53 protein-coding genes and 2 tRNA genes (1 of these 55 cut by a window edge) are annotated in these 56,161 nt (G+C 69.8%); 15 read left to right on the forward strand and 40 right to left on the reverse strand.

The features are described 5' to 3' along the window. On the reverse strand, nucleotides 1-269 hold a 269-nt coding region (locus E8M80_RS02965; RefSeq protein ID WP_137124183.1), incomplete at its 3' end, for a transposase. Nucleotides 270-590: 321 nt separating this feature from the next. On the opposite strand from E8M80_RS02965, the gene E8M80_RS02970 reads away from it, so the two are divergent. The 4 genes from E8M80_RS02970 to E8M80_RS02985 all read left to right on the forward strand — a co-directional run bounded on the left by E8M80_RS02970 (nucleotide 591) and on the right by E8M80_RS02985 (nucleotide 4,380). Then, nucleotides 591-1,883: a class I SAM-dependent methyltransferase gene (locus E8M80_RS02970; protein WP_137124184.1), complete on the forward strand. Its 1,293-nt coding sequence runs from the start codon at nucleotides 591-593 to the stop codon at nucleotides 1,881-1,883. After that, a complete protein-coding gene (locus E8M80_RS02975; protein ID WP_137124185.1) occupies nucleotides 1,880-2,692 on the forward strand; it encodes a glucose-1-phosphate cytidylyltransferase in 813 nt (270 codons plus the stop codon). Before E8M80_RS02970 ends, E8M80_RS02975 begins: the two co-directional genes overlap by 4 nt. Further along, nucleotides 2,689-3,342, forward strand: a complete 654-nt coding sequence (locus E8M80_RS02980; RefSeq protein ID WP_137124186.1) for a PIG-L deacetylase family protein — start codon at nucleotides 2,689-2,691, stop codon at nucleotides 3,340-3,342. The genes E8M80_RS02975 and E8M80_RS02980 overlap by 4 nt, the downstream gene beginning before the upstream one ends. Nucleotides 3,343-3,441: 99 nt before the next feature. Next, nucleotides 3,442-4,380, forward strand: a complete 939-nt coding sequence (locus tag E8M80_RS02985) for a pirin family protein (RefSeq protein WP_137124187.1) — start codon at nucleotides 3,442-3,444, stop codon at nucleotides 4,378-4,380. Nucleotides 4,381-4,393: 13 nt separating this feature from the next. Here E8M80_RS02985 and E8M80_RS02990 read toward each other — a convergent pair whose 3' ends face one another. The 3 genes from E8M80_RS02990 to dnaE form a co-directional block, all read right to left on the reverse strand. Beyond that, the gene (locus E8M80_RS02990) at nucleotides 4,394-5,209 is read right to left on the reverse strand and encodes a hypothetical protein (protein ID WP_137124188.1); all 816 of its coding nucleotides are present in this window, start codon (nucleotides 5,207-5,209) and stop codon (nucleotides 4,394-4,396) included. A gap of 147 nt (nucleotides 5,210-5,356) precedes the next feature. Then, on the reverse strand, nucleotides 5,357-6,169 hold the full coding sequence (mazG, locus tag E8M80_RS02995) for a nucleoside triphosphate pyrophosphohydrolase (protein ID WP_137124189.1): 813 nt from the start codon (nucleotides 6,167-6,169) through the stop codon (nucleotides 5,357-5,359). A gap of 127 nt (nucleotides 6,170-6,296) precedes the next feature. Beyond that, complete coding sequence (dnaE, locus tag E8M80_RS03000; RefSeq protein WP_137124190.1) at nucleotides 6,297-9,758, reverse strand: DNA polymerase III subunit alpha; 3,462 nt, start codon at nucleotides 9,756-9,758, stop codon at nucleotides 6,297-6,299. A 308-nt stretch (nucleotides 9,759-10,066) separates the two neighbouring features. Here dnaE and E8M80_RS03005 point away from each other — a divergent pair, with 308 nt between their 5' ends. Genes E8M80_RS03005 through E8M80_RS03020 form a run of 4 tightly spaced genes read left to right on the forward strand, consistent with a single transcriptional unit; the run spans nucleotide 10,067 to nucleotide 15,425 of the window. After that, complete coding sequence (locus E8M80_RS03005) at nucleotides 10,067-11,101, forward strand: ABC transporter substrate-binding protein (protein ID WP_137124191.1); 1,035 nt, start codon at nucleotides 10,067-10,069, stop codon at nucleotides 11,099-11,101. A gap of 31 nt (nucleotides 11,102-11,132) precedes the next feature. Beyond that, nucleotides 11,133-12,155, forward strand: coding sequence for an ABC transporter substrate-binding protein (locus E8M80_RS03010; protein ID WP_137124192.1), 1,023 nt, complete (start codon nucleotides 11,133-11,135; stop codon nucleotides 12,153-12,155). A gap of 7 nt (nucleotides 12,156-12,162) precedes the next feature. Then, the gene (locus E8M80_RS03015) at nucleotides 12,163-14,364 is read left to right on the forward strand and encodes an iron ABC transporter permease (RefSeq protein ID WP_137124193.1); all 2,202 of its coding nucleotides are present in this window, start codon (nucleotides 12,163-12,165) and stop codon (nucleotides 14,362-14,364) included. Next, a complete protein-coding gene (locus tag E8M80_RS03020) occupies nucleotides 14,361-15,425 on the forward strand; it encodes an ABC transporter ATP-binding protein (RefSeq protein WP_137124194.1) in 1,065 nt (354 codons plus the stop codon). Before E8M80_RS03015 ends, E8M80_RS03020 begins: the two co-directional genes overlap by 4 nt. Nucleotides 15,426-15,563: 138 nt before the next feature. Here E8M80_RS03020 and E8M80_RS03025 read toward each other — a convergent pair whose 3' ends face one another. The 5 genes from E8M80_RS03025 to E8M80_RS03045 form a co-directional block, all read right to left on the reverse strand. Beyond that, on the reverse strand, nucleotides 15,564-16,244 hold the full coding sequence (locus tag E8M80_RS03025) for an ABC transporter ATP-binding protein (RefSeq protein ID WP_137124195.1): 681 nt from the start codon (nucleotides 16,242-16,244) through the stop codon (nucleotides 15,564-15,566). Beyond that, nucleotides 16,237-17,502: a lipoprotein-releasing ABC transporter permease subunit gene (locus tag E8M80_RS03030; protein ID WP_137124196.1), complete on the reverse strand. Its 1,266-nt coding sequence runs from the start codon at nucleotides 17,500-17,502 to the stop codon at nucleotides 16,237-16,239. Before E8M80_RS03030 ends, E8M80_RS03025 begins: the two co-directional genes overlap by 8 nt. Next, nucleotides 17,495-18,748 (reverse strand): lipoprotein-releasing ABC transporter permease subunit, encoded by a 1,254-nt coding sequence (locus tag E8M80_RS03035; protein ID WP_137124197.1) that lies wholly within the window; start codon nucleotides 18,746-18,748, stop codon nucleotides 17,495-17,497. Before E8M80_RS03035 ends, E8M80_RS03030 begins: the two co-directional genes overlap by 8 nt. 8 nt (nucleotides 18,749-18,756) lie before the next feature. After that, complete coding sequence (gene proS / locus E8M80_RS03040) at nucleotides 18,757-20,073, reverse strand: proline--tRNA ligase (protein WP_137124198.1); 1,317 nt, start codon at nucleotides 20,071-20,073, stop codon at nucleotides 18,757-18,759. Between the two features lie 470 nt (nucleotides 20,074-20,543). Further along, nucleotides 20,544-20,807, reverse strand: a complete 264-nt coding sequence (locus E8M80_RS03045; protein ID WP_137124199.1) for a DUF1467 family protein — start codon at nucleotides 20,805-20,807, stop codon at nucleotides 20,544-20,546. A 182-nt stretch (nucleotides 20,808-20,989) separates the two neighbouring features. On the opposite strand from E8M80_RS03045, the gene E8M80_RS26235 reads away from it, so the two are divergent. Next, entirely contained in the window at nucleotides 20,990-21,421 is a 432-nt protein-coding gene (locus E8M80_RS26235; protein ID WP_206035560.1) for a hypothetical protein, read from the forward strand. After that, the gene (locus E8M80_RS03055; protein ID WP_137124200.1) at nucleotides 21,418-21,609 is read left to right on the forward strand and encodes a hypothetical protein; all 192 of its coding nucleotides are present in this window, start codon (nucleotides 21,418-21,420) and stop codon (nucleotides 21,607-21,609) included. Before E8M80_RS26235 ends, E8M80_RS03055 begins: the two co-directional genes overlap by 4 nt. A 246-nt stretch (nucleotides 21,610-21,855) precedes the next feature. On the opposite strand, the gene E8M80_RS03060 is transcribed toward E8M80_RS03055, so the two are convergent. The 29 genes from E8M80_RS03060 to tmk all read right to left on the reverse strand — a co-directional run bounded on the left by E8M80_RS03060 (nucleotide 21,856) and on the right by tmk (nucleotide 50,846). After that, a complete protein-coding gene (locus tag E8M80_RS03060) occupies nucleotides 21,856-22,698 on the reverse strand; it encodes a tetratricopeptide repeat protein (RefSeq protein ID WP_137124201.1) in 843 nt (280 codons plus the stop codon). Nucleotides 22,699-22,843: 145 nt separating this feature from the next. Then, nucleotides 22,844-24,490, reverse strand: coding sequence for a ribonuclease J (locus tag E8M80_RS03065; RefSeq protein WP_137124202.1), 1,647 nt, complete (start codon nucleotides 24,488-24,490; stop codon nucleotides 22,844-22,846). Between the two features lie 5 nt (nucleotides 24,491-24,495). Beyond that, entirely contained in the window at nucleotides 24,496-25,314 is an 819-nt protein-coding gene (locus E8M80_RS03070; RefSeq protein WP_137124203.1) for a type III pantothenate kinase, read from the reverse strand. Between the two features lie 3 nt (nucleotides 25,315-25,317). Continuing rightward, on the reverse strand, nucleotides 25,318-26,052 hold the full coding sequence (locus E8M80_RS03075; RefSeq protein WP_137124204.1) for a biotin--[acetyl-CoA-carboxylase] ligase: 735 nt from the start codon (nucleotides 26,050-26,052) through the stop codon (nucleotides 25,318-25,320). Next, nucleotides 26,049-27,470, reverse strand: coding sequence for an NADH-quinone oxidoreductase subunit NuoN (gene nuoN, locus E8M80_RS03080; protein ID WP_137124205.1), 1,422 nt, complete (start codon nucleotides 27,468-27,470; stop codon nucleotides 26,049-26,051). Before nuoN ends, E8M80_RS03075 begins: the two co-directional genes overlap by 4 nt. Before the next feature lie 4 nt (nucleotides 27,471-27,474). Further along, entirely contained in the window at nucleotides 27,475-28,986 is a 1,512-nt protein-coding gene (locus tag E8M80_RS03085; protein WP_137124206.1) for an NADH-quinone oxidoreductase subunit M, read from the reverse strand. Further along, nucleotides 28,983-30,899: an NADH-quinone oxidoreductase subunit L gene (gene nuoL / locus E8M80_RS03090; RefSeq protein ID WP_137124207.1), complete on the reverse strand. Its 1,917-nt coding sequence runs from the start codon at nucleotides 30,897-30,899 to the stop codon at nucleotides 28,983-28,985. Before nuoL ends, E8M80_RS03085 begins: the two co-directional genes overlap by 4 nt. Before the next feature lie 4 nt (nucleotides 30,900-30,903). Further along, nucleotides 30,904-31,212 carry an NADH-quinone oxidoreductase subunit NuoK gene (gene nuoK, locus E8M80_RS03095; RefSeq protein ID WP_137124646.1) on the reverse strand — a complete coding sequence of 103 codons (309 nt, stop codon included), beginning with the start codon at nucleotides 31,210-31,212 and terminating at the stop codon, nucleotides 30,904-30,906. A gap of 1 nt (nucleotide 31,213) precedes the next feature. After that, nucleotides 31,214-31,888: an NADH-quinone oxidoreductase subunit J gene (locus E8M80_RS03100; protein WP_137124208.1), complete on the reverse strand. Its 675-nt coding sequence runs from the start codon at nucleotides 31,886-31,888 to the stop codon at nucleotides 31,214-31,216. A 9-nt stretch (nucleotides 31,889-31,897) separates the two neighbouring features. Then, the gene (gene nuoI / locus E8M80_RS03105) at nucleotides 31,898-32,386 is read right to left on the reverse strand and encodes an NADH-quinone oxidoreductase subunit NuoI (protein WP_137124209.1); all 489 of its coding nucleotides are present in this window, start codon (nucleotides 32,384-32,386) and stop codon (nucleotides 31,898-31,900) included. Nucleotides 32,387-32,396: 10 nt separating this feature from the next. Next, entirely contained in the window at nucleotides 32,397-33,407 is a 1,011-nt protein-coding gene (gene nuoH / locus E8M80_RS03110) for an NADH-quinone oxidoreductase subunit NuoH (protein WP_137124210.1), read from the reverse strand. A gap of 4 nt (nucleotides 33,408-33,411) precedes the next feature. After that, nucleotides 33,412-35,448 (reverse strand): NADH-quinone oxidoreductase subunit NuoG, encoded by a 2,037-nt coding sequence (gene nuoG, locus E8M80_RS03115; RefSeq protein ID WP_137124211.1) that lies wholly within the window; start codon nucleotides 35,446-35,448, stop codon nucleotides 33,412-33,414. Nucleotides 35,449-35,452: 4 nt separating this feature from the next. Then, the gene (gene nuoF / locus E8M80_RS03120; protein WP_137124212.1) at nucleotides 35,453-36,748 is read right to left on the reverse strand and encodes an NADH-quinone oxidoreductase subunit NuoF; all 1,296 of its coding nucleotides are present in this window, start codon (nucleotides 36,746-36,748) and stop codon (nucleotides 35,453-35,455) included. A gap of 2 nt (nucleotides 36,749-36,750) precedes the next feature. Continuing rightward, a complete protein-coding gene (locus tag E8M80_RS03125; RefSeq protein ID WP_137124213.1) occupies nucleotides 36,751-37,371 on the reverse strand; it encodes an NAD(P)H-dependent oxidoreductase subunit E in 621 nt (206 codons plus the stop codon). Further along, nucleotides 37,368-38,591 (reverse strand): NADH-quinone oxidoreductase subunit D, encoded by a 1,224-nt coding sequence (locus E8M80_RS03130; RefSeq protein WP_137124214.1) that lies wholly within the window; start codon nucleotides 38,589-38,591, stop codon nucleotides 37,368-37,370. The genes E8M80_RS03125 and E8M80_RS03130 overlap by 4 nt, the downstream gene beginning before the upstream one ends. Beyond that, nucleotides 38,588-39,253, reverse strand: coding sequence for an NADH-quinone oxidoreductase subunit C (locus tag E8M80_RS03135; RefSeq protein ID WP_255467501.1), 666 nt, complete (start codon nucleotides 39,251-39,253; stop codon nucleotides 38,588-38,590). The genes E8M80_RS03130 and E8M80_RS03135 overlap by 4 nt, the downstream gene beginning before the upstream one ends. Next, nucleotides 39,246-39,800, reverse strand: coding sequence for an NADH-quinone oxidoreductase subunit B family protein (locus E8M80_RS03140; protein ID WP_137124215.1), 555 nt, complete (start codon nucleotides 39,798-39,800; stop codon nucleotides 39,246-39,248). The genes E8M80_RS03135 and E8M80_RS03140 overlap by 8 nt, the downstream gene beginning before the upstream one ends. A gap of 4 nt (nucleotides 39,801-39,804) precedes the next feature. Further along, a complete protein-coding gene (locus E8M80_RS03145; RefSeq protein ID WP_137124216.1) occupies nucleotides 39,805-40,173 on the reverse strand; it encodes an NADH-quinone oxidoreductase subunit A in 369 nt (122 codons plus the stop codon). Between the two features lie 217 nt (nucleotides 40,174-40,390). After that, nucleotides 40,391-40,467 (reverse strand) — tRNA-Asp (locus tag E8M80_RS03150). A 171-nt stretch (nucleotides 40,468-40,638) separates the two neighbouring features. After that, nucleotides 40,639-40,710, reverse strand: a tRNA-Val gene (locus E8M80_RS03155). A gap of 73 nt (nucleotides 40,711-40,783) precedes the next feature. Beyond that, a complete protein-coding gene (locus E8M80_RS03160) occupies nucleotides 40,784-41,056 on the reverse strand; it encodes an HU family DNA-binding protein (RefSeq protein WP_170979202.1) in 273 nt (90 codons plus the stop codon). A 245-nt stretch (nucleotides 41,057-41,301) separates the two neighbouring features. Next, nucleotides 41,302-43,707, reverse strand: a complete 2,406-nt coding sequence (lon, locus tag E8M80_RS03165) for an endopeptidase La (protein ID WP_137124217.1) — start codon at nucleotides 43,705-43,707, stop codon at nucleotides 41,302-41,304. Between the two features lie 137 nt (nucleotides 43,708-43,844). Continuing rightward, nucleotides 43,845-45,101 (reverse strand): ATP-dependent Clp protease ATP-binding subunit ClpX, encoded by a 1,257-nt coding sequence (clpX, locus tag E8M80_RS03170; RefSeq protein ID WP_137124218.1) that lies wholly within the window; start codon nucleotides 45,099-45,101, stop codon nucleotides 43,845-43,847. Nucleotides 45,102-45,201: 100 nt separating this feature from the next. Beyond that, nucleotides 45,202-45,849 carry an ATP-dependent Clp endopeptidase proteolytic subunit ClpP gene (clpP, locus tag E8M80_RS03175; RefSeq protein WP_137124219.1) on the reverse strand — a complete coding sequence of 216 codons (648 nt, stop codon included), beginning with the start codon at nucleotides 45,847-45,849 and terminating at the stop codon, nucleotides 45,202-45,204. 100 nt (nucleotides 45,850-45,949) lie between these two features. After that, the gene (locus tag E8M80_RS03180; RefSeq protein ID WP_137124649.1) at nucleotides 45,950-46,741 is read right to left on the reverse strand and encodes an MBL fold metallo-hydrolase; all 792 of its coding nucleotides are present in this window, start codon (nucleotides 46,739-46,741) and stop codon (nucleotides 45,950-45,952) included. Between the two features lie 7 nt (nucleotides 46,742-46,748). Next, on the reverse strand, nucleotides 46,749-47,522 hold the full coding sequence (locus tag E8M80_RS03185) for a TatD family hydrolase (RefSeq protein WP_137124220.1): 774 nt from the start codon (nucleotides 47,520-47,522) through the stop codon (nucleotides 46,749-46,751). Further along, a complete protein-coding gene (gene metG / locus E8M80_RS03190; RefSeq protein ID WP_137124221.1) occupies nucleotides 47,522-49,096 on the reverse strand; it encodes a methionine--tRNA ligase in 1,575 nt (524 codons plus the stop codon). Before metG ends, E8M80_RS03185 begins: the two co-directional genes overlap by 1 nt. Nucleotides 49,097-49,185: 89 nt before the next feature. After that, a complete protein-coding gene (locus tag E8M80_RS03195) occupies nucleotides 49,186-50,187 on the reverse strand; it encodes a DNA polymerase III subunit delta' (RefSeq protein WP_240789869.1) in 1,002 nt (333 codons plus the stop codon). Next, complete coding sequence (tmk, locus tag E8M80_RS03200) at nucleotides 50,184-50,846, reverse strand: dTMP kinase (protein WP_137124222.1); 663 nt, start codon at nucleotides 50,844-50,846, stop codon at nucleotides 50,184-50,186. The genes E8M80_RS03195 and tmk overlap by 4 nt, the downstream gene beginning before the upstream one ends. Before the next feature lie 152 nt (nucleotides 50,847-50,998). On the opposite strand from tmk, the gene E8M80_RS03205 reads away from it, so the two are divergent. Genes E8M80_RS03205 through E8M80_RS03215 form a run of 3 tightly spaced genes read left to right on the forward strand, consistent with a single transcriptional unit; the run spans nucleotide 50,999 to nucleotide 53,368 of the window. Next, the gene (locus E8M80_RS03205) at nucleotides 50,999-52,477 is read left to right on the forward strand and encodes a TadG family pilus assembly protein (protein WP_255467502.1); all 1,479 of its coding nucleotides are present in this window, start codon (nucleotides 50,999-51,001) and stop codon (nucleotides 52,475-52,477) included. Next, a complete protein-coding gene (locus tag E8M80_RS03210) occupies nucleotides 52,474-52,929 on the forward strand; it encodes a TadE/TadG family type IV pilus assembly protein (RefSeq protein ID WP_137124224.1) in 456 nt (151 codons plus the stop codon). Before E8M80_RS03205 ends, E8M80_RS03210 begins: the two co-directional genes overlap by 4 nt. Then, on the forward strand, nucleotides 52,907-53,368 hold the full coding sequence (locus tag E8M80_RS03215; RefSeq protein ID WP_137124225.1) for a TadE family protein: 462 nt from the start codon (nucleotides 52,907-52,909) through the stop codon (nucleotides 53,366-53,368). The genes E8M80_RS03210 and E8M80_RS03215 overlap by 23 nt, the downstream gene beginning before the upstream one ends. A gap of 32 nt (nucleotides 53,369-53,400) precedes the next feature. Here E8M80_RS03215 and E8M80_RS03220 read toward each other — a convergent pair whose 3' ends face one another. Then, a complete protein-coding gene (locus E8M80_RS03220) occupies nucleotides 53,401-54,555 on the reverse strand; it encodes an alpha-D-ribose 1-methylphosphonate 5-triphosphate diphosphatase (RefSeq protein ID WP_170979171.1) in 1,155 nt (384 codons plus the stop codon). A gap of 4 nt (nucleotides 54,556-54,559) precedes the next feature. Then, nucleotides 54,560-55,291, reverse strand: a complete 732-nt coding sequence (gene phnF / locus E8M80_RS03225) for a phosphonate metabolism transcriptional regulator PhnF (protein ID WP_137124227.1) — start codon at nucleotides 55,289-55,291, stop codon at nucleotides 54,560-54,562. An 87-nt stretch (nucleotides 55,292-55,378) separates the two neighbouring features. On the opposite strand from phnF, the gene phnG reads away from it, so the two are divergent. Then, entirely contained in the window at nucleotides 55,379-55,834 is a 456-nt protein-coding gene (phnG, locus tag E8M80_RS03230) for a phosphonate C-P lyase system protein PhnG (protein WP_370287159.1), read from the forward strand. Next, nucleotides 55,831-56,161, forward strand: the 5' portion of a protein-coding gene (phnH, locus tag E8M80_RS03235) for a phosphonate C-P lyase system protein PhnH (RefSeq protein WP_137124228.1). Its footprint extends 245 nt past the window's final position; only the first 331 of its 576 coding nucleotides appear in the window; the start codon lies at nucleotides 55,831-55,833; its stop codon lies off the right edge, out of view. Before phnG ends, phnH begins: the two co-directional genes overlap by 4 nt.

The raw sequence follows: 56,161 nt of genomic DNA on the forward strand, positions 1-56,161 counted from the left end.
CAGGCCGCCGCCTTTGCCAGGATGTCGCGCTCCTGGCGCAGGCGATGGTTCTCACGGCGGAGCTTGCTCAGTTCCTCTCGCTCGGCGCTGATCGCGCCGCCATCCCGGCGCTCGCCGGCCTCGCGCTCCGCTTGGCGGACCCAGTGCGCGATAGATTGCGCATTCGGCTCGAACTCACGGGCAAGGTCCTGCGGGGTTCGTCCCGATCGGACCAACTCCACCATCTGCCGCCGGAACTCCGGCGGGTAGGGCACTCTGAATCTCGGCATCTCGAACACCTCCGTCTCAAGCCTCGGGGTGTCCACGAAACCGGGTCAACTTCAACTTCAACTTCATAGAAGATATGTTTTCCAGAGCAGGAAATCCGACCAGATGGACTCCATCTGATCGAATGTTGCTCTAGGCCCTCCGGGCTATGCCGCCTGTCCGGCCGAATTGGGGGCCGCTCCACGCGATCATAGGCGTCGCTTCACGAAGGCATTTCGATGAAGCCACGAAAAGTTTTCAGCGCTCGGGCGCGCATATCTCGCGTGTCTCCGCTCTGATCCTGATGACGCCGGGCGCTCCGGCCCATCCACTGAGGCGCACGCATGAACATCGAAGCCCGCCGCTTCACCATCGACGACGCCAGCGCCGCCAGGGGCTCCTGCCGACTCTGCAGCATGCCGCTGCGCCGCAGCATGGTCGACCTCGGCATGTCGCCGCTCTGCGAGAGCTTCCGCCGGCCGGAAGAACGCGACACGATGGAGGCGCACTTCCCGCTCCATGCGCTGGTCTGCGAGCACTGCCTCCTCGTGCAGCTCAAGGCATACGTGACGCCGGAGCACATCTTCCGCGAATACGCCTACTTCTCGTCCTACTCCACGAGCTGGGTCGCGCACGCGCGGGCCTATTGCCATGCCATCGCGCGGCGCCTCGGCCTCGGCGCCGACAGCTTGGTGGTCGAACTCGCGAGCAACGACGGCTACCTGCTGCAGCACTTCCTGCCGATGGGTATCCCGGTGCTCGGGGTCGAGCCCGCGGCCAACGTCGCCGCCGTCGCCGAGGCCAAGGGCATCCCGACGCTGGTCGAGTTCTTCGGCGTCGACATGGCGCGGCGCATGGCGGGGGAGGGGCGGCAGGCCGACCTCATCGCAGGCAACAACGTGCTCGCGCAGGTTCCCGACCTCAACGACTTCGTCGGCGGCATCCGGATCCTGCTCAAGCCCGAGGGGGTCTGCACGCTCGAGTTCCCGCATCTCGAGCGGCTGATCGCGGAGAATCAATTCGACACGATCTACCACGAGCACTTCTCATACTTCTCCTTCCACACGATCCTGCGCATGGCCGAAATGCATCGGCTCAAGGTCATCGATGTGGAGGAACTGCCGACGCATGGCGGCTCGCTGCGGGTCCACCTGGCCCGCCTCGAATCCGCCCGCGCCGTCTCGCCCGCCGTGGCCGCGCTCCGCGACCGCGAGGACGCGGCCGGGGTGCGCGAGATGGCGACCTACGAGGCCTTCGCGGGCAAGGTGCGACGCACCAAGCGGCGGCTCCTGTCGTTCCTGATCGACGCAAAGGACCGGGGGCGGCGGATCTGCGCCTATGGCGCGCCGGGCAAGGGCAACACGCTGCTGAACTACTGCGGTATCGGCACCGACTTCGTGGACTTCGCGGTGGACCGCAATCCCTACAAGCACGGCCTGTTCACGCCCGGCATGCACATTCCGATCCGCCCGGTGGAGGCGATCGACGAGGCGCGGCCCGACTACGTTCTGATCCTGCCCTGGAACCTGAAGGACGAGATCGTGGCGCAGATGCGCCACATCGGCGACTGGGGCGGGAAGTTCGTCGTCCCCATCCCGGAAGCAATGGTCATCGACCCGAAGGAGATGCCGGCATGAAGGTCGTACTCTTCTGCGGTGGCCTCGGCACCCGCATCCGCGAGTATTCCGAGAGCGTGCCCAAGCCGATGATCCCGATCGGCCAGCAGCCGATCCTGTGGCACGTGATGCAGTACTACAGCCATCACGGGCACAAGGACTTCGTGCTCTGCCTCGGCTACAAGGCGAACGTGGTGAAGGAATTCTTCCTGTCCCACCGCCACGAGGCCTTCGCCGACTGCGTGGTCACCGGCGGTGGCGCGCATGTCGAGCGGCTGGGCGACCAGCCGGACGACTGGCGCGTGACCATGATCGACACCGGCATCTGGCGGAACATCGGCGAACGGCTCTGGGCGGTGCGCGACCAGGTGAAGGACGAGGAGATGTTCCTCGCCAACTACAGCGACGGCCTGACCGACCTCGACCTCGGGGAGGTGCAGGAGCGCTTCCGTGCCAGCGGCAAGCTCGCCTGCTTCGTCGCCGTGCGGCCGCCCCTGACCTATCACCTGGCGGACATCGCCCCCGACGGGCAGGTACAGGCCTTCCGCAGCTCCGACCGGTCGGACATCTGGATCAATGGCGGCTACTTCATCTTCCGACGCGAGATCTTCGACTATATGCGCGACGGGGAGGAGCTGGTGCTCGAGCCCTTCGCGCGACTGATCCGCGACGGCCAGCTCATGGCCTGGAAGCACGAGGGCTTCTGGCGCTCGATGGACACGCTGCGCGACCGGCAGGTGCTCGAGGACATGGTCGAGCGCGGCGAGATGCCCTGGCTGCCCGGCGACTACGCGGGCAAGAAGCAGCCGCGGCTCGTCGCCGCCGAATGAAGGGGCTCGGCCTCGCGCAGCCGGGGAAGGGGCTGAGCGTCCTATGCCTCGGCGCACATTCTGACGATATCGAGATCGGCGCCGGGGGCACGCTGCTCGAATGGCTTGGGCGCGGCGTTCGCCTTGATGTCCATTGGTGCGTCCTCAGCGCGCGCGGCGCGCGGGAGGAGGAGGCCGACACCTCGGCCCGCGCCTTCCTCCAGGGCGCCGCGAAAGCGACCATCGAGTTGCAGACCTTCCGCGACGGCTACTTCCCGGTCGAGCGCGAGGCCATCAAGGAGTGGATGCAGGACCTCGCGCGGCGCGTCGCGCCCGACGTGGTGCTGACGCACCGGGAGGACGACGCGCACCAGGATCACCGCCTGGTGCGCGAACTCACGTGGAATGCCTTCCGGGACCATCTGGTGCTGGAATACGAGATCCCGAAATGGGACGGTGACCTCGGTCGCCCGAATGTCTACGTCCCGCTTTCGGAGACGGCGCTGGAGCAGAAGGTCGCGCTGCTCGAGACGCATTTCGCGACCCAGCGCGGCAAGGACTGGTTCGACCGCGAGACCTTCCTCGGCCTCGCGCGGCTGCGTGGGATGGAATGCCGTGCGCCGGCGCGCCATGCCGAGGGCTTCGTCGCACGGAAGGTGCTCCTGACCTGAGGACGGCCGCATCGGCCCGCGTGATGACGGCCATCACCCGGCGGGACTGGCGCGGGCGAGGCGCCGGCGCGACATACCCTCCTGACCAGGAGGACCGCGATGAGCACCCTCGACGAAACCGACCCGTCCTGCCCGCCGCCCCCGCCCGGGCTCGAGACCGTCATCATCCCGCGCGCCCACGACGTCGGCGGCTTCGAGGTCCGTCGCGCCCTGCCGGCGAAGGAACGGCAGATGGTCGGGCCGTTCATCTTTTTCGACCAGATGGGGCCGGGCGAGTTCCTGACCGGCAAGGGGCTGGATGTGCGACCGCACCCGCATATCGGCCTCTCGACCGTCACCTACCTGTTCGAGGGCGAGATCCTGCATCGCGACAGCCTGGGCAGCGCGCAGCCGATCCGCCCCGGGGAACTCAACTGGATGACCGCCGGCCGGGGCATCGTGCAATACGAGCGGACCGATACGGCGCTGCGGGCCCGGCCGCGGCGCATGTTCGGCATCCAGTCCTGGGTCGCGCTGCCGAAAGCGGCCGAGGACGCCGCACCCGCCTTCGTCCATCACGCCGCCGAGGCGTTGCCCTTTGTCGAAGACCAGGGGGTCGGCCTGCGCCTGGTCGCGGGGGAGGGGTGGGGGCTGAAGGCGTCGGTCGCGGTCTCGTCCCCGCTGTTCTACGCGGACGCCGTGCTGGCGCCGGGCGCGCGACTGCCCCTGCCGGACGGGCACGAGGAACGCGGCGCCTATGTCGTGGCGGGCTCTGTCGAGGTGGCCGGCACGTCCTTCGAGGCCGGACGGATGCTCGTATTCCGCGCGGGCGACGCGCTGGCGCTGACCGCGGGCGGGCAGGGGGCGCGGCTGCTCCTGCTGGGCGGGGCGACGATGGACGGGCCACGCTACCTCTACTGGAACTTCGTCGCGTCCTCCCGCGAGCGGCTGGAACAGGCCAAGGCCGACTGGAAGGATGGGCGCTTCGCGAAGGTTCCCGGCGACGAGGCGGAATTCATTCCGCTGCCGGAGGGCCGCGTGACGGTGAGGGCCGGCTGACGCGCCCGGGCGGTCAGCGCCAGCCGAGGGCGAAGACGGCGGTCTGCGCCGGCCCCTCGCGGTCGCAGCGCATCCCGAGATAGGGCGCGCCCCGCGCATTGATGGCGCGGACAGCGGCGGCGAACGCGCTGCAGGCGAGGCGGGCGGCCAATTGGCGCTCGGTCTCCGGCAGTCCGGGCTGGCCGACGGGCCAGACGTCGTGCAGCAGGCGCCGCGCCTCCGCCGCGTGACCCGCGTAGATCAGGCAGGCGGCCAGCCGCGCGGCCTCCACGCCGGGATGTTGCGTGCCGCGGGCCGGCGTCGCGGTCCAGTCGCGCGCGCGCAGCGCGGCCACCGCGCCGGCGACATCCGGATAGGTCGGGAGGCGCTGTTCCGGCGGCGGCATGTCGTCGGGCGCGGTCATATCGGCGCAGGCGGTGCCGAGCGCCGCGGCCACCGGGCGGCGCATCGCGTCGCGATCCGGCTCCAGGGCGCGGCCGGTCCAGCGGAAGGGGATGGTCGGGTGCAGGTCGGCGGCGAGGCTGGCCGGGGCCTCCCAGAAGTCGAAGGCGGCGTCCGCCAGGCGGATGGCCGTGGCGCCGGGCGGCACGAGGCGCACGACCTCCGGTTCGCGCTTTCCGAGGGGGAGGGAGGCGATATGCGCCAACCCGCCGTCGCCCCGCCGGAACAGGTGCAGCGTCCAGCAGCAATAGGCGCCGCCGGTCCACCCGGTGATGCCGATGGCCGTCTCCCCCGGCGCGATCGGGACCGGGGCGCCATCCCGGAAGGGCTCGAAGCGCTGTGCGCGGGCCGACCAGAGGCGCCGGCCGTCACGCGAGAGGCGCAGCATCTCGTCGCCCGCACTGCGTTGCGGAATAACAACGATCTGCCCGGCGGCACCTGCGTCTTGCAGAACGCGTCGCGGTTGAGCAGCCGTCTCGTTGAAGGAGAAAAGCCAGAAACCGAGGATGACCAGGATTGATATATGCATCAAGCATCAGGCTCCGGCACGTTCACACCGCTTGGCATCGATCCACAATTGCTCCATGCGATCGAGACTGGAATCGGCCGGTGTTTTTCCTTCAATAATAAGTTCTTGTTCAATATGTCGAAAGCGACGCTCGAATTTTCTGTTGGCCCCGCGCAGGCAGGCCTCGGGGTCAAGGTCGAGCTTCCGTGCGAGATTCGCGAGGACGAAGAGAAGGTCGCCGACCTCATCCTCGAGGGCTTTTGGATCAACCTGTTGCGGGGCGCGGTCGAGTTCCGCGCGCAGCTCTGCAGCCTCCTCCTCGAGCTTGTCCAGCACCGAGGCGGCGTCCGGCCAGTCGAAGCCAACCCGGCCGGCGCGGCGCGTAAGCTTGGCCGCGCGGGTCAGGGCAGGCAGGCCGAGCGGGATGCCGGCCAGCGTCCCGGCCTCGGCCCGCGCGGCGCGCTCGGCGGCCTTCTGGACCTCCCACGCGGCGGTCTGCTGCTCGGTGGTGCGGGAATCCTCGGCGCCGAAGACATGCGGGTGCCGCCGGACCATCTTGTCGGCGATGGCGGCGGCGACGTCGGCGAAGGCGAACCAGCCGCGCTCCTCGGCCATGCGGGCGTGGTAGACCACCTGGAACAGCAGGTCGCCCAGCTCGTCGAGCAGGGCGGCGGGATTGCCGCGGGCGATCGCGTCCTCGACCTCGTAGGCTTCCTCGATCGTGTAGGGCGCGATGGTCGCGAAATCCTGCTCCTGGTCCCAGGGGCAGCCGGTCTCGGGATGGCGCAGCCGCGCCATGACGTCGATCAGGTGGGCGATAGCGGTGTTCGGGTCGGTCATGGGGGGGATCCGGCGGCGCGTTTCGGGTCGCAGGGGAGACCGTGGCGGGGGCGCCGGCAAGGCCCGAGCTCATGGCCATGATTACCGCATAAGATATATTATGGAAAATATATGTGCCCGGACAGGGTCAGATTTCCTCGACCTCGGATACGCCCGGCAGCACCTTCATCGCCTGCAGGACCCGCGGCCCGATGTTGAACCCGCCCGGAAGCGCGAGCTCGACCTCCTGTCCCGGCCCCGTCCGCGGGACCAGGACAACTCGCCCCCGGCCACGGCCCTCCCGCGTCAGGATGGCGCGGATCGGGTCCACCGCCGCGATGCCGTCGAGCCAGAGCCGGATCCCGCCGCCGGCGTCGGCCGCGGCCTTCTCGAGGCTCTCGACGTCGTTCGCGGTCAGGCGCAGGGCCTCGCCCTCCATCCGGGCCTCAGCCGTGACCAGCACGGCGCGGCCCTCGGCCAGCAGCTCGCGCGACCGGCTCAGCACCTCCGAAAAGCAGGTCACCTCGAAGGAGCCCTGCGCGTCCGACAGCCGCACCCAGGCCATGCGACTGCCGGTCTTGGTCGTGCGTTCCTTGGCGTTCACCACCGTCCCGGCCAGCTTCAGGCGGGCCGACCCCGCCCGGGCCCGGTCCGCGATCTGCGCGGATGGCGTGACGCCCAGGCGCTGCAGCGCCTTGCGGTAGGTATCCAGCGGATGGGCCGACAGGTGGAAGCCCACCGCCTCGGCCTCATGCGTCAGCCGCTCCAGCAGCGGCCAGTCCGGGATGTCGGGCATCCGCAGCGGCTCATTCTGCCGGGCATCGGCGCCGAACAGGCCGATCTGGCCCGATCCCCGTTCCTCGGCATTGGCCTGGGCGCGGCGCAGGATCGTCTCCGCCCCGGCCATGACGCGCGCGCGGTTGCGGTCCAGGCTCTCGAAGGCCCCGGCGCGGGCCAGGTTCTCGATCTGCATCTTGTTCAGCAGCTTCGGATCGACCCGTGCCGCGAGGTCCGCCAGGGACGCGAAGGGCCCGGCGGTGTCGCGCGCGCGGACCAGGTCCTTCATCGCCGCCTCCCCCACGCGCTTGACGGCGGCGAGCGCGAAGCGGATCGCGGGTTTGCCCTCGGTCGTCGTCTCGACGCGGAACTCGGCGCCCGACCGGTTGATGTCGGGCGGCAGCAAGGGGATGCCGAGCCGCGCGGCCTCCTGCATGTGCCCCGCCAGCTTGTCGGTGTTGGACAGGTCGAGCGTCATCGACGCCGCCAGGAAGGCGACCGGGTGGTTCGCCTTCAGCCAGGCCGTCTGGTAGCTGACAAGCGCATAGGCCGCGGCGTGGGACTTGTTGAACCCGTAGTCGGCGAAGCGCTCCATCAGGTCGAAGATCTCGGCCGCCTTGGCGGGCTCGATGCCGCGCGCCTCGGCGCCTTCGCAGAAGATGGCGCGCTGCTTCTCCATCTCCGCGCGGATCTTCTTGCCCATGGCGCGGCGCAGCAGGTCGGCGCCGCCCAGCGAATAGCCGGCCAGGTCCTGCGCGATCTGCATGACCTGTTCCTGGTAGACCATGATCCCGTAGGTTTCCTGCAGGATATGCATGATCGCCGGGTGCGGCGGCGCCCAGGGCTCGCCCGCCTTGCGCGCGCAATAGGCCGGGATGTTCGCCATCGGGCCGGGCCGATACAGCGCGACCGCCGCGACCAAGTCCTCGAAGCGGCTGGCGCGCATCTGGCGGAGGCAGTCCCGCATCCCCTGCCCTTCGAACTGGAACACGCCGGCCGCGTCCCCCTTGGCCAGCATGGCGTAGGTCCTGGGGTCGTCGATCGGGATGGCCGCGATGTCGACCTCCACCCCCTGCCCTTTCAGGATGGCCAGCGCACGCTCGATCACCGTCAGCGTCTTGAGGCCGAGGAAGTCGAACTTCACGAGGCTCGCGGCCTCCGCGTACTTCATGGAGTACTGCGTCACCAGCATCTCGGAGCGCGGGTCGCGGTAGAGCGGCACGATCTCGATCAGCGGGCGCCTGCCGATCACGACGCCCGCCGCATGGGTCGAGGCGTTGCGGTAAAGCCCTTCGACCTGCAGCGCGATGTCGAGCAGCCGCGCGACCTGCTCGTCCCCGTCGCGCATTTCCTGCAGGCGCGGCTCGCCCTCGATCGCCTGCGCCAGCGTCACGGGCTTGGCCGGGTTGAACGGGATCAGCGAGGCGATCTTGTCCACCTGGCCATAGGGCATGCCGAGCACGCGCCCGACGTCGCGGACCGCCGCCTTCGCCTGCAGCTTGCCGAAGGTGATGATCTGCGCGACGCGGTCCGCGCCGTATTCGCGCACCACGTAGCGGATCACCTCGTCGCGCCGGTCCTGGCAGAAGTCGATGTCGAAGTCGGGCATCGACACGCGCTCGGGGTTCAGGAAGCGCTCGAACAGCAGGCCGAAGCGGATCGGGTCGAGGTCCGTGATCAGCAACGCCCAGGCGGCGACGGAACCGGCGCCCGAACCGCGGCCGGGCCCGACCGGGATCGGCGGGGTCTGCGCCTTCGCCCACTGGATGAAGTCGGCGACGATCAGGAAGTACCCCGGGAAGCCCATCTTCTCGATGACGCCGAGCTCGTAGTCGAGGCGGTCCAGGTACGCCTGCCGCGTCGCCGCGTCCGGCGCGGGGCGCATGGCGTCGAGGCGCTTCTCCAGGCCCTCGACGGCCATGGCGCGCACGGTCTCGGCCTCGGTCTTGCCGGGCTGGACCTTGGGGCAGACCGGCAGCTCGGGCTTCTTCTCCTCCGACATCACGGCGCACAGGCGCGCGATCGCCAGCGTGTTGTCGCAGGCATCCGGCAGGTCGGCGAACAGGTCGCGCATCAGGGCCGCCGGCTTGAACCAGTGCTCGGGCGTCACGCGGCGGCGCTCGCGCTCGGCCATGGTGCGGCCCTCGGCGATGCAGAGCAGCGCGTCGTGGGCCTCGTGCATCTCGGGCTTCGCGAAATAGACGTCGTTGGCGGCGACGATCGGCAGGCGGGCCGCCTTGGCGAGCGCGAGCAGCCCGGCCTCGATCCCGCGTTCCTGCGCCAGCCCGTGGCGGTGCAGTTCCACCGCGAGCCGGTCCGGGAAGGCTTCCCGCAGCGCGTCGAGCAGATGCGCCGCCGCGTCGCGCCGCCCGTCGCCGACCAGCCGCGCAACCGGCCCGAGCGTGCCGCCCGTCAGCAGGAACAGCCCTTCCGCATGGGCGCGCAGCAGGTCGAGCGTGATGGCAGGCCGCCCCGACGGATCGTCGCGCAGGAAGCCCATCGATGAGAGCCGCTGCAGGTTGTCGAGCCCCGCGGCATCCATCGCCAGCGCCACGAGCGGGTCCGGATGCTGGCGCGCGACCTCGGGCCGGTCGGGATCCGCCTCGGCCCGCGTCAGGAACAGCCGGCAGCCCATGATCGGCTGCACGCCCTGCTTGCTGCACGCCTGCGCGAATTCCAGCGCGCCGAACATGTTGGCGCTGTCGGTCAGCGCGACCGCCGGCATGCCCGCGGCAGCCGCCAGCGCGGCCAGCTTCTCGGCCTTGATGGCGCCCTCGCTCAGCGAATAGGCGGAATGGACGTGCAGGTGCACGAAGGCGGCAGGATCGGTCATGCGGGACTCGCCAGGGCGCCGCAGGGTAGCGCAGGCGGCGCGCCGGATGGAACGCGGGACCCCCCGCGCCTTCCATCCGGCCCGAACGACCGCGGCAGCGCGCGGGCCGGCAGCGGTCCCGATCGACGGCGAGCCGGCGCTGCGCGCCTGGTTCGGGAGGCTTCGGTCGGCCGCACGAGACCGGCACGTCACCGTGACCTTCCCCCCTGGCATGCCCCCGCGAAATATGACAGTTGTGTGACGGTGCCGGGAAGACTCCGCCGCGCAAGCTTCGGCGGACGGCACATCGCGAACGGGGAAGAACGACCATGATCGGCAAGCGTTTCCTGGTGCTGGCGCTCGCATCCGGGGCTGTCGCCGCCACCGCGCAGGGCGCGCGCGCGCAGGGCAGCCTCAATCTCTATTGCTCGGTGCAGATCGAGTGGTGCCAGGCCATCGCCACCAACTTCCAGCGCGACACCGGCATCCGCGCCAACATGACGCAGCGCGGGTCGGGCGAGACGCTGGCCGCGATCCGCGCCGAGGCGCAGAACCCGCGCGGCGACGTCTGGTTCGGCGGCACCGGCGACCCGCACCTCGCGGCCGGCGAGGAGAACCTGACCCAGGCCTATGAAAGCCCCAACCGCGACCAGCTCCATCCATGGGCGCTGCGGCAGTGGGAACAGTCGGGCCAGCGCGCCATCGGCGTCTATGCCGGCGCGATCGGCTTCGGCTTCAACACGGAATTGCTCGCCCGAAAGGGGCTTGAGGCGCCGCGCTGCTGGGCCGACCTGGTGCATGAGCGCTTCCGCGGCGAGATCCAGGTGGCCAACCCGAATTCCTCGGGCACCGCCTATGTCGTCATCGCGACGCTGGTGCAGCTGATGGGGGAGGACCCGGCCTTCGACTACATGCGCCGGCTCCATCCCAACGTGAATTCCTACACGCGGTCGGGCACCGCGCCCATCAAGGCGGTGGCGCGCGGAGAGACGGGCGTCTCGCTGTCGTTCGTGCATGACGCGGTGACCGAGCGCAACGCGGGCTTCCCCGTCGCCTACGCCACGCCCTGCGAGGGCACGGGCTACGAGATCGGCTCGATGTCGATCATCCGCGGATCGCGCAACATCCGCCAGGCGCGCGCCTTCTACGACTGGGCGTTGACCGAGCCCGCCGGGCGGCTCGGCTTCGAGGCCGGGCGCCAGCTCCAGACCCCGGCCAACCGCGCGGCGCCGCTGCCGCCCGGCGCGCCCAACCTCTCGGAGATCCGCCTCATCGATTACGACTTCGCCCGCTACGGCCGTGCGGCCGAGCGGCGGCGGCTGATCGAGCGCTGGGACCGCGAGGTCGGCGCGCTGCCGCGCTGAACCGACCGCAACCTCCATCAGGGCGACGCAAATGTCCCTTCGCAGCCTGGCCGCCGCGGCGGCGCTCTCCCTCGCCTTCGCCGGCGGCGCCCAGGCGCAGGGCAGCCTCAACATGCTCTGCGCGCCGGCGGCCGACTGGTGCGAGGCGATCGCCGCCGCCTTCCAGCGCGACACCGGCGTGCGCGTCTCCATGTCGCGCAAGTCGGCCGGCGAGATCCTGGCCCAGATCCGCGCCGAGGCGCAGAACCCGCGCACCGACATCTGGTTCGGCGCCTCGGCCGAGACGCACATCTCGGCCGCCGAGCAGAACCTGCTGCAGGCCTATACCTCGCCCAACATGACGGGGCTGCACGACTGGGCGCAGAACGTCCACCGCATCACGGAAGGCCGCTGCGTCGGCGTTTCCTCGGGCGCCATCGGCATCGCCTGGAACCGCGAATTGATGGCGCGGAAGAACCTGCCCGTCCCGCGGTCGTGGGAGGACCTGCTGAACCCCGCCTATCGCGGCGAGATCCAGCTGCCCAACCCGAATTCATCGGGCACCGCCTACACGATCATCGCGGGGCTTGTGCAGTTGTGGGATGAGGACCGCGCCTTCGCCTATCTCCGGCGCCTGCATGCCAACGTGAACGCCTACACCCGTTCGGGTGCGGCGCCGATGCAGGCCGTCTCCCGCGGGGAGACCGCGCTCGCCGTCTCCTTCAACATGGAGGTCACCTCCATGGCGCAAGCCGGCTTCCCGATCGAGATCGGCTACCCGACCGAGGGCACCTCCTACGAGGTCGCCTGCATGTCGATCATCCGCGGCGCGCGCAACCTGCCGCAGGCGCGGCGCTTCTACGACTGGTACCTGACGCCGGCGGCGATGGACATCGGCCCGCGCGTGAACCAATGGCACGTGCCGGCGCATCGCGGCGCGACGCCCGACCCGCGCATCCCCGACCTCGCGACAATCCGGCTTGTGAACTACGACTTCGCCACCTTCGGCCAGGCGGCGACGCGCCGACGCATCCTGGAACGCTGGGACCGGGAGGTCGGCTCCCTGCCGCGCTGAGCCCGGCATGGGCCGCGCGCCTTCCTCGCTGGTTCCCTGGCTGCTCGCCGCGGCGGGCACGCTGCTGCTGCCGTGGCACATGCAGCAGGACGGGATCACGCTGCGCGGGGTGCTGGCCCTGGGGCAGGAGGATCCTGAAGCGGCCTCGGCCGCCTGGCAGGCCCTGGCGCACGGGCGCTTCTGGTTCTGGCCGGTGGTGGCGGCGGTCGCGATCGGTCTGCCGGCGGTGCAGCCGGGGCGCGGGCGGGCGGTGCTGCGCATGGCTGCGGGCGCGCTCGGGCTGGCCGCGATCGTGGCGCAGGGGCTGGCGATCGGCGTGCAGGGCTGGTCCTTCCCGTGGCTCGAGGCGACCTTCGGGGACCTCGGCGACCGGCAGTTCGGCATCGGGCTCGGCGGCGCGGTCGCGACCGCGGGCTTCCTGTTCCTGCTGACCGACGGGTTGGCGCTGCGTGGGCTGTTCAAGGGCGACCGCTTCGTCGCCGGCGCGGTCGGGCTGCTGGTCGGCTCCATCGTGATCTTCACCGCCTGGCCGGTGCTGACCATGCTCTCGCAGATGTTCACGCCGCGGGAGGGCCTGCCCTGGACCGAGGCACTCGGCGTCAGGGTGCTCGACCGCAAGATCTGGGGCCTCGCCTGCGTCACGGCCAATGTGAATTGCGGCGTGTTCTGGAACACGCTGATGCTGGCGAGCGCGTCCGCCACGGCGGCCACCGCGCTCGGCCTGGCCTTCGCGCTGATCGCGACCCGCACGGGCTTCCGCGCCAAGAAGGCGCTCAGGCTGCTGACCGTGCTGCCGATCATCACGCCGCCCTTCGTGATCGGCCTCGGGCTGATCCTGATCTTCGGGCGGTCGGGCGTCGTGAACCAGGCGGCGGATGCAATGTTCGGCGTCGAGCTCGGGCGCTGGATCTACGGCTTCGGCGGCGTCTGGCTGGCGCAGGTGTTCTCCTTCACGCCCACCGCCTTCCTCGTGCTGATCGGAGTGGTGGAGGGCATCTCGCCCTCCATGGAGGAAGCCTCCCAGACGCTGCGGGCCAGCCGCATGCGGACCTTCCGCAGCGTGACGCTGCCGCTGATGCTGCCAGGCCTGGCCAATGCCTGGCTGGTCGTGTTCGTCGAGAGCCTGGCGGATTTCGGGAACCCGATCGTGCTCGGCGGGTCCTTCGGCGTTCTGTCCACCGAGATCTTCTTCGCCGTGGTCGGCGCGCAGCAGGATTTCGGGCGCGCCGCGGCGCTGGCCGGCGTGATGCTGGTGGTGGCGCTGGCCGCCTTCGTCGCGCAGCGGCGCGTGGTCGGCCGGCGGTCCTACGTGTCGATGACCGGCAAGGGCGATGTCGGGCTGCCGGTGCCGCTGCCGGACGGCGTGCGCCGCGCCGCCTTCGCCATCGCCCTGCCCTGGGCGCTGCTGACCGCGGTGGTCTATGTGATGGCGCTGGCCGGGGCCTTCGTGAAGGTCTGGGGGCGCGACTGGACGCCGACGCTCGAGCATTTCCGCCGTGCCTTCGCGGTCGACTGGGCGCCGGACGGCACGCTGCTGTTTGCGGGCGGCGCCTGGCATTCGCTCTGGACCACCATCAGCCTCGCGGCCATCGCCGCCCCGATCACCGCGGGGCTCGGGCTGCTCGCGGCCTGGGTGCTGTCGCGCCAGGTGTTCCGCGGGCGAACCGCGCTGGAATTCGCGCTGATGCTGACCTTCGCCGTGCCGGGTACGGTGATCGGCGTGGCCTACATCCTGACCTTCAACATCCCGCCGCTCGAGATCACCGGCACGGCCGTCATCCTGGTCGCGTGCTTCGTGTTCCGGAACCTGCCGGTCGGCGTGCGGTCGGGCGTCGCGGCCATGAGCCAGCTCGACAAGTCGCTGGACGAGGCGGCGGTAACGCTGCGCGCCTCCACCTTCCGGGCGCTGCGCACCGTCGTGCTGCCACTGCTCAAGCCCGCCATCGTCACCGCGCTGGTCTATTCCTTCGTGCGTGCGATGACGACCGTCTCGGCGGTGATCTTCCTGGTTTCGGCGGAGTACGAGATGGCCACCGTCTTCATCATCAACCGCGTCATCAACGGCGACTACGGCCTGGCCATCGCCTATTGCGCCGTGCTGATCGTGCTGATGATGGCCGCGATCGGGCTGATCCAGTTGCTGGTCGGGCGGCGCCGGCTGGGACGCCGCAGCGCGCCTGCCGCGATCCCTGTCGGAGGCCGGGCATGAAGGCGGGCAAGACCGGCGCGGAGGTCCGCCTGCAGGGCGTCGCCAAGCGCTATGGGCAGGTCACCGCGGTCAAGCCGCTCGACCTCGTGATCGAGGGCGGCACGCTGGTCACGCTGCTCGGGCCGTCGGGCTGCGGCAAGACGACGCTGCTGCGCATGATCGCCGGGCTCGAGCAGGCGAGCGAGGGACAGGTCTTCATCGGCGGGGAGGACGTCACGCTGCGCTCGGCCGGTGAGCGCAACGTGTCCATGGTGTTCCAGTCCTATGCGCTGTTCCCGCACATGTCGGTGCTGGACAACGTCGCCTATGGCCTTGTCTCCTCCGGCCAGCGGAAGCGGGACGCGCATCAGCGCGCCGAGACGGCGCTCGAGACGGTGGGGCTGAAGGGCTTCGGCGGACGGCTGCCGTCGGAACTGTCGGGCGGCCAGCAGCAACGCGTGGCCGTCGCCCGCGCACTCGTGCTGGAACCCGACGTGCTGCTGTTCGACGAGCCGCTGTCCAACCTCGATGCCCGGCTCAGGCGCAGCATGCGGGAGGAGATCCGCGCCCTGCAGCAACGCCTCGGCCTCACGGTCGTCTATGTCACGCACGACCAGGCGGAGGCGCTGGCGGTCTCCGACCGCATCGTGGTGATGCGCAACGCCGGCATCGCGCAGGCGGGCACGCCGGAGGAGCTGTATGCCCGGCCCGGATCGGTGTTCGTTGCGACCTTCATGGGGGAGGCGAACCACCTGCGTGGCCGCATCGAGCGCGTGGCGGACGGCGTCGCGACGGTAGCGCTGGATGCGCTGCGGATCGAACTGCCCGACCGCGGGCTGCCGCCGGGGGAGGCCGACCTGGTGGCGCGGCCGGAGGCGCTGATCGTGGGCGATGCGGGAGGGCCGGGCCTGCCCGGGCGCATCCTGCGGGCGATCTACATGGGCTCCCACGCCGAAGCGCATGTCGAGACACCGGTCGGGGAGGTCTTCGTGATCGGGCCGCGGGCGCTGGCGCGCCGGGCCCCGGGCAGCGCGGTGAGCCTCACCTTCGGCACCGAGGGCGTGGTGCTGGTGCAGCCCTGACGCGGCGCCGGGCACGCCGTCGCATACTCAGCGCACGAAGTTCCGACCTGCGGCCCGAAGGGCCAAGGCCGCGACCGTGGTCCGCCGGTTGTCCGGCGAAGCCAAGGGCCGCGGAGGCGGCCCGCCCGGCGCTTGGTATCACCCCGCGACGACGCGCCCGTCGCTCAGCGTCACGATCCGGTCCATCCGCCGCGCAAGCTCCGGGTTGTGCGTCGCGATCAACGCCGCGACGCCGTGGTGCCGCACCTGGTCGAGCAGTTCCGCGAAGACGCGCTCGGAGGTTCCCACATCGAGGTTCCCCGTCGGCTCGTCCGCCAGCAGGATGCGTGGGCGGTTGGCCAGCGCGCGCGCGATCGCGACCCGCTGCTGTTCGCCGCCCGAAAGCTTGCCGGGGCGATGCGCCTCCCGCCCCTTCAGGCCGAAGGCCGCGAGCAGCTCCCGCGCACGGGCGCGCGCCGCGCCGCGCGCGACGCCGGCGGCCATCTGCGGCAGGGCAATGTTCTCCTCGGCCGAGAATTCCGGCAGCAGGTGGTGGAACTGGTAGACGAAGCCGATCGTGCCGCGGCGGATCGCCGTGCGCGCATCGTCGGACAGCGTGCCGGCGGGCCGGCCCTCGATGAAGACCTCGCCGCCATCGGGCTTCTCCAGCAGCCCCGCCAGGTGCAGCAGCGTGGACTTGCCGGTGCCCGACGGCGCGACCAGGGCGACGATCTCGCCCGCCGCCAGCGCCAGATCGGCGCCGCGCAGCACGGGCAGTTCGCCGGCCTCGGTGCGGTAGCGGCGTTCGACGGCGGCCAGGCGCAGCGGGGGCTCATTCATGGCGCAGCGCCTCCACGGGGTCGAGCCGCGCGGCGCGCCAGCTCGGGAACAGCGTCGCCAGCAGCGACAGCAGGAAGCCGAGGCCCGTGACCTGCGCGACCTCCCACCCGTCCACCACGGCCGGGATCTGCGTCAGGAAGTAGATCTCGGGATCGAAGATGGTCGTGCCGGTCGCGGCCATCAGCGCCTGCCGGATGGTCTCGATGTTCGCGCAGAACAGGAGGCCGAGGCCGAGCCCCGTGAGCGTGCCGAGCCCGCCCACCGCCGCGCCGCAGAGCAGGAAGATGCGCAGCACCGCCCCCCTGCCCGCGCCCATGGTGCGCAGGATCGCGATGTCGCGCCCCTTGTCCTTCACCAGCATGATCAGGCTCGAGATGATGTTGAAGGCGGCGACGAGGATGATCAGGGTCAGGATGAGGAACATCACGTTCCGCTGCACCTGAACGATCTGGAAGAAGCCGCTGTTGGCGCGCTGCCAGTCGAGAACGCTGACCGGATGGTCCGGGAGCGCGCGGCGGATGGCGTCGACCGCGGCGGGCGCGGCGGCGGGGTCGCGCAGATGGACCTCGATCTGGCTGGCCAGGCCACGGCGCTGGAAGAACACCTGGGCGGCGGGCAGCGGCAGGTAGACGAAGGTGCCGTCGTAGTCCTGCATGCCGACCTCGAAGATCGCGGCGACGGTGTAGGGGCGGAGCCGCGGCACGGTGCCGAAGACCGTGGTGCGGCCCTCGGGCGAGACGAGCGTGATCCGGTCCCCCACGCCGACATCGAGACGGCGGGCAAGGACAGTGCCGATGACGATCGCGTCCTCCCCCTCGAAACCAGCGAGACTGCCGGCGCGGATGTTGCCGGCGATGATGGGGCGCGCGCGGAGTTCGGCGGGGGCGATGCCGCGTACCAGGCCGCCGGCGGAGGCGCCGGCATCGGTCGTGATCAGCACCTGGCCTTCGAGCGTCGGCGCCGCCTGCGCCACCTGCGGCAGGGCGCGGATGCGGGCGGCGATCGCCTCGTACTCGCGCAGCGCCCCGTCGGCCGCGATCACGCCGAGATGCCCGTTCAGCCCGAGGATGCGGCTGAGCAACTCCTGGCGGAAGCCGCCCATGACGGACAGCACCACGATCAGCGTGCCGACGCCGAGCGCGATGCCAGCGAGCGAGAAGCCCGCGATCAGCGAGACCGCGCGTTCCCCCTTCCGCGCGCGGAGGTAGCGCCCGGCGACGGCGCGCTCGAACGCGCCGAAGATGCGCGCCTCAGCCATGTCGCAAGGCTTCCGCCGGGTCGATCCGCGCCGCGCGCCAGGACGGCCAGAGTGTCGCCAGCAGTGACAGCGCGAAGCCCATGGCGACGATCACCGCGACCTCGCGCGGTTCCACGACCGATGGCAGGTTCATCAGGAAGCGCAGTTCCGCGCCCGACAGGCCGGCATCCTCCAGCGCCCGCAGCCAGCCGCGCAGCGTGTCGAAATTGGCCGCGATGCCGAGCCCGAGGGCGAAGCCCATCAGCGTGCCGCCGCAGCCGATCGTGGCGCCGCAGAGGATGAAGATGCGCAGAACCGCGCCGCGCCGCGCGCCCATGGTGCGCAGGATGGCGATGTCGCGCCCCTTGTCCTTCACCAGCATGGTGAGCGAGGAGATGATGTTGAACGCGGCCACCACGACGATCAGCGTCAGGATCAGGAACATCACCTGGCGCTCGACCACCACCGCCGCATAGATGCTGCTGTTGGTGCCCTGCCAGTCCGCGATACGGAGCGGGCGGCCGGCAAGCGCGGCCTGCACCGCGGCCCGTGCGGGCCCGACGCGCGCGGGGTCCGCGACCAGGATCTCGACCTCGTTGACCGCCTCCCCCAGGCGGAACAGCGCCTGCGCGGTGGCGAGCGGCACGAACATCGCGCGGCTGTCCACTTCCGGCATGCCGACATCGAAGGTCGCGACGACGCGCAGCGTCCGCTGGATCGGCGCGGCCGTGAAGTCGCCGCCGCGCGCCTGCGGCAGCACCAGCGTGACCGTGCCGCCGACCGGCACGCGCAGCCTCTGCGCCAGCCTTGCGCCGAGCACGGCCGTATCCTCCGCGCCGAAGGCCTCGAGATCGCCGACGCGAAGCGCGTCCCGCAGCACGGGTCGCGCGAGCAGCGCCTCGGCCGGCAGGCCCCGCAGCTGCGCCGCGGCCGCGCCGCCGCCGGGCGCGGTCAGCAGCACCTGGCCCTCGACCGCCGGCGCCGCCTGCGCGATGCCCGCCACCGCGGCGATCCGCGCGAGGATCGCGCCGGGGTCGTCGATCGTCCGGCCGCGCTCGGCTTGCACGCTCAGGTGGCCGTTCAGCCCGATGATCCGGTTCATCAGGTCGGTGCGGAAGCCGTTCATCACGCTGGTCACGATGATGAGCGTGGCCACGCCGAGCGTGATGCCGACGAGCGAGAAGATCGCCGTGACCGAGACGAAGCGCTCCCCCTTCCTGGCGCGCAGGTACCGGAAAGCGACGGCGCGCTCGAAGGCGTCGAACACCGGCGGGCTCAGCCGCCGCGGATCTTCGCGATCGCGTCCTCGAGCGAGACCTCGGCGCGTTCGCCGGTCATGCGGCGCTTCAGCTCCACGCGGCCGGCGGCAGCGCCGCGCGGGCCGATGATGGCCTGCCAGGGCAGGCCCATCAGGTCGGCATCGGCGAATTTCTCGCCCGCACGGGCGGCGCGGTCGTCATAGACCGCGTCCCCGCCGAGCCGGGCGTAGAGGTCCTCGCACATCGCGTCCGTCGCGGCGTCGCCGGGGCGGAGGTTGAGGATGGCGGCGGGCCAGGGCGCCACGGCATCGGGCCACCGGATGCCCGCCTGGTCGTGGTTCGCCTCGATCAGAGCGCCCACCAGGCGGGAGACGCCGATGCCGTAGGACCCCATCTCGGGCACCACCGGCACGCCGTCCTGCCCGGCGACGGAAAGGCCCATCGCGGCCGAGTACTTGGTGCCGAAGTAGAAGATGTGGCCGACCTCGATGCCCCTGCCCTCGCGGCGGCGGTCCTCGGGCACCTGAGCCCAGGCGCCCGCGTCGTGCATCTCGTCCGTCGCGGCATAGGTCGAGGTGATACGATCGAAGAAGGCTTTCAGGCCGTCGACGTCGTCGAAGGCGACGTTGCTGCCGGCCCAGTCGGTCGTCTCGTAGGCGGCGTCGTAGAAGACCGCGCTCTCGCCCGTCTCGGCCAGGATGATGAATTCGTGGCTGAGGTTGCCGCCGATGGGCCCGGTGTCGGCGCGCATCGGCACCGCTGTCAGGCCCATGCGCTGGAAGGTCCGGAGGTAGGCCAGGAACATCTGGCGGTAGGAGTGCTGCGCGCCCTCCGGCGTCGTGTCGAAGGAATAGGCGTCCTTCATCAGGAATTCCCGGCCGCGCATGACGCCGAAGCGCGGGCGCACCTCGTCCCTGAACTTCCACTGGATGTGGTAGAGGTTGCGCGGCAGGTCGCGATACGACTTCGCGTAGGACTTGAAGATGTCGGTGACCATTTCCTCGTTGGTCGGGCCGAACAGCATGTCGCGCTCGTGCCGATCCCGGATGCGCAGCATCTCCTTGCCGTAGTCGTCGTAGCGGCCGCTTTCGCGCCAAAGATCCGCCGGCTGGATGGTCGGCATCAGGATTTCCTGCGCGCCGGCGCGGTCCTGTTCCTCGCGCACGATCTGTTCGACGCGGCGGAGCACGCGTAGCCCGGCGGGCAGCCAGGCGTAGATGCCCGCGGATGTCTGGCGGACGAGGCCGGCGCGCAGCATCAGGCGGTGGGAGGCGATCTGCGCCTCGGCAGGGGTTTCCTTGAGCGTCGGCAGGAAGGCGCGGGAGAGGCGCAAGTGAAAGTCCTTTGCGGCATCGGGCGTGACGGGCGGACCCTAGAGCAAAGCGCCGCCGGGTGAAATCACCCGATCCAAAGTCCCTTGCCGGAAAACCGAGGCTCTTGAGCGGCTTATGCCCGGGCTGGCATGGCGTCGAGATCCCGTTGCGGGAAAGATGCCGTCGCAACCGCAGCCGGACGCGACATTTTGATGCGCCAAACGGCCACGTAGCCTCATTTCCTACTTGTCACCGCCAGAGGCCCCATCTAAACAAAGAAAGGGCCGCGCCCCGAAGGTCGCGGCCCTAGTTTAGGGAGGAAACGCCAGTCACACGGCAGGAAGAGAACCAAACTCTTCCTGAAGCCAGGATGGCCATCCGGGGCTCGGCGGACAACGGAAAACACCAAACTGCAGGATGAAAAAAGCGGCGCTCAACCGCTTCCTGCCCTATTTCTCCTCAGCCGGCGCCTCGGCTGCCGATTTACCGATCAGCCGGGCGGCAGGGCGAACGGGCCGCTGCGGAACGAGAGCCAGTCGGACTCGACCAGCAGCCATATCCCGCCCCAGATGACGGCGGTGAGCGCCGTGGTGCCGAGAAGCTTCCAGCCAAGGTGAACCGCAACGGGTGCCCCGCGCCAACCGCCTGCGGCGGGGTCGCCATCGACGTCTGGGCGCGTGCCGATCGGCAGGACGCAGAACAGCGCGACCCACCAGACCAGCAGAAAAACAACGATTCCCGTGAACCAGGTCATATTTTATGGTCTTTCCTCGGATTAACGTCCGCGATCATGTGCGCCGCTACAGCTGAGGTATCGGCGCGGCCGCCCTGGGGAATTGACAATGATCGGCGCCAAGTCGCTCGGCCTGACCACTCGCGCCCTTCTGATCACCGCGGCCGCGACCCTCGTGTTGCCCGTGGTGCTGCCTAGTCTCGTTGCCGCCGCACACGCAAGTGGCGGCGGTGGAGGCGGCGGCGGCGGCGGTGGAGGCGGCGGTGGCGGTGGTGGCGGCGGTGGTGGCGGCGGTGGTGGCGGCGGTGGTGGCGGCGGTGGTGGCGGCGGTGGCGATGGCGGTGGTGGGGCCGGCAGCGGTGGTGGTGGAGGCGGCGGTGGAGCCGGCGGCGGCGGCGGTGGAGCCGGCGGTGGCGGCGGTGCAGCTGGCAACGGCCAGGGCGCCGGCGGCGCCAACGCGTCCGGCCGGGGCAATGGCCCTGGCCAGGCCGGCGCGGCCGCGGGCACGACAGATCGCTCCGCCCTTTCGGGCGCCTTCGGCAGCGGCGCCGCGGCAGGGCGCGCGGCATCCGGGCGCGGTGCGCCCTCGGCGGCCGGGGCGCCCGGCCGCTCGCAGCCTCAAACCCAGGCGATGATCAATGCCCTGGCCATGCCGACGGAAACGCCGCAGCAGGTCGCCCTGCGCGAACGCGCCATCGCGGACGCGCGCACGGCGGCTCTCACCGCGGCGAGAAGCCGCCCGGTGAGCGAGGACATCGCCACCCGCGTCGATCGGTTGCTCGGGCTGCCCGCCGTGGATCCGACGCTCGGCCTGCCGCGTTGACCGCCGGGCCGGCGTCGCCGCGCCGCCACTTCTTCGCTCCCGCCCTCCGGGCGATCGCGTGGCTTCGGACGCCTATCCCGAGCCGCCCAGGCGCCGGCACCACTCGCAGCATAGAACGGCGCGGGGAAGTTGACGGAGGGACACCGCCTCCAACCGGAACCCCAAGCCCGCTGCCGCGCAAACGCGTTGTGATGCCAAGCCCTCCGTTCCCGATCCACCCAGGCTCGCCCTCTCGGGCGGCCGGGATCAGGCGCCCGCGGGCCAACGGTCGCGCAGCCGATCCAGCACGGCGGGTGCGAAGGGGTCGTCGGCAGCGCCGAGCCGCTCCCGCCGTGCGAACGTCATGAGGGCCGCGCGCACCGCCTCGCCATCCTCCCCGTCCACCCGGCCTGGCCAGTCGCCCTGCCGTGCCAGGCCAGACTGGACGAAGCGGAGCAACGGACGATCGGGCTCGTGGACCGGTCCGCGCGACGTCTCGCGCCGCAGCCGCGCCTCCGCCGCGTTCGCAGCGGCCCTTGGCACGCGCCGCTCGAGCGCTTCGCGGTAGCGACGGGCCGGCGCCACGCCACGGCGTTCGGCAAAGCGCAGGCGCGCCAGCGCATCCGCCGGGTCGGCTGCGATCCCTTCACCCAGGATGCGCAGCAGCGCCAGCGCGAACTGCGCCTGCGGGTGGCCGCGCTCGGCAGCCCGGCCGAACCAGACCGCGGCCCAGGGGATGTCGCGGCGAACGCCGTCCCCGCCTTCCAGCAGCTGCGCCAGGCGATATTGAGCCTCCGGTTGCCCCTGCTGCGCGGCGCGATGGAGCCAGGGCAGCGCCGCCGCGACATCCCGCCGGTCGCCGGCGTCGCTGAGGCGGCCGAGCGCGACCAGCAATTGGGCGTCGGGATCGCCGCGCTGGGCGGCGGCCTCGATGAGGGCCGCGGCGGCATCGGGGTCGGCCTCGCCACGCCGCGCCGCGGCGAGCGCGGCGACCCCCGCTCGCTTCAGGCGCTCGGCCTCGCGGCGGTCCGCGGCGGCCGGCAGTGGGGGTGGCGCGCTGGGCAGGGCGCCGACCAGCGGTGCCGCCATGCAGCCTGCCACGACCAGCATCAGGGCAAGGACCGCGCCACGCCGCCACCGAAATCGGGGCTTCGGGGAAACGCAGCCACGCAGTGTCATTCCGACCGTGTAGGCTGCTGGCGCCATGGCCGCGAATGCAATCTTCGTGATCGCCCGCCGTCGGGGCGGCCGGTCGTCACACGCGCAGGAGATGGACCTCGACCGTCGGGCGCTTGCGGAGCCGCCGGCCGACCGACTTGCGGAGCGCGCTGCGCGCGGCTTCGCGCAGCTGGTCGTCCTCCCGCCGCAGCGCCGCCGGCAGGTCGGCCACGACCCGGCGCAGGTCGGCCGCGATGATGCCCGGTTCCGGATCGCCCGGCTCGAACAGGCCGGGTGCCGAGATCTGCGGCTCGCCCAGCACCCTGCCCTGCCCGTCCACCGCGAAGGAGGCCATGACGACGCCGTTGAACATCATGCGCCGGCGCGCGGCGAGCAGGCCGCCCTCCATCGGAATGAGGCGGTCGCCATCGATCGCCAGGCGGCCGGCGGGAACGCTCTCCACCACCTCCGGGCGGTTGCCGGAAAGGCGGAGCACGTCGCCGTCCTCGATCAGGAAGGGCATGGACCCGCATTCGGTCGCGAGACCGGCGTGGTCCTGCATGTGGCGCCATTCGCCATGCACCGGCACGGCGAAGCGCGGCTTCACCAGCGCATAGAGACGCCGGAGTTCGTCGCGCGCCGGATGGCCGGAGACATGGACCATGTGGTCCTCGTCCGTCATGACCTTGCAGCCACGGCGCACGAGGCCGTCCTGGATGCGCTGGATCGCGCGTTCGTTGCCCGGGATGCGGCGGGAGGAGAAGATCACGGTGTCCCCTTCCCCCAGCGCGATGTTCGAGTGGGTGTCCTCGGCGATCTTGGCCATGGCGGAGCGCGGCTCGCCCTGGCTGCCGGTGCAGATCAGCAGGATCTCGTCGTCCGGCAGGTAGCCGGCTTCCTCCTCCGGCACGAAGGGAGGGATGGACTTCAGGTAGCCGCAGTCACGCGCGGCGGTCTCGATGTTGCGGAGCGACCGGCCGAACAGCGAGACCTGCCGCCCCGCGGCACGGCCCGCGAGCGCAATGGATTCGAGCCGAGCGACGTTGGACGCGAAGCCCGTGACCGCGACCCGCCCCTTCAGGCTGCGGATCAGCGCAGCCAGGTTGCGCCGCACCTCGGCCTCGCTGCCGGAATGGCCCTCCACCATGGCGTTGGTGGAATCGCAGACCATGGCGAGGACGCCTTCCTCCCCCAACGCCGCGAAGGCGGCCTCATCCGTGCGGGGGCCGATCAGCGGGTCGGGGTCGAGCTTCCAGTCGCCCGTGTGAAGCACGGTGCCGTGGCGCGTGCGGATCGCGAGCGCCTGCGATTCCGGCACCGAGTGGGCCACGGGGATGTATTCGCAGTCGAAGGGGCCGAGGCGGAAGCGCGCGCGCGGCTGCGTCACGACCAGCGGCACCTCGTGCAGCAGCCCGGCCTCGCCGAGCTTGCGCGTCAGCACCGCGGCGGCGAAGGGCGTCGCGAAGACCTTGCAGCGGAACTGCCGCCAGAGATGCGCGACGGCGCCGATGTGGTCCTCGTGCGCATGGGTGATGACGAGGCCCACCAGCCGGTCGCGGCGCTCCGCGAGCCAGGCCGGGTCGGGGACCATGACGTCGACTTCGGGGTTGTCGCGCCCCGCGAAGCCGATGCCGCAATCGACGGCGAGCAGCGCATCGTCGCAGCGGTACACGTTCAGGTTCATGCCGATCTCGCCGGTGCCCCCGAGGGGGATGAAGGCGAGGTCGCCGGAGACGGCGTTCATGGGGGTCAGTCGGAGTCCGATCTCAGGGGGTCGCGCAGCGCGCTGTGGTGAAAGACGGGAACCGGGTTGCGGTCGGTCAGAAGCCGCAGCCCCTCTAGCGTGATGTCGGGGTCGGTCTTCTCTATGACAAGTGTGCCCTCGGCGAACAAGGGTGCCAGGCCCCCGGTCGCGATCACCTTCAGCGGACCGCCGTATTCCGCCTTGATGCGGGAGACGATGCCCTCGATCAATCCGACATAGCCCCAGTAGATGCCGGACTGCATGGCGGGCACGGTCGAGCGGCCGATCACCGCCTGCGGCCGGCCGATGCCGATGCGCGGCAGACGGGCGGCGGCGCGGTGCAGCGCCTCGATCGAGAGGTTGATGCCGGGCGCGATGGCGCCGCCGAGATAGGCGCCGTCCTTGTCCACGACATCGAAGGTCGTGGCGGTGCCGAAGTCGATCACCACCAACGGGCCGCGATAGTGCGTGTGCGCGGCCAGCGAGTTGAGCAGGCGGTCGGCGCCGACCTCGTTCGGCTGGTCGACGCGGATGTCGAAGCCCCAGTTCAGCGAGGCGCGGGCGATCAGCGGCTCGGTGTCGAACCAGTCCCGGCAGATCCGGCGGAGGTTGTACAGCGCCGCCGGCACCACGGTGCCGATGACGCAGCGCGTGACGTCGTTCGGATTGACCCCGGCGTGCTGGAACAGCGCGAGCAGCCAGACCGCGTATTCGTCCGAGGTGCGGTCGGCGCGCGTGGCGATACGCCAGCGGCCGCGCCATTCCGTCCCGTCATGAACGGCGAAGACGACATTCGTGTTGCCGGCATCGATGGCGAGCAGCATGGGTCAGGCGACCTCACCCGAGGCGATCGCGTGGACGCGCCCGCCGGTGGACAGGAGCAGGCTGCCGTCCTCGGCCAGGCCCGCGAAGGAACCCGCGGTGTCGGCGCCTTCGCGCCGGATGGCAAGATGGGTGCCGAGCGCGGGCCCGCGCGCCAGCCAGGCGGCGCGGGTGGGCGCGAAGCCGTCGGTCGCGCGCTCCAGCCGGCGGCGCTCGAGGGCGGCGAGCAGGCGTTCGGCGAAGGCTTCGGGCGCTGGCGGCGCGATGCCGGCATCCGCCAGGCAGGCGGTCGCGCGGCCGGGAATGGCGGGCGCATGGGCCAGGTTCACGCCGAAGCCGAGGCAGAGCCAGGCGATCCCGCCCCCGGACGTGGCGCTGGCCTCGACCAGGATGCCGGCGGCCTTGGCGTCGCCGAGCATCAGGTCGTTCGGCCATTTCAGCGCGAACCCGGTGCCGCCGGGCAGGATCTCCGCCGCCGCATCGGCCAGGGCGACCGCGGCGAGCAGCCCCCATTGCGGCGCGTGGCGGATGGGATCGGCGGGGCGGAGCAGGACGGACAGGTGGAGGTTGCCCGCCCGCCCCTCCCACGCGCGGCCCTGCGTGCCGCGGCCGGCGGTCTGCCGGCACGCGAGGATGGCGAGCCCCTCGGGCTCCCCCGCCGCCGCCAGTTGCGCGACCAGGTCCGAGGTGCTGGGCAGCGCCTCGTGCACGCGGAGCCGGAAGCGGTGCGGCGCCGTCACCCGAGCAGGGCGGCGACGGCAGCCTGCGCCGCGGCCACCAGCGGCGCCGGGTAGAGGAAGAACAGCGCCGTGAAGAGGCCCGACGCCGCCATCACGAAGGACACGCCCGCGGGCCGCGGGTCGAGCGCGCCGACGGCTTCGTCGAAGAACATCACCTTGACGATGCGGAGGTAGTAGAAGGCCGAGACGACCGAGGCGAGCACGCCGACGATGGCGAGCGTCCAGAGGCCCGCATCGACCGCCGCCTTGAAGACGAACATCTTGCCGAAGAAGCCCGCGAGCGGCGGGATGCCCGCCATCGAGAACATGAAGATCGCCATCCAGACCGCCATGCCGAGGTCGGTGCGCGCCAGGCCGGCGAGGTCCGTGACCTGCTCGACCGCCCTGCCCTGCCGGCGCATCGCGACCAGCACGGCGAAGGCGCCGAGGTTCATCAGCAGGTAGATGGCCATGTAGACCAGGAGGCCGCGCATGCCGGCCTCCGACGCGCTGGCCAGGCCCACCAGCGCGAAGCCGACATGGCCGATCGAGGAATAGGCCATCAGCCGCTTGATGTTGGACTGGCCGATCGCCGCGAAGGCGCCGAGCAGCATGGACAGCAGCGAGACCAGCACGATCACCTGCTGCCACTGCCCCGCCAGCCCGCCGAAAGGCCCGCCGAGAACGCGGGCGAACAGGCAGATGGCGGCGACCTTGGGCGCGGCCGCGAAGAAGGCCGTGACCGGCGTCGGCGCGCCTTCGTAGACATCGGGCGTCCACATATGGAAGGGCACGGCCGAGACCTTGAAGGCCAGGCCCGCGATGACGAAGACGAGGCCGATGACGAGGCCCGGCGTTGCCTTGGACGGGTCCGACAGCGCCTCGGCGATGCGGTCGAAGTTCGTGGTGCCGGTGAAGCCATAGACCAGCGAGGCGCCATAGAGCAGCAGGCCCGAGGCAAGCGCGCCGAGCACGAAGTACTTGAGCCCGGCCTCGGCCGAGCGTTCGTTGTCGCGGTTGAAGGCGGCGACCACATACAGGCTGAGCGAGAGCAGCTCGAGCCCCATGTAGAGCGACATCAGGTCGTTGGCCGAGACCATGACCATCATGCCGAGCGTCGCGAACAGCAGCAGCACCGGGTATTCGAAGCGGTCGAGGCCTTCCCGCGCATTGAAGTCGATGGCGAGCGCGACGCCAGCCGCGGCGCCGACCAGGATCAGCACCTTGGCGAAGCGGGAGAAGGCGTCGGAGACGACCTGGCCGCCGAAGCCCGTTCCCTCCGGCGTGCCGAGCGCCAGCGCCGCGGCCAGGACAAAGGCGCCGATCACAGCAATGGCGCAGGGGAAATGGGTGTTGCGCTTCGGCAGCACGCCGATGCCGAGGATAGCGAGGCCGGAGACGGCGAGGACGATCTCCGGCAGGGCGAGGGTCCAGTTCATCGGATCACATCCCGGCCAGGCGCGTCGCCGCCAGCGCGGCCTCGTGCCGCACGACCAGCACGGTGACCGAGGCCTCGAAGAACGACAGGAAGGATTGCGGCGAGACACCCATCCAGACCGCCAGCGCGATCAGGGGGGCGAAGACCGCGTGTTCGCGCGGCGACATGTCGATCAGCCCGCGCAGGTCGTCGCGCGTCACGCGCCCGAAGGCGACGCGGCGATAGAGCAACAACATGTAGGCCGCGCCCAGGATCATGCCGAGCGCCGCGCCGAAGGCGACCCAGGGGTTCACCTTCCAGGCGCCGACGATGACCAGGAGTTCGCCGGGGAAGCCCGCCAGGCCCGGCAGTGCCACCGAGGCCATGGTGAAGACCATGAAGACCAGCGCATAGGCCGGCATGATCTTGGCGACGCCGCCGTAGCGCGCGATCTCGCGCGAGTGGACGCGGTCGTAGAGCACGCCCACGCAGAGGAACAGCGCGCCCGAGACGACGCCGTGGCTCAGCATGGTGAAGAGCGCGCCCGAGATCCCCTGCCCGTTGAAGGTGAAGATGCCGAGCGTGACGATGCCCATGTGCGCGACGGAGGAATAGGCGATGAGCTTCTTCATGTCCTCCTGCGCCAGCGCCACCAGCGAGGTGTAGACGACCGCGATGACGGACAGCGCGTAGATGAAGGGCGCGAAGTCCGCGCTGGCGTGCGGCAGCATGGGCAGGCTGAAGCGCAGGAATCCATACGCGCCCATCTTCAGCAAGACGCCGGCCAGGATGACCGAGCCCGCCGTCGGCGCTTCCACATGCGCGTCCGGCAGCCAGGTGTGGAAGGGCCACATCGGTACCTTGACCGCGAAGGACGCAAAGAAGGCGAGGAAGATCCAAGTCTGCAGCGCCGGCGGCACGGCGTGGCGCATGAGTTCGGGGATATCGGTCGTGCCCGCGCGGTACCAGAGCAGCAGGATCGCGAGCAGCATCAGCACCGAGCCGAGCAGCGTGTAGAGGAAGAATTTGAACGACGCGTAGACCCGCCGCTTGCCGCCCCAGATGCCGATGATGAGGAACATCGGGATCAGCACGCCTTCGAAGAAGACGTAGAAGACGATGAAGTCCAGCGCGGCGAACATGCCGACCATCATCGTCTCGAGCACGAGGAAGGCGACCATGTATTCCCGCACGCGGGTCTGGACCGAGTCCCACGATGCGAGGATGCAGATGACCGTCAGCAGCGTCGACAACAGCACGAACAGCACCGAGATGCCGTCCACGCCCATGTGATACGTGATGCCGAATTCCGACAGCCAGTCGAGGCGCTCCACGAACTGGAAGCCGGCATCGGCCTTGTCAAAGCGGAACCACAGGATGAGCGACAGCGCGAAGACGATGAGGCTGGTCCAGAGCGCGGCCCAGCGGGCGTTGTCGGCCAGCGCCTTCTCCTCTCCGCGCAGCGTCAGGATGAAGACCGCGCCCGCCAGAGGCAGGAAGGTGAGCAGGCTGAGCAGCGGGAAGCCGGCGGCGTTCATCGGGCGGTTCCGAAGGCGAGCATGGTGACGATGACCGTGAGGCCCGCGATCATCACGAAGGCATAGGAGGCGACGCGCCCGGTCTGCAGCCGCACGGCCCCCGCCGCGATATCGCTGGCCAGCGAGGCCGCACCGTTCGGCACGCCGTCGATGATGCGGGCATCGGCCGTCTGCCAGAGCATGCGGGCCAGCGCCTTTGTCGGGCGGACGAAGATCGCGTCGTACAATTCGTCGAAGTACCACTTGTTCAGCAGGAAGCGGTAGACGCCGCCGAAGGTCGCGGCGAGCTTCGCGGGCACGCCCGGCGCCAGCATGTAGAGGATGTAGGCAAGCCCGATGCCCCCCAGCCCGACGACGGTCGGCGCCAGCGGCACCCAGGACGGCACCTCATGGACCGCGTGCATGATGTGGTTGTGCGGCGCGTTGACGATGGCGCCGTTCCAGAACTGTTCCCAGTGATGTCCGACGAAGTTCTCGGCGAACAGCGCGCCGATGCCGATGGCGCCGGCCGCCAGCACCAGCAGCGGCACCAGCATCACCCAGGGGCTCTCATGGACGTGGTCCATGGTGTGCTGGTCGGCGCGCGGCGTGCCGTGGAACGTCAGGATGATCAGGCGCCAGGAATAGAAGGCGGTCAGGAAGGCGGCGAGGATGCCGCAGGCGAAGGCGTACATCCCGACCGTCGAGTGCGCCGCGAAGGCCGCTTCGAGCACGAAGTCCTTCGAGTAGTAGCCGGCGAAGAAGGGCACACCCGCCAGTGCGAGGGACCCGATCCACATCACGGCATAGGTGATCGGGATCTTGCGCCAGATGCCGCCCATCTTCCGGATGTCCTGCTCGTCCGACATCGCATGGATGACCGAGCCGGCGCCCAGGAAGAGCAGCGCCTTGAAGAAGGCATGCGTGAAAAGGTGGAAGATCGCGCCCTGGTAGGCGCCGACGCCGGCCGCGAAGAACATGTAGCCGAGCTGCGAGCAGGTCGAGTAGGCGATGATGCGCTTGATGTCGTTCTGCACGCAGCCGATGGTCGCGGCGAACAGCGCGGTCGAGGCGCCGACGACCGTGACCAGCGCGAGCGCGGTCGGCGCCCATTCGAAGATGGGCGACATGCGCGCCACCAGGAAGACGCCAGCGGTCACCATCGTCGCGGCATGGATCAGCGCGGAGACCGGCGTCGGACCCTCCATCGCGTCCGGCAGCCAGGTGTGGAGGCCGAGCTGGGCGGACTTGCCGCAGGCGCCGAGGAACAGCAGGACGCAGATCACCTCATAGGCCGGCAGGCCGGCGAAGGTCGCGTCCTTGTGCTGCTCGACGCTGCCGAAGATGGTCGCGAACTCGACGCTGCCGAAGACCCAGAAGGTCAGCGCGAGGCCGAGCATGAAGAACAGGTCGCCCACGCGGTTCACGATGAACGCCTTCATCGCGGCGGCGCAGGCGCTCTCCTTCTCGTACCAGAAGCCGATCAGCAGGTAGCTCGCGAGGCCCACGCCCTCCCAGCCGAAGAACAGCTGCACCAGATTGTCGGCGGTCACCAGCATGAGCATCATGAAGGTGAACAACGACAGGTAGGCGAAGAAGCGCGGCCGGTCCGGGTCGTGCGACATGTAGCCGAGGCTGTAGACGTGGATCAGCGTCGAGATCAGCGTGACCATGCCGACCATGACGGCGGACAGCGTGTCGTAGCGCAGCGCCCAGGACACCTCGAAGCCGCCGACGTCGAGGAAGGTCATGATCTCGACCGTCGCGGGCGCATGGCCGAGGGCGACCTGGAAGAACGCCGCGACGCCGCAGATCGCGGCCAGCACCATGCAGACGACCGAGGCCATCTGCGCGGCCTTGTCGCCGATCCAGCGGCCGAGGAAGCCCGCGATGCTCGCGCCCAGCAGCGGGAAGAAGACGGCGCCGACGAACATGCGCTCAGCCCTTCAGGGTCGAGATATCCTCGACCTCGATCGTTCCGCGGTTGCGGAAATAGATGACGACGATGGCAAGCCCGATCGCGGCCTCGGCCGCGGCCACCGTCAGGATGAACATGGTGAAGACCTGGCCCGTGAGGTCGCCGAGCGAGGCGGAGAAGGCCACCAGGTTGAGGTTCACCGCGAGCAGGATCAGTTCAACCGACATCAGGATGACGATGACGTTCTTCCGGTTGAGGAAGATGCCGAAGATACCCAGCACGAGCAGGATGGCCGAGACGGTCAGGTAATGGGCGAGCGAGACGGCCATGTCAGTGGTGCCCCCCATGGTGCTCGACCTGCTTCGGCGCCTCCTCCTCCGGCGACGGTGGCCGGAGGATGCCGATCTCCTTCAGCCCGGCGCCGGTCGGGACGCTGCGCAGGTTCACGCTGCCCGAGCGGGCGACCTGTTCGGCGATGTTCTGCCGGCGCGTACCGGGGCGTTCGCGCAGCGTCAGCACGATGGCGCCGATCATGGCCACCAGCAGGATCAGGCCGGACGCCTGGAACAGGTAGATGTAGTCCGTGTAGAGGATCCGTCCGATCGCCTCGGCGTTCGTGACGCCGGTTGGCGTCGGGCTCAGCAGCGGGGGCGCGTCGGGCGCCAGGCGGCTGACCGAGAGCACCATCAGCAGTTCCAGCAGCAGGATGCCGCCGATGATGGCGCCGACCGGCGCGTAGCGCTGGAAGCCCTCGCGCAGCTGGACGAAGTCGATGTCGAGCATCATCACGACGAACAGGAACAGCACCGCGACCGCGCCGACATAGACGATGACCAGGATCATCGCGAGGAACTCGGCCCCCGCGAGCAGGAAGAGCGCCGCCGCGTTGAAGAAGGCGAGGATCAGGAACAGCACGCTGTGCACGGGATTGCGGCTGGCCACGACCATGACGGCCGAGGCGATCAGCACCGCCGCGAAGGCGTAGAAGGAAAGCGCTGCGATCATGGGGCGGCCTTACCGGTAGGGCGCGTCGAGGCGCAGTCGCTCGGCCAGCATCGGCTCCCAGCGGTCGCCGTTATCGAGCAGCTTCTCCTTGGTGTAGATCAGCTCCTCGCGCGTCTCGGCAGCGAATTCCATGTTCGGGCCTTCGACGATGGCGTCCACAGGGCAGGCTTCCTCGCACAGCCCGCAATAGATGCACTTCGTCATGTCGATGTCGTAGCGCGTGGTCCGGCGGGACCCGTCCTCGCGCGGCTCGGCCTCGATGGTGATGGCCTGCGCGGGGCAGACGGCCTCGCAGAGCTTGCACGCGATGCAGCGTTCCTCGCCGTTCGGGTAGCGGCGGAGCGCGTGCTCCCCCTTGAAGCGCGGGCCGAGCGGGCCGCGTTCATAGGGGTAGTTCAGCGTCACCTTCTTCTTGAAGAAATACTTCAGCGTCAGCGCCATCCCCGAGACGAGCTCGGAGAGCAGGAGGCTGCGGGCGACGCGATCGAGGCTTGCCATGGTCAGCTCCTCACGCCGGCAGCCAGCCGGTGAGCTTCAGCACCAGCGCTGTCAGCACCAGCCACACCAGCGAAAACGGCAGGAACACCTTCCAGCCGAGGCGCATGAGCTGGTCGTAGCGATAGCGCGGGAAGGTCGCGCGGACCCAAATGAATACAAAGAGGCAGAGGCAGATCTTGAGTACGAACCAGATCGGCCCGGGCACCCAGTTGAAGGGCGCGATGTCGAGCGGCGGCAGCCAGCCACCGAGGAACAGGATGGTCGTCAGCGCCGACATCAGGATCATGTTCGCGTATTCGCCGAGGAAGAACAGCGCGAAGGACATCGAGCTGTATTCGACGAAGAACCCGGCCACGAGCTCGCTCTCGCCCTCCGGCAGGTCGAAAGGCGCGCGGTTCGTCTCGGCCAAGGTCGAGATGAAGAAGATCACGAACATCGGGAAAAGCGGGATCGCAAACCAGATGGTGGACTGCGCCCGCACGATCTCGGTCAGGTTCAGCGAGCCGACGCAAAGCAGCACCGTCACGATCACGAAGCCCATGGAAACTTCGTAGGAGACCATCTGCGCCGCCGAGCGCAGCGCGCCCAGGAAGGCGTATTTCGAATTCGACGCCCAGCCCGCGATGATCACGCCATAGACGCCGAGCGAGCTGATCGCGAACAGGTACAGGATGCCCACGTTGATGTCGGCGATCGCCCAGCCGTCGTTCACCGGGATGACGGCCCACGCCAGCATCGCCAGCATGAAGGTCAGCATCGGTGCCAGCAGGAACAGGACACGGCTCGCGCCGGTCGGCACGATCGTCTCCTTCATCAGCATCTTGATCGCGTCGGCGAAGGGCTGGAACAGGCCGAAGGGGCCGACGACGTTCGGGCCCTTGCGGAGTTGCATCGCCGCCAGGACCTTGCGTTCCGCGTAGGTCAGGTAGGCGACGCCCACCAGCAGCGGCACCAGCAGCGCCAGCGCCTTCACGACCGTCAGGATCAGGATGCCGAGCGGGTTCTCGAAGAAGAAGCCCATGGGTCTACTCCGCCGCCAGGGCCGGCTGCGGCCCGTAGACCGCGGCGCATTGCGCCATGGTGTCCGAGGCGCGGCTGATCACGTCGGCCTGGTGATAGACCTCGATGGGTAGCGCGAAGGGCGCGTCGGACGGCTTGCCCTTCGCCGCCGGACCGGAGGTGTCGGCGCAGCCGCTGCGCGCGACCTCGCCCACCCGGGCGAAGACCGGGCTCGCCTGCGCAAGCCGCGCACGGATCGCCCCGGTGTCGTCATAGGGCAGCGCCTTGCCCACGCCCTCGCTGAAGGCGCGGATGATGCGCCAATCCTCGCGCGCCTCGCCGGGCGGGAAGATCGCGAGGCGCCCGCGCTGCGCGCGCCCCTCGGTATTGACCCAGGTCGCGTCCTTCTCGGTATACGCGGCACCGGGCAGGATCACGTCGGCCCGCGACGCCATCGCGTCGCCATGGTGGCCCTGGTAGATCACGAAGGTGCCGGCCGCGATGCGCGCCGGGTCGAAGCCGTCAGCGTTCAGCAGCCACAGCGCATCGACGCCGCCGGCCAGCATCGCCGCGAGGTCCTTCCCTCCGGCGCCCGGCACGAAGCCGAGTTCCAGCGCACCGGCCTGGCCGCCGAACAGGTGCAGCAGGTTGAAGCCGTGCCAGTCGGGCGCCAGCGCGCCGGCCTGGTCCGCCAGCGCCCAGGCCGCCGCGAGCACCGCGGCGCCGTCCGGGCGCGTCAGCGCACCGCGGCCCAGGATGATCATGGGCTTCTTCGCCGCCTTCAGCGTCTCGGCGAAGGCGCCCATCGCGCCGGGCCCCTCGCCCAGGTGCTGCGCGGGATAGGTCAGGTCCACCCCGCGCGGGCCGACGAAGCCCACGGGGAACTTCCCCGCGGCCCAGCGCTTGCGGATCCGCGCATTGAGCACCGGCGCCTCGCGCCGCACATCGCTGCCGATGATCAGCAGCGCGTCGGCCTCGTCGATGCCGGCGATGGTCGTGTTGAAGCGGTGGAAGTCGGGCCGCGACGCGTCGATCGCGGCGAAATCATCGCGGCAGTCGAGGTTCGCCGAGCCATACGCCGCCATGAGGTCCTTCAGCGCCAGCGTGCTCTCGGCATCGGCCAGCGCGCCGGCGACGGCGCCGATCCGATCGCCCGGCAGCGCGGAGAGCTTCGCCGCAATGGCCGCGAAGGCTTCCGGCCAGGTCGCCGCGACCAGCTTCCCGTCGCGCTTCACCCAGGGGCGATCCAGCCGGCGTCGCTTCAGCCCGTCGAAGGAAAAGCGGCCGCGGTCGGCCATCCATTCCTCGTTCACCACTTCGTTGATGCGCGGGATGATGCGCAGCACCTCGGGCCCGCGCGCATCGACGCGGATATTGGCGCCGACCGCATCCAGCACATCCACGCTTTCTGTCTTGGACAGTTCCCAGGGGCGCGAGACGAAGGCGTAGGGCCGCGAGGTCAGCGCGCCCACCGGGCAGATGTCGATCAGGTTGCCGGAGAGTTCGGAGGTCAGCGCCTTCTCGACATAGGTGCCGATTTCCATGTTCTCGCCGCGGTTGGTGCCGCCGAGCTCCGGCGTGCCAGCGACCTCGGCCGCGAAGCGGACGCAGCGCGTGCACTGGATGCAGCGCGTCATCACGGTCTTGATGAGCGGGCCGATGTCCTTGTCCTTCACGGCGCGCTTCGGCTCGCCATAGCGGGACTTGTCGTGGCCGTAGGCGTAGGCCTGGTCCTGCAGGTCGCATTCGCCGCCCTGGTCACAGATTGGGCAGTCGAGCGGATGGTTGATCAGCAGGAATTCCATCACGCCGCGGCGCGCGTTGCGCACGACGGGCGTGTCGGTGAAGACCTTCATGCCGTCCGCGACGGGGAACGCGCAGGAGGCAACGGGCTTCGGCGCGCGCTCGACCTCCACCAGGCACATGCGGCAATTGCCGGCGACCGACAGGCGTTCGTGGTAGCAGAAGCGCGGGATCTCCTTGCCGGCCGCTTCGCAGGCCTGCAGCACGGAGGCGCCGTTCGGGACCTCGACCTCGATGCCGTCAACGGTGACCTTGGCCATCGCGCTACTCCGCCGCCAGGCGCGTGCTGCGCGCCTTGAACGCCGCGATCCGTTCTTCCATCAGCGGCCGGAAATGCCGGATCAGCCCCTGCACCGGCCAGACGCCGCCATCGGCCAACGCGCAGATGGTGTGGCCCTCGATCCGCCGCGTGACGTTCTCGAGGACGTCGATCTCCTCGACCTCCGCATCGCCCGTCACCATGCGGTCCATCATGCGCTTCACCCAGCCCATGCCCTCGCGGCAGGGCGTACACTGGCCGCAGGATTCGTGCTTGTAGAAGGCCGACAGGCGCGCGATCGCCTTGATCACGTCGGTCGACTTGTCCATCACGATCACGCCCGCTGTGCCGAGGCCCGAGCGGTGCTCGCGCAGCGCGTCGAAATCCATCAGCACGTCGTCGCAGATGTGCTTGGGCAGCAGAGGCGTCGATGACCCGCCGGGGATCACACACAGCAGGTTGTCCCAGCCGCCGCGCACGCCGCCCGCATAGCGCTCGATGAGTTCCCGCATCGGGATGCTCATCTCCGCTTCCACGTTGCACGGCTTGTTCACGTGCCCCTGGATGCAGAAGATCTTGGTGCCGGAATTCTTCGGCCGGCCGAAGGCGGCGAACCACTCGCCGCCACGGCGCAGGATCTCGGGCACCACGGCGATCGTCTCGACGTTGTTCACTGTGGTGGGGCAGCCATAGAGCCCGACGGCAGCGGGGAATGGCGGCTTCAGCCGCGGCATGCCCTTCTTGCCCTCGAGGCTTTCGATCAGCGCGGTTTCCTCGCCGCAGATGTAGGCCCCTGCCCCGCGATGGACATAGAGGTCGAAATCGTAGCCCGACCCGGCCGCGTTCTTCCCGAGCAGGCCGGCCTCATAGGCCTCGGCGATCGCGGCCTCGAGGATGACGCTCTCGTTGTAGTACTCGCCGCGGATGTAGATGTAGCCGGCGATGGCACCCATCGCGAAGCCCGCGATCAGGCAGCCCTCGATCAGCGTGTGCGGATCGTGGCGGATGATGTCGCGGTCCTTGCACGTGCCGGGCTCGGATTCGTCGGCATTCACCACGAGATACGAAGGCCGGCCATCCGACTGCTTCGGCATGAAGGACCATTTCATGCCGGTCGGGAAGCCGGCGCCACCGCGCCCGCGCAGGCCGGAATTCTTCACTTCCTCGATGATCGCATCCCGCCCACGCGCGAGGATCGCCGCCGTGCCGTCCCAGTTCCCGCGCATGCGCGCCGCCGGAAGGTTCCAGGGCTGCGTGCCGTAAAGGTTCTGGAAGATCCGGTCCTTGTCGGAAAGCGCCATGGTCAGTCCTGCTCCGCGCCCGTGAGAACCGTGGGGCCGCCCTCGGGCGCGCTGGTCTGCCGGCCGATCACGCTGCCAGGCGCCGGCCGCTCGCCACGCTTCAGCGCCTCGATCAGCTTCACGGTGCTCTCGTAGTCGAGGTCCTCGTAATAGTCGTCATCCACCGCGATCATCGGCGCGTTCACGCAGGCGCCCATGCACTCCATCTCGGTCAGCGTGAACAGCCCGTCCGCGCTGGTGTCGCCATAGCCCTTGAGGTGACCGGCATCCTTGCACGCGCGCAGCACCTCGTCCGACCCGCGCAGCCAGCAGGGTGTCGTGCCGCAGACCTGCAGGTGGAAGCGCCCGATCGGCTTCGTGTTGAACATGAAGTAGAAGGTCGCGACCTCGTAGACGCGGATCGGCGGCATCGACAGGCGCTCCGCCACCACGTCCATCGCGACGCGCGGCACCCAGGCGCTGCCGGTCTGCCGGCCCATCTGCTTCTGCACCACGTACAGCAGCGGGATGACCGCGGAAGCCTGCTTGCCGGCGGGATAGCGCGGCAGGATGGTCGCGATCTTCGCCTCGCTCTCGGCGTCGAAGGCGAAGCCGGCGGGTTCGTCGTGCTGCTGGGCGCTCACCGGTCGATCTCCCCGAACACCACGTCGAGCGAGCCGATCACCGCCACGGCATCGGCCAGCATGTGGCCCTTGGACAGCGCCTCCATCGCCTGGAGATGCGCATAGCCCGGCGCGCGGATCTTGCAGCGGTACGGCTTGTTGGTGCCGTCGGCCACGAGATAGACGCCGAACTCGCCCTTGGGCGCCTCGGTCACCGTGTAGGTGCTGCCGGCGGGCACGTGGTAGCCCTCGGTATAGAGCTTGAAGTGGTGGATCAGCGCTTCCATCGAGCGCTTCATCTCGCTGCGCTTCGGCGGCGCGATCTTGCTGTCGAGCACCTTCACCGGCCCGGGCTTCATCTGGTTCAGGCACTGCTCGATGATCTTGAGGCTTTCCCGCATCTCGAGCATGCGCACGAGGTAGCGGTCGTAGCAGTCACCGCGCGTGCCGACCGGCACGTCAAATTCCATGCGGTCATAGACGTCGTAGGGCTGCGACTTGCGGAGGTCCCACCCGCAGCCCGACGCGCGCAGGCAGGGCCCGGAGAAGCCCCATTCCATCGCCTGCTCGGCGGTCATGACGCCGATGTCGACCGTGCGCTGCTTGAAGATGCGGTTCTCGGTCAGCAGCCCCGCCAGGTCGTCGAGGAAGGCCGGGAACGTCCGGGCCCAGGCGCCGATCTTCTCCTCCATCCCGGCCGGCAGGTCCTTCGCCACCCCGCCCGGGCGGAAGTAGTTTGCGTGGTAGTGGCTGCCGCTCACCTGCTCGTAGAATTCCAGCAGCGTCTCGCGCTGCTCGAAGCCCCAGAGCGCCGGCGTGATCGCGCCGCAGTCGAGCGCGTAGGTCGTCACGTTCAGCAGGTGGTTCAGCACGCGCGTGATCTCGGCGAACAGCACGCGGATGTACTGCGCGCGCTCCGGCGCCTCGATGCCGAGCAGCCGCTCCGTCGCCAGTGCGAAGGGGTGCTCCATGCACATCGGGCTCACGTAGTCGAGCCGGTCGAAATACGGCAGCGCCTGGATGTAGGTCTTGTGCTCGATCAGCTTCTCGGTGCCGCGGTGCAGGAGGCCGATATGCGGGTCGGCGCGCTCGACCACCTCCCCCTTCATCTCGAGGATGAGGCGGAGCACGCCATGCGCGGCGGGGTGCTGCGGGCCGAAGTTGATCGTGTGGCTGTCCACCTCGATCTGGCGCTTCACCGTCTCGGCAGGCGTCTCGCCCAGGGCGGGAAGGCTGCTCATTTCGGGCCCTCCAGGCGGTTGAGGTGGACCTTCTCGTCGCCGGGCAGCGTCGTCATCGCCTCCCACGGGCTCATGAAGTCGAAGTCCCGGAATTCCTGCGCGAGCTGTACGGGGCTGTACGCCACGCGCTTCAACTCCTCATCGTAGCGCAGCTCGACGAAGCCGGTCAGCGGGAAGTCCTTGCGCAGCGGATGGCCCTCGAAGCCGTAGTCGGTCAGCAGGCGCCGGTGATCGGCCAGGCCCGCGAAGACCACGCCGTACATGTCCCAGGTCTCGCGTTCGTACCAGGTCGCGCTCGCCCAGATGGCCGCGACGGAGGGCACCGGCGTCGCGGCATCGGTGGATACGATGACGCGCGCGCGATGGTTATGCGCGAGGCTCAGCAGGTTGTAGACGACCTCGAAACGCTCGGCGCGCTCGGGCCAGTCGACGCCGCAGATGTCGACGCATTGCTCGAAGGCGAAGCGCGGGTCGTCGCGCAGCAGCGCCATCAGCGCCGGCAGTGCGTCGCGGCGCGCATGCAGCACCAGTTCAGCCCCGCCGCGCGCGAGTTGGACCTCGTGCACCGCACCGCCGGCGGCCGCCGCGATCGCGACGCCCAGCGCGCGGAGCGGGTTCTCGGGCGCGGCCGGCTCGGCCGTCGCGATCTCGTTCTCAGCCACGCAGGATGGTCCCCGTCCGCCGGATCTTCTTCTGGAGCTGCAGGATGCCGTAGACGAGCGCCTCGGCCGTCGGCGGGCAGCCCGGCACGTAGACGTCCACGGGCACGATCCGGTCGCAGCCCCGCACCACGCTGTAGGAGTAGTGGTAGTAGCCGCCGCCATTGGCGCAGGAGCCCATCGAGATGACCCAGCGCGGCTCCGACATCTGGTCGTAGACCTTGCGCAGCGCGGGGGCCATCTTGTTGGTCAGCGTGCCGGCCACGATCATCACGTCGGACTGGCGCGGCGAGCCTCGCGGGATGATGCCGAAGCGGTCGAGGTCGTAGCGCGCCATGTAGGCATGGATCATGGGCACGGCGCAGCAGGCGAGCCCGAAGGTCATCGGCCAGAGGCTGCCGGTGCGCGCCCAGTTCACGACCTTGTCGATGTTCGCGACGACGAAGCCCTTGTCCTGGATCTCGTCGGTCACGGCGCCGATGACGCCGTCCTGCGCCATGCCGGGCGGCAGGGCCTGGCTGTTCCAGGCGATGTCGTTGGTGCCGCTCATCGCGTCACTCCCAGTCCAGGGCGCCTTTGCGCCACTCGTAGACGAAGCCGACCGTGAGCACGAACAGGAAGGCCATCATCGAGCCGAAGCCGAGCCAGCCGATGTCCCCCAGCGCCACTGCCCAGGGGAACAGGAACGCCACTTCCAGGTCGAAGATGATGAACAGGATCGCGACCAGGTAGAATCGCACGTCGAAGCGCCGGCGGGTGTCGTCGAAGGGCGCGAAGCCGCATTCGTAGGTCGAGAGTTTCTCGGCATTCGGCTTCTGGCGCGCCGCGATCATGGCACCGCCGACCATGGCGATCGCGATGCCCGCGGCGATGCCCAGGAAAACGAGCACCGGAAAATACTCGGCCAGCAGCGGCTGGGTCATCTCAACCTAAGCTCCCCTGCCCTTTTGGCGGGCATGTGGTTGCTGCGTTCGGCGTCATGCCGCACCGCAGCGCGGGCGGACATTAGCCGCCCTCGTGGCACTTCGCCATAGGGCGCGGCAGGTCGGATTCAAGCGTTTTGCACGGGCCTGCCGTGGCCCGGAATCGAAAGCGGCGCCCCCAGAGGAGGGCGCCGCATTTTCGATGGCTTCCGTCGCGTGGCGCGAGTGACGGGGCTCGAACCCGCGACCTCCGGCGTGACAGGCCGGCGCTCTAACCAACTGAGCTACACCCGCTTACGCGACAGGTGGCGGGGGATAGGGCCAGGCGGTGGGATAGTCAAGCGGGTGCGTGGGGTGGGAAGGACTGGTTTCATCGACGACCACGCCGCACCGCGGCGCGGTGCGTCGCGTCCCTCTCCCTCCGGGGGATGCCTTCCCGGCCCCGCGCGAGGGGCCGGGAAGGCATGGGCACTGACGGGTTCGAACCGCCGACATCCTGTGTGTAAGACAGGCGCTCTACCGCTGAGCTAAGTGCCCGCGCGTCCCCCAATAACACGAAAGGCCGGCCCTTGCGGACCGGCCCCTCGGCATCCCGTCCCGAAGGACAGGATCAGTTCACCGCGTCCTTCAGGCCCTTGCCGGCCTTGAAGCGCACGGTCGTGCTGGCGGGGATCTTGATCTCCTCGCCGGTGCGCGGGTTGCGGCCCTTTCCGGCCTTGCGCTTGGACGTCGAGAAGGTGCCGAAGCCGACGAGGCGGACTTCCTGCTTCTTCTTGAGCGCCTTCTGGACCGCTTCGAAAACCGCGTCCACGACGTCGCCGGCCTTGGCCTTCGGCAGATCGACTGCCTCGGCGACGGCGGTGATGAGATCCTGCTTGTTCACCTGGGTATCCCCCTCCGTTGGTGCGAGGATGCCGGAGCGGCGAGTTGGGCCGACCGGATCGGCGGGAGAGTAGGTTCGCGCATTTCCGAGCGTCAACGACATCGCACCCGATTCGGCCCGGAAATCCGGGCTTTCCACGACGAGATGCGGCAAAAACGCAACGGTTGCCTGGGTTTTCCACAGAAAAACCCCGGCGAAGCCATGCTCCGCCGGGGTTTCTGGCAGCCTCGGGACCGGTCGAGGCGTCAGTGCGGCAGGGCCGACTCGGCCTTGCCCGTATCGGCCTTGGGCGGTGTCGGTGCCTCCTCGGGCTCCTCCCAGGTGATCGGCTCGGGCTTCCGCGCCAGCGCCTTGCTGATCACCTCGTCGACGTGGGAGACCACGATGAGCTCGAGGTTCTTCTTCACGTTGTCCGGGATCTCGGCCAGATCCTTCTCGTTGTCCTTCGGGATGAACACGGTCTTGATGCCGGCGCGCAGTGCCGCCAGCAGCTTCTCCTTGAGCCCGCCGATCGGCAGCACGCGGCCGCGCAGCGTGATCTCGCCGGTCATGGCGATGTCGCGCCGCACCGGGATGCCCGTGAGCACCGAGACGATCGACGTCGCCATGGCGATGCCGGCCGACGGGCCATCCTTCGGCGTCGCGCCCTCGGGCACGTGCACGTGGATGTCGCGCTTCTCGAACATCGTGGGCTTGAGGCCGAAGGTGGTCGAGCGAGACCGCACGTAGGACATCGCCGCCGAGACGCTTTCCTGCATCACGTCGCCGAGCTTGCCCGTCTGCTTCACATTGCCCTTGCCGGGCAGCATGACGCTCTCGATCGTCAGGATCTCGCCGCCGACCTCGGTCCAGGCGAGGCCCGTGACCACGCCGACCATGTCCTCGGCCTCGGCCTCGCCGTAGCGGAACTTCCGCACGCCCGCGAACTTCTCGAGGTTCTTGTGCGTGATCGCGACCTTGCGCGACTGCTTGGAGACGATCTCCTTGACCGACTTCCGCGCCAGGCCCGCGATTTCCCGCTCCAGGTTCCGCACGCCGGCTTCGCGCGTGTAGTAGCGGATCAGGTCGCGGATGGCGCCGTCGGAGACCGACCACTCGCCGTCCTTCAGCCCGTTCGCCTCGCTCACCTTCTTCATGAGATGGCGCTTGGCGATCTCGACCTTCTCATCCTCGGTGTAGCCTGGGATGCGGATGATCTCCATGCGGTCGAGCAGCGGCTGCGGCATGCGGAGGCTGTTCGCGGTCGTCACGAACATCACGTCCGACAGGTCGTAGTCCACTTCCAGGTAGTGGTCCGCGAAGGTCGAGTTCTGCTCGGGGTCCAGCACCTCGAGCAGCGCGGAGGACGGGTCGCCCCGCCAGTCGGCGCCGAGCTTGTCGATCTCGTCCAGGAGGAACAGCGGATTGCTGGTCTTGGCCTTCTTCATGCCCTGGATGACCTTGCCGGGCATGGAGCCGATATAGGTCCGCCGGTGGCCGCGGATCTCGGCCTCGTCGCGCACGCCGCCCAGCGACATGCGCACGAAGCTGCGCCCCGTCGCCTTGGCGATGGACTTGCCGAGGGACGTCTTGCCGACGCCGGGCGGGCCGACCAGGCACAGGATGGGGCCGCGGATCTTCGGGCTGCGGCTCTGCACCGCCAGGTACTCGATGATCCGCTCCTTCACCTTCTCGAGTCCGTAATGGTCGGCCTCGAGCACGGCCTCGGCGGCCACGATGTCGTTGCGGACCTTGCTGCGCTTCTTCCAGGGGATGGAGAGCATCCAGTCGAGGTAGTTGCGCACCACCGTCGCCTCGGCGCTCATCGGGCTCATGCTGCGGAGCTTCTTGAGCTCCTGCATCGCCTTCTCGCGCGCTTCCTTGGACAGCTTGGTGGCCTTGATGCGGGCCTCGAGCTCGGCCGCCTCGTCCTTGCCGTCCTCGCCCTCGCCGAGTTCCTTCTGGATCGCCTTGAGCTGCTCGTTCAGGTAGTACTCGCGCTGCGTCTTCTCCATCTGCCGCTTGACGCGGTTGCGGATGCGCTTCTCGACCTGCAGCACGCCGATCTCGCCCTCCATATGGGCGAAGACGCGTTCGAGGCGCGCCGAGACGGAGGACGTCTCGAGCAATTCCTGCTTCTCGGGGATCTTCAGCCCGAGATGGGAGGCGACGGTGTCGGCGAGCTTGGCCGGCTCCTCGATCTGGTTGATCGAGACCAGCACCTCGGGCGCGATCTTCTTGTTGAGCTTGATGTACTGCTCGAACTGGGAGACCACGGTGCGCGCCAGCGCCTCCGCCTCGCGCGGCTCGCCGGAGGTCTCCTCGACCGGCTCGGCGAAGGCCTCGAAGTAGTTCGCCGTCTCCTTGAACGCGGCGATCTTCGCGCGGCGCCCGCCCTCGACCAGCACCTTGACCGTGCCGTCGGGCAGCTTAAGCAACTGCAGCACCGTCGAGATCGTGCCGACCTGATAGAGGTCGTCCGCGCCAGGGTCGTCCTGGGCGGCGTTCTTCTGGGCGACAAGCAGGATCTGCTTGTCGTCCTTCATCACCGCTTCGAGCGCGCGGACCGATTTCTCGCGGCCGACGAAAAGCGGGACGATCATGTGCGGGAACACCACGATGTCCCTCAAGGGGAGCACCGGAAGGAGTTCGCCGCGGATGGTATCCGTCATGTGACCTCACTGGGGACAGTCGACGCCCGGCCCGCCCAGGGAGCGGCTCGGGCGGGGCGCCGCGGCATTCCCCGGATGTGGGGCTGCGCGGCGCCCGCTCAAGATCTTGACAGGGCGCCGGGCGGCGCCCCGGGGCATCAGGCAGAACTCTGCTCCGCCGCCCGCTCGGCGTGGATGAACAGCGGTTGGGCACGGCCCTCGGCGACCTCGCGGTTCACGACCACTTCCTCGACCGATTCGAGGCCCGGCAGATCGAACATCGTGGTCAGCAGGATCGCTTCCATGATGGAACGAAGACCCCGCGCGCCGGTCTTGCGCTGGATGGCGCGTGTCGCGACCGCCTTCAGCGCGTCCTCAGTGAAGGTGAGCTTCGCGCCCTCCATCTCGAACAGACGGCCGTACTGCTTGACCAGGGCGTTCTTCGGCTTGGTCAGGATCTCGATCAGCGCCTTCTCGTCCAGGTCGTCCAGCGTGGCCACGACCGGCAGGCGGCCGATGAATTCCGGGATCAGGCCGAACTTCAGCAGGTCCTCAGGCTCGACCTCGCGCAGGATCTGGCCGGTGCGGCGCTCATCCGGGTCGCGGACCTCCGCGCCGAAGCCGATGCCCGAGCCCTTGCCACGGGCGCCGATGATCTTCTCGAGCCCCGCGAAGGCACCGCCGCAGATGAACAGGATGTTGGACGTGTCCACCTGCAGGAATTCCTGCTGCGGATGCTTCCGGCCACCCTGCGGCGGCACGGAGGCGACGGTCCCTTCCATGATCTTGAGCAGCGCCTGCTGCACGCCCTCCCCGCTCACGTCGCGGGTGATCGAGGGGTTGTCGGACTTGCGGCTGATCTTGTCGACCTCGTCGATGTAGACGATGCCGCGCTGCGCGCGCTCGACGTTGTAGTCGGCCGACTGAAGCAGCTTGAGGATGATGTTCTCGACATCCTCGCCGACGTAGCCGGCCTCGGTCAGCGTGGTTGCGTCAGCCATGGTGAAGGGCACGTCGAGGATGCGCGCCAGGGTCTGCGCCAGCAGCGTCTTGCCCGAGCCCGTGGGGCCCACCAGCATGATGTTCGACTTGGCGATCTCGATGTCGGGGTTCTTGCCCCCGTGCGCGAGCCGCTTGTAGTGGTTGTGGACCGCGACGCTCAGCACCTTCTTCGCGTGGTCCTGGCCGATCACGTAGTCATCGAGGACCTTGCAGATCTCCTTCGGCGTCGGCACCCCGTCGCGGGACTTGACCAGCGTGGTCTTGTGCTCCTCGCGGATGATGTCCATGCAGAGCTCGACGCATTCGTCGCAGATGAACACCGTCGGGCCGGCGATCAGCTTCCGCACCTCGTGCTGCGACTTGCCGCAGAACGAGCAGTAGAGGGTGTTCTTGGAATCGCCGGACTTGCTCATGCCGTCTCCGTGTTCCCCGGAAGTGCGGGGAACTGCAACAGGATTGTAGCCCCCGGCCGGGCCGGGGGAAAGCGAAAGCGGCCCCGCAGGGCGCCCCGCGTCACGTCTTGGCGGCTTCCGAGGCGGTCACGGGCCGCTCCTCGACCACATGGTCGACCAGGCCGAAGTCGCGGGCCTCCTCGGCCGACATGTAGCTGTCGCGGTCGAGTTTCTTCTCGATCGCCTCGATCGGCTGGCCCGTGTGCTTGACGTAGATCTCGTTCAGCCGCTGCCTCAGCTTCAGGATCTCGCGGGCCTGGATCTCGATGTCGGCCGCCTGGCCCTGCGCGCCGCCGGAGGGCTGGTGCACCATGATCCGGCTGTTCGGCAGGGCATATCGCTTGCCCTTGGCCCCGGCGCAGAGCAGCAGCGACCCCATCGACGCCGCCTGGCCGATGCAGACCGTCGAGACCGGCGCGCGGATGTACTGCATGGTGTCGTACATCGCGAGACCGGCCGAAACCACGCCGCCCGGAGAATTGATGTAGAAGGCGATGTCCTTCGACGGGTTCTCGCTCTCAAGGAACAGAAGCTGCGCGCAGATCAGCGAAGACACCTGGTCGAAGACCGGACCCGTCAGGAAGATGATCCGTTCCTTGAGCAGGCGCGAATAGATATCGAAGGCGCGCTCTCCACGGGCGGTCTGCTCGATGACCATGGGCACGAGGGTGTTGTTGTAGACTTCGACCGGGTCGCGATCCCAAGCCATTGCGGTATCCTTTCGTCCCGGCGGTGCCGAATCAGCCCGCCGTCGTTTCTGCGAATGTGGGGCATCCCTCGCCGCCGCGAAAGGGCTGCCACTCCGACCCTCAGCCGGGCAGGCCGAGGACCATCCCGTCATGCCCCGGCTCGACCCCCGGCGGCAGGTTGGCGGCCAGCCAGCCATGGTCGAGGTCGGGGCTCATATGCGTCAGCACCGTGCGCCGGGGCCTCAGCCGCCCGACCCAGGCCAGCACCTGATCCAGATTCGCGTGCACCTTGTGCGGCCGCCGCTGGAAGCATCCGACAACCCAGGTATCCAGCCCGTGAAGGCGGGCCATACTTTCCTCCGGCAGGTGCACCAGATCGGTCGAATAGGCGAAGGTCCCGATCCGGAAGCCCAACGTCTCCATCACCGCATGGTCCTGCGCGAAGGTCTGCACCGCATGCCCGGCGATGCTCACGGCATCCCCGGCGGCGAGTCGGACGGGCTCGACCGCCGGGCGGTAGAAGACCGGGCCGGTCGAGGGCAGGAAGGCATAGTCGAAGCGCTGGCGCAGGATCCCGAGCGTCCGCTCCGTCGCGAAGGCCTCGAGCGGCCGGCCGACCAGCCGGTTGAGGATGCGGACTTCGTCCATTCCCATGATGTGGTCGGCGTGGTCATGGGTGAAGAGGATGGCATCGACGCCCCCGACGCCGCAGGCGAGGAGTTGCGCCCGCAGGTCCGGCCCGGTGTCCACCAGCAGGCGCCCGCCGCCGCCGCCTTCGACCAGGATGGAAGACCGCGTGCGGCGGTTGCGCGGATTGGCCGGGTCGCAGGCGCCCCACCAGCCGTGGCCGTCCTCGCCGCCGATCTGCGGCACCCCGCCAGAACTGCCGCAACCCAGGATCGTGATTTTCAGCAAGAGGTTATGCGGCCTTCCTGAACAGGCGATGGAAGTTCGCCGTGGTCAGCTCCGCGAGCGCCTTCACCTCGATCCCCCGAACCTCCGCCAGCACCTTCGCGGTATGGGCCACCATGGCAGGCTCACAGCGCTTGCCGCGGAAAGGCACCGGGGCGAGATAGGGCGCGTCGGTCTCGACCAGCAGGCGGTCGGCTGGAAGATCGCGGGCTATGTGTCTGATCTCCTGGGATTTCGGGAAGGTCAGGATGCCGGAGAAGGAGACGTAGCCACCCATCTCCACCGCCCGTTCCGCCAGGTCCCGGCCGCTGCTGAAGCAGTGCAGCAGGAAGTCGAAATCCCCGCCAGCCGCGCGTTCGTCCCGCAGGATGCCGAGGATGTCGGCATCCGCGTCCCGCGCATGGATGCAGAGCGGCAGGCCCGCGAGGCGGGCGGCGCGGATGTGACGCCGGAAATTCTCGGCCTGCGCGTCGCGAGGCGCCTTGTCGTAGAAATAGTCGAGCCCTGATTCGCCGATGCCGATGATGCGCGGGTGGCTGGCCTCGGCGGCGATCTCCTCCGGCGTGGGCAGCGGGCCTTCCCCGGCGTTGTGCGGGTGGATGCCGACGGTGCCCCAGACCTCTGGGAATCGTTCCACCAGCGCCTTGACCGCCGCCGCCTGGGACATGCGCACGCCGATCGTGACCATCCGGCCGACGCCCGCCGCCCTGGCGCGGTCGATCACCTGCTCGATCTCGGCCTCGACGTAGTAGTCGAGGTGGCAGTGGCTATCGACGAGCATCAGGCGGCCGCGAGGTCGATCTTGCGGAACAGGGGCGTAGGGGGCGGCAGGGGCGTGCCCTCTGGGAGCGGCATTGCGAGCGCCGCGAAGTCCCGTGCGTCAGCCGGCACGCCGAGCTGATCGAGCAGCGCGGCCATGGTGCCCGGCATGAAGGGCTGCAGCAGCGTCGCATAGGCGCGCAGCGCCGAATGCAGGCGACGCAGCACCGCCGCCATCCGCACCGGGTCGGTCTTCTTCAGGGCCCATGGTGCCTCATGCGTGATGTATCCATTGGCATCGCGCACCGAGGCCATCACGGCCTCCAGCGCCAGGTGGAATTCCTGGCGGTCGAGCCGGTCCCTCACCTGCCCCGTCAGCGCCTGCACCGCCCCGGCCAGCGCCCCGCCCACGGCCGGATCGCCGGCACCCGGCAACATCCCGCCGCAATTCCGCTGGATCAGCGACAGCACCCGGTTCGCCAGGTTCCCCAGCGCATCCGCCAGTTCCCCATTCAGCCGGTTCGCCAGCGCCTTGCGTGAGAAGTCGCCATCCTGCCCGAAGGGCACCTCCCGCAGCAGGAAGTACCGCACGGGATCGAGCCCGTATTCCTCGACCAGCGCGACCGGGTCGATGACGTTGCCCAGCGACTTGCTGATCTTCTGGCCTTCATTCGTCCACCAGCCATGGGCGAACACCCGCTTCGGCGGCGCGATGCCGGCCGCCATCAGGAAGGCCGGCCAGTAGATGGTGTGGAAGCGGACGATGTCCTTGCCGACGAAATGCACGTCCGCCGGCCAGAACCGCCAGCGCGGATGGGACGTGTCCGGATACCCCGCCGCGGTGATGTAGTTCGTCAGCGCATCCAGCCAGACATACATCACATGCGCCGGATCGCCCGGCACCTTCACCCCCCAGGTGAAGGAGGTGCGAGAGACGGAAAGATCGAGCTTCTCAGGTCGGTCGGCGAAGTCCTTCAGCCCCTGCTGGATGAAGGCGCGCACCTCGTTGCGCCGGCTCTCGGGCTCGATGTCGATGCGATCCGGGGCGCCGGCGGGCAGGTCGTAGCGCCGCAGCAGCTCGGGCAGCCACTTCGACAGGCGGAAGAAGTAGGACGGCTCCCGCACCCACTCCACCGGCGCGCCGGACGGCGCGTATTTCACGCCATCGCGCTCGACCAGCTCGTCCGGTCCGTAGAAGGCTTCATCGCGAACGGCATACCAGCCCTCGTAGTCGCCGAGGTAGATCTCGCCGCGCTCCGCCAGCACCTTCCACAGCGCGACACAGGCCGCCTTGTGGCGCGGCTCCGTCGTGCGGATGAAGTCGTCGTTGGAAAAGCCCATCGTCGTCGTCAGGTCGCGGAAGGCCTGGCTCACGCGGTCGGTGAAGGCCTGCGGGTCCTCCCCCGCGTCCTGCGCCGCCTTCTCGACCTTCTGGCCGTGCTCGTCGGTGCCGGTCAGGAAGAAGACCTCGTGCCCGTCCAGCCGCTTGAAGCGCGCCAGCACGTCGGTCGCGAGGGAGGTGTAGGCGTGGCCGATATGGGGCCGGTCGTTGACGTAGTAGATCGGCGTCGTGAGGTAGATGGTCGGTTTCGCCATGGGCTGTCCGCTCAGGGGGTCGTCTGTTGGGTCGCGTTCCACCGGTCGCCTGGCGAAGCCGCCCGACCCAAGAACGCTCCGCGCTCCGCTCAGGGCCGCGCGAGCCAGGAAAGACCCGTGAGCACGGCCTGCTTCCGGTCGAGATTCAACCGCTCGGTATCGTCCGCGAGGGTGCCGAGCCTATCCCACAGCGACGCCCAGACGGCAAGCGGATGGCGGGCGAGCCAGGGCGGTGCGGCGCGGCCGCGCGCGGCCTCCCGCAGCGCCGCGGCGATCGCGCCGCGCAACAGCCCCATGAAGATGCCGAAGGCGCCGCCGCTGCGGTCCATCGCGAGCCGGTCGGCCAAGGCATGGTCGCGCGGCGGCTCCGGACGCGCGAGCGCGACGAGGCTCGCCTCGACCATGCCCTGGAGGTCGAGCCCGCCGGCCTCCAGCAGCGCGAACGCCCGGCCGGGCGAGCCCGCGGCCAGCCCCGCGAGCGCGCCACGCTCGGCCGCCGCGAGGTCGGGGCGCAGCCGCGCGAGCAACGCCTCCATCTCGGCCGGCGCCAGCGGATTCAGGTCGAGCCGCCGGCAGCGGCTGCGGATCGTGGGCAGCAGGCGCTGCGGCGCCGAGCACACGACCAGCAGCACGGTCCTGGGCGGCGGTTCCTCCAGCGTCTTGAGCAGCGTGTTCTGCACCGCGGCCTGGTCGGCGCGCTCCGCCTCGTCCAGCACCACGACGCGCCAGCCGCCCTCGGCCGCGGTCTGGGTCAGGAAGCGCACCGCCGCGCGCGCATCCTCGACGCGGAGAACGCGCTTGGTGCCGCGCTCGCCCGTATTGGGCTCGAGGGTGAAGCAATCCGCATGAGTATCGGCGGCCACGCGGCGGAAGACCGGGCTGGCCGGATCCACCGCCAGCGGTGCCTCGCCCGCCGGCATGCCCGCGAGCAGCCAGCGCGCGAACCGCCAGGCGAGGGTCGCCTTGCCGATGCCGGGCGGGCCGGCGATCAGCCAGGCATGGTGCATACGCCCGGAACGCGCGGCCGCTTCAAGCGTGCGCGCAGCCTGCTCGTGGCCCACCAGGTCGGGATTGGCGCGCGGCTCGGTCACGGCGGCAGCGGCGCTCCGGCGCGGAGGCGCAATTCGCGTGCGATGTCGGCGAAGACCGCATCGGGATCGCGTGCCGCATCCACCACCGCGCAGCGCGACGGCTCGGCGGCGGCGATGGCCAGGAAGTTGGACCGAACCTGCTCGTGAAAGCCGGTCCCCATCCGTTCGTAGCGATCCGCGTCGCCAGCCTCCAGGCGGCCGGCCTGGGCGTTGCTTCGCGCTTCCACGCGCGTCAGCCCGGCGCGGACCGGCAGGTCGAGCACCAGGGTCACATCCGGCGCGACGCCATCCAGCGCCACCTCGGCGAGACGCGCCCAGACCGAGCGCGGCAGCCCCTGCGCGCCCTGGTAGGCGAGGGTCGAATCGGCGAAGCGGTCGCAGACCACCCAGCCGCCGGCCGCAAGGAAGGGGCGGATCGTCCGCACCAGGTGCTCGCGCCGCGCGGCGAACATCATCATGGCCTCGGCCACCGGATCCCACGGGCCGTGCCCGAGCAGCAGGGACCGGATGCGCTCGGCGCCCGGGGTGCCGCCCGGTTCCCGCGTGCGCAGCACGGGCAGGCCGGCGGCGGCCAACGCGGCGGCGAGCCGCCGGGCCTGGGTGGATTTCCCAGCCCCCTCGCCGCCCTCGAGGGTGATGAATCTGCCGCCTGACGCCATGAAAGCGGTGTGGCGCCACGGCGGCGCGACGTCAAACGGGCCCGTGCCGGGCTGCCTGAACACGAAGGCGTGGTGATTTTTCAGCACTGAGCCAGATTCACGACTATAATCTTTATTTTCGCTCCTTTTATTTTTGCGGTATTGTCTTGCATGTGCTGAGGAACCGCGCGGGCCTCCCCCGCCGAGCCAGTCGCACGACGCATCGCCGTGGCGCCATCGCCACCGCTTTCGCGGTCGCGGCCACGGCCATGCTCGGCATCGCCGCACTGGCCACCGAGTCCGGGGTCTGGCTCCTGGCCCGGCGCAATGCCCAGAACGCCGCGGATGCCGCGGCCTATGGCGGCACCCTGGTGCTCGCGCAGCGGCCGCCGCTGCGCACCGTCGCCATGGCCGAGGGCGCGGCCCGGGAAACCGTCACGCTGAACGGCTTCACCGCAGGCACCGGAACGACGGTCACGGCCGCGGCCGGCACATGGAACCCGGCGGCCCGCACCTTCACGGCCGGCGGCACGCTGCCGAACGCGATGCGCGTCGACATCACGCAGAACCAGCGGGGCGGCTTCGCACGCCTGATCAGCACCACGGCGCCCCAGGCCTGGGGCGGCGCGACGGCGGCGCTCGTGGATGCCGGCGTGGCCTGCACGCTGTCGATCCCGCCGCCCGGCGGCAGCACCTCCCAGGTGAACGGCACCACACTGATCACGGGTTCGGCTTCGCTCACCGCGCCGGATTGCGTGATCGTCTCGAACGCCGGCGCGCTGCGCTCGGTCGACATCGGCACGAACGCCGCGGGCAGCCTGCGCGCCGCGCAGATCCGCGCGAGCGGCGAATGCGAGAACTGCGACGCCATCCCGCGCGACCAACTGCCCGGCGGCGTCCTCGACTACCATCCGCCGGCGACGAACCCCTACACGGCGCTCGACGACCGTGCGGCGAACCCGATGTCGGGCCTGGTCTGCACCAATCCGGTCTATCGGGATGCCGCCGGCGTCATCCTGCCGCGGGTCCAGCGCGGCAACCGGAGCCTGCCGCCGAGTGGCTGGGTCACGGTGCAGCCGGTGCCGCGCACCTCCGCAACCCCCGCCGGCGTTATCCCGGCCATCTGCGAGGACATCTCCCCGGGCAACGGCCAGCGCGTCCACTTCGCCCCGGGTACCAATTACTTCGACGGGCAGAGCCTGCAGATGTCGTCCCCAGGCGCCTCGGTCACCGGCACCGGCGTGACGCTCGTCCTGACGGGCAGCACGGCTGGCGACGTCGGCAACATCCAGCTTTCGGGCGGCACCTTTACGCTGATCGCGCCTACCGCCGGTTCCGGCGTGCCCGGGGTCTACGACGGGGTCGTGATCTACCGCGACGTGCTGGGCGAGGTGTCGAACTCCGCCAATGACGCGATCCGGATCGAGGGCAACACCACAAGCACGCTGTTCGGCGGCGTCTATGCCCCCACCAGCGAGATCCAGATCAGCGGCAACACCAACACCAACCCGCCCGCCGGGGCCTCGGGCGGGTGCACCGCCTATGTGGGCGGCCGCATCACCTTCACCGGCAACTCCACCATCGACATCACCGCCTGCCCGCTGACGGGCACGAACGTGCCGGTCATCCAGAACGTGGTGCTGGTCCAGTGACGCGCCGGCCCGCTTTGCGCCGCGACCGGCGCGGCGCCGCCGCGCTGGAATTCGCGCTGATGCTGCCGGTCGTGACCTTCATCATGCTGGGCGTCGCCGACTACGGCAGCGCGCTGCAGCAGGTCATCCGCCTGGAGGCCGCCGCGCGGGCTGGGGCACAGGTCGTTATGTCCCGCCCGAACGACACGGCCGCGATCAGGGATGGGGTGCGCGCCTATGTCAGCGACTGGCCGCTTGCGACGAATTGCGCGGCGGCGAGCCCGAGCGGGCTTTGCATCACGAGCGGCCAGCGCTGCCGGGCGGTCGGCGCCACCAGCGAAGTCGCCTGCACCACGCGCTTCACCACGGATTTCCAGCGCTATGCCTGGGTCACCGTGACGCGCGACTACACGCCCCCATTCATCGTTCCGCAGAGGACGCTGCGCGGCAATGTCGAAATCCGCCTGCGCTAGCCCGCCGCGCCCCGCATCGGCGCGCGCCGCGTTGCGCGGGCGCAGCGGCGCCTCGGCGCTCGAATTCGCGCTGGTGGGCGCGCTGTTCTTCGTCACCGTCCTCGCGGTCCTCGACATCGGCCGCTATTTCATGACCGTCGAGGGGCTGCGGAACTTCAGCGCGGATGCGATGCGCCACGGCATCGTGAACCTGCGTTCGAGCCGGGGGCAGGTGTGCCGCGACGCGCTGGTGCAGGCCATGGGCCGGAGCGGCGTCGTGCAGGGCCTCGTCACCGCGGATCCCGGCGTCTGCGTCACCCGGACCGAAACCACGGCCAGCGGCATCACCACGGTGAAGGTCCGCGTGACCACCGACGTGACGTTCCGCTTCGTCATGAACGTATTCGGCATCGGGACGCAGCGGATCAGCCACGACACCACCTTCTCCTTCCAGGAATAGGCGCGGCAGGCGTCCGGCGTTGCGGCCGGGCGTCAGGCGCCGTCCGGGCGCAGGATGCGCGCGTCCGCCCCCGGCGCGAGCCAGCCGAGGCGCCCGGCGGCGAAGACCGCGACCGGCGCGCCGGCTTCGGGATCGGCCACCACCACGTCGCCGCGCAGCCCGGAGTCGAGCCGGCCGCGGTCATCGAGGCCGCAGGCCTCCGCCGGGTTCGAAGACACAAGCGTCCAGGCCCGCGGCAGGTCCATGACACCGCGCCGCACCATGGCGAAGGCCGCCTCCATCATCGCGGGCCAGACGTAGTCGGAGGCGAGCACGGTGACGATCCCGCGCTCGGCCAGCGGCGCGGCCGAGGCCCAGCCGAGGTGGCTGCCGCCGCGCACCACGTTGGGCGCGCCCATCACCACGTGCTCGCCCGCGGCGCGGGCCTGCGCGGCGACCTGCTCCGCCATCGGGAACTCGCAGATCGTCGCGCCATGGGCGCGGTAGTGCAGCCGGTCCTCGATGGTCGCGTCGTCGTGGCTCAGCATCGGGATGCCGGCGCCCCGCGCCGCGGCGGCAAGCCTTGCGCGAGCGGCCGGGATCTCGTGCCGGCGCGCGGCGACGGCCTCGGCCAGGGCGCGGAACGCGTCCGCCGCCATGCCCGCGCGCCCGGCGTATTTCGCCGTCTGCACCGGGTCACCGAGCTTCTTCACGATGCTCGGCGTGTGGTCGTTGAAGCCGAGCAGGTGGACGCTACCGTCCGCGATGCCCTCCAGCGCATCGTCGAGCGCCGCCAGGTTGTCGGCCTCGAAGCGCAGGTGGACGCGGATGTCGGTCGCCGCGTGGCTGCGCGCGGCGGGCAGCGCGGCCTTCAGCGCGCGCCACGCATCGCGCGACCGCAGCCCCGGCTCCCAGGACAGCGTCACGCCGAGATAGGCCGTCGTGATGCCGCAGGCGATGAGCTGTGCGGCCGAATCCCGCAGCGCCAGCGGCGCCGGGATGTCGACGCCGGGTCGTGGCTGGAGTTGCCGTTCATGCGCATCGCCGTGGATGTCGACGAGCCCCGGCAGCACGAGCAGCCCGCTTGCGTCGAAGCGCGCCGCGCAGGGCGCCGCCTCCGCCGCGATCCGGCCCTCGGCGAGCGCGAGCGCGCCCTCCGCCATCGCGCCGTCCCGCAGGACCGCGCCCCCCGTGATCGTCCAGGCCATGCTGTCAGGGCTCCACGAGAAGCTGCACGCGGCCGGCGGCATAGACCGCCAGCGTCCAGTCCACCGGCAGCCCCGCGGCATCAACGTTGAGCGATTCCGCGACGAGCACGGGGCGGGACCGGGACTGCTGGAGCAACTCCGCCTCCTCCGGCGTCGGCAGGCGGGCGGTGATGCGGGACGACCGGCGGCGGTAGTCCGGCACGCCGCAGGCGGCGAGCGCGGCGCTGATCGAGGGATCGTGCTCCAGCGCCTCAGCGGCGGCGGCGAAGCGCGGCAGCGGGAAGTGATGGTGGCCGACGACCACCGGCCGGCCGTCCGCCAGGCCCAGCCGCTCGACGCGCAGCACCGCCCGTCCGCGCCGGATGCCGAGCGCCTCGGCCAGCAGGGTCTCGGCCGGCATTTCCGCCATGTGCAGGATCCGCCCGGCCGGCTCGCGGTTCTGCCGGCGGATCAGTTCCGAGAAGCGCGTGCGCGGGCCGAGCCGGTAGTCCAGCACGTCCTCGGCGACGAACGCCCCGCGGCCCTGCTCGACGCGGATCAGGCCGCGGGCCTCGAGGTCCTCGAGCGCGCGGCGGACGGTGTGGCGGTTCACGCCGAAGCGCGCGGTGAGCACGGCCTCGGTGGGCAGCCTCTCCCCGGCGGCACGGCCGCCGCCGGCGATCTCGGCCTCGAGGCTGGCCGCGATCTGGCGCCAGAGTGCGACCCCCTGGCCGCGCGCGAGCGGGCCGCCTGTCATCGAAACTTCAACCATCCGCGGCCATGTCCGTGGGATATCCGTGTGGACTTTGTGCCGGTCAGATGTCTATCTGTCTAGACAAATCCGATGACCGACATGACCCCTGACCCGATCGCCGAACGCCGCCGCTGGATGGCGGTCCTGGCCCGCGCCGAAGCCGACGAGATCGCCGCGCTGCTCGCCGCCCTGCCCCCGCTGCCCCCGCATGAACGCTTGCGCGCGCCCGAGACCGGCCTGGTCATGGTCCGCGGCCGCGCCGGCGGCGATGGCGGCGCCTTCAACCTGGGCGAGATGACGGTCACGCGCTGCGCGGTGCGGATCGGCGGCGTGGTCGGCCACGCCTACGTGGCAGGGCGCGACAAGCGGCAGGCGGAACTGGCCGCGGCGCTGGACGCGGCGTTGCAGGACCCGGCCCGCCGGGCGGCGCTGATGGACGGCGTGATCGCGCCGCTGGACGCGCGCCAGCAGGCCGCGCGGGACGCCGAGGCCCGGCGCGCCGCCGCGACGAAGGTGGAGTTCCTCGCCATGCAGACGACCCGATGACCGCCCTGACGCCCGGCTTCGCAGATCCGGTCCTGGACGCGCAGGCCGCCTTCCGGGCGGTGCTGGAGGCGATGAGCCGCCCGGGACGCGTGCAGCGCGCCGGCGCGGGGCTCGCGCCGCCGGCGCCACTGATGCCCGCCGCCGCGGCCGTGCTGCTGGCGCTGGCCGATTCCGGGACGCCGCTGGTCCATGATGGCGGTGAGGATGCCGACGCATGGCTCCGCTTCCATGCGGGCGCGCCGGTGTCGCCGACGCTCGCCGAGGCCGCCTTCGTCCTCGCCACGGGCGCGCCACCGGCCCTCTCCGCACTGGGGACGGGCACCGAGG

The organism is Roseomonas sp. HF4, from assembly GCF_005222755.1.
In the GTDB taxonomy this organism is placed as follows: Bacteria; Pseudomonadota; Alphaproteobacteria; order Acetobacterales; family Acetobacteraceae; genus Neoroseomonas.

Coding starts and splice junctions, on each gene's coding strand:
- E8M80_RS03055 (WP_137124200.1), top strand. CDS start 21,418: ATGATCAATGCCCTGGCCATGCCGACGGAAACGCCGCAGCAGGTCGCC.
- lon (WP_137124217.1), bottom strand. CDS start 43,707: ATGACGGATACCATCCGCGGCGAACTCCTTCCGGTGCTCCCCTTGAGG.
- nuoF (WP_137124212.1), bottom strand. CDS start 36,748: ATGGCGCTTTCCGACAAGGACCGGATCTTCCAGAACCTTTACGGCACG.
- E8M80_RS03185 (WP_137124220.1), bottom strand. CDS start 47,522: ATGCTCGTCGATAGCCACTGCCACCTCGACTACTACGTCGAGGCCGAG.
- nuoK (WP_137124646.1), bottom strand. CDS start 31,212: ATGGCCGTCTCGCTCGCCCATTACCTGACCGTCTCGGCCATCCTGCTC.
- nuoH (WP_137124210.1), bottom strand. CDS start 33,407: ATGGGCTTCTTCTTCGAGAACCCGCTCGGCATCCTGATCCTGACGGTC.
- E8M80_RS02985 (WP_137124187.1), top strand. CDS start 3,442: ATGAGCACCCTCGACGAAACCGACCCGTCCTGCCCGCCGCCCCCGCCC.
- nuoG (WP_137124211.1), bottom strand. CDS start 35,448: ATGGCCAAGGTCACCGTTGACGGCATCGAGGTCGAGGTCCCGAACGGC.
- metG (WP_137124221.1), bottom strand. CDS start 49,096: ATGGCGAAACCGACCATCTACCTCACGACGCCGATCTACTACGTCAAC.
- E8M80_RS02975 (WP_137124185.1), top strand. CDS start 1,880: ATGAAGGTCGTACTCTTCTGCGGTGGCCTCGGCACCCGCATCCGCGAG.
- E8M80_RS03060 (WP_137124201.1), bottom strand. CDS start 22,698: ATGCTGGTCGTGGCAGGCTGCATGGCGGCACCGCTGGTCGGCGCCCTG.
- nuoI (WP_137124209.1), bottom strand. CDS start 32,386: ATGGCAAGCCTCGATCGCGTCGCCCGCAGCCTCCTGCTCTCCGAGCTC.
- E8M80_RS03130 (WP_137124214.1), bottom strand. CDS start 38,591: ATGAGCAGCCTTCCCGCCCTGGGCGAGACGCCTGCCGAGACGGTGAAG.
- phnF (WP_137124227.1), bottom strand. CDS start 55,291: ATGACAGGCGGCCCGCTCGCGCGCGGCCAGGGGGTCGCACTCTGGCGC.
- E8M80_RS02980 (WP_137124186.1), top strand. CDS start 2,689: ATGAAGGGGCTCGGCCTCGCGCAGCCGGGGAAGGGGCTGAGCGTCCTA.
- nuoN (WP_137124205.1), bottom strand. CDS start 27,470: ATGAACTGGACCCTCGCCCTGCCGGAGATCGTCCTCGCCGTCTCCGGC.
- phnG (WP_370287159.1), top strand. CDS start 55,379: ATGACCGACATGACCCCTGACCCGATCGCCGAACGCCGCCGCTGGATG.
- tmk (WP_137124222.1), bottom strand. CDS start 50,846: ATGGCGTCAGGCGGCAGATTCATCACCCTCGAGGGCGGCGAGGGGGCT.
- E8M80_RS03145 (WP_137124216.1), bottom strand. CDS start 40,173: ATGACCCAGCCGCTGCTGGCCGAGTATTTTCCGGTGCTCGTTTTCCTG.
- E8M80_RS03215 (WP_137124225.1), top strand. CDS start 52,907: ATGTCGAAATCCGCCTGCGCTAGCCCGCCGCGCCCCGCATCGGCGCGC.
- E8M80_RS03030 (WP_137124196.1), bottom strand. CDS start 17,502: ATGGCTGAGGCGCGCATCTTCGGCGCGTTCGAGCGCGCCGTCGCCGGG.
- dnaE (WP_137124190.1), bottom strand. CDS start 9,758: ATGACCGATCCTGCCGCCTTCGTGCACCTGCACGTCCATTCCGCCTAT.
- E8M80_RS03010 (WP_137124192.1), top strand. CDS start 11,133: ATGTCCCTTCGCAGCCTGGCCGCCGCGGCGGCGCTCTCCCTCGCCTTC.
- E8M80_RS02990 (WP_137124188.1), bottom strand. CDS start 5,209: ATGCTGCGCCTCTCGCGTGACGGCCGGCGCCTCTGGTCGGCCCGCGCA.
- E8M80_RS03005 (WP_137124191.1), top strand. CDS start 10,067: ATGATCGGCAAGCGTTTCCTGGTGCTGGCGCTCGCATCCGGGGCTGTC.
- nuoL (WP_137124207.1), bottom strand. CDS start 30,899: ATGTTCGTCGGCGCCGTCTTCTTCCCGCTGCTGGGCGCGAGCATCGCG.
- clpX (WP_137124218.1), bottom strand. CDS start 45,101: ATGAGCAAGTCCGGCGATTCCAAGAACACCCTCTACTGCTCGTTCTGC.
- E8M80_RS03140 (WP_137124215.1), bottom strand. CDS start 39,800: ATGAGCGGCACCAACGACATCGCCTGGAACAGCCAGGCCCTGCCGCCC.
- E8M80_RS03100 (WP_137124208.1), bottom strand. CDS start 31,888: ATGATCGCAGCGCTTTCCTTCTACGCCTTCGCGGCGGTGCTGATCGCC.
- E8M80_RS03045 (WP_137124199.1), bottom strand. CDS start 20,807: ATGACCTGGTTCACGGGAATCGTTGTTTTTCTGCTGGTCTGGTGGGTC.
- E8M80_RS03020 (WP_137124194.1), top strand. CDS start 14,361: ATGAAGGCGGGCAAGACCGGCGCGGAGGTCCGCCTGCAGGGCGTCGCC.
- E8M80_RS03015 (WP_137124193.1), top strand. CDS start 12,163: ATGGGCCGCGCGCCTTCCTCGCTGGTTCCCTGGCTGCTCGCCGCGGCG.
- E8M80_RS03070 (WP_137124203.1), bottom strand. CDS start 25,314: ATGCTGCTCGCCATCGATGCCGGCAACACGAATGTCGTCTTCGCCGTT.
- E8M80_RS03065 (WP_137124202.1), bottom strand. CDS start 24,490: ATGAACGCCGTCTCCGGCGACCTCGCCTTCATCCCCCTCGGGGGCACC.
- E8M80_RS03085 (WP_137124206.1), bottom strand. CDS start 28,986: ATGAACGCCGCCGGCTTCCCGCTGCTCAGCCTGCTCACCTTCCTGCCT.
- E8M80_RS03025 (WP_137124195.1), bottom strand. CDS start 16,244: ATGAATGAGCCCCCGCTGCGCCTGGCCGCCGTCGAACGCCGCTACCGC.
- E8M80_RS02970 (WP_137124184.1), top strand. CDS start 591: ATGAACATCGAAGCCCGCCGCTTCACCATCGACGACGCCAGCGCCGCC.
- mazG (WP_137124189.1), bottom strand. CDS start 6,169: ATGACCGACCCGAACACCGCTATCGCCCACCTGATCGACGTCATGGCG.
- clpP (WP_137124219.1), bottom strand. CDS start 45,849: ATGGCTTGGGATCGCGACCCGGTCGAAGTCTACAACAACACCCTCGTG.
- E8M80_RS03220 (WP_170979171.1), bottom strand. CDS start 54,555: ATGGCCTGGACGATCACGGGGGGCGCGGTCCTGCGGGACGGCGCGATG.